Origin of the sequence: Malonomonas rubra DSM 5091, from assembly GCF_900142125.1 — a bacterium.
In the GTDB taxonomy this organism is placed as follows: domain Bacteria; phylum Desulfobacterota; class Desulfuromonadia; order Desulfuromonadales; family Geopsychrobacteraceae; genus Malonomonas; species Malonomonas rubra.
Window position 1 is genome coordinate 285941 of sequence record NZ_FQZT01000003.1, and the last position, 56226, is coordinate 342166.

Sequence of the window (56226 nt, forward strand, 5' to 3'; positions counted from 1 at the left end):
AGAGTGGACAGATTACTCGGCTCGCTGGACCGAGCGGGCACAGCATTTTGCTGCGCAGAACCCAAACGCTCATTTCAATTTTGAAATTCCGGCGGAAAAATATTTCGCGGATATCGAAAGTGGCAAAAACTACCTCTACTACAACCCACTGCGCTATTACGATTTCTGCCCCATGTCGGACGGCATCGCAGCCTGCCTGCTCACTGCCGCTGAAAACCGGGTGCGGGTAGCCGGAGTCGGCTCCGGCACAGACATCCCAACCATTGCCGACCGCCTGACCTTCACAAGCTTTCCGGCCACCCTGATCGCACTGCGGCAAGCTCTTGGGCTGGCCGGCCTTGAAAACCTGCAGCAACTGGAAGGAAATATCCACATCAACATGCACGACCCGTTCAATGGCTTCGGCCCGATCAACCTGGTCGATCTGGGCGTGGTCCCGCGCGAGCGACTTTTCGAAGGACTTCTCGACCCTGCCCTGACCGGACCAAACGGCAGCTACCCAACCAACCTGACCGGCGGGCTGAAAGGTCGGGGGCATCCACTCGGCGCAACCGGCATGGTGCAGATCGTCGAAAATCATCAGCTTCTGTGCGAAGGCCGCTACAAAGCCGCTCTTTCTCACTCGATCGGTGGCCCAATCAACAACAACGTGGTTGTCCTGCTGGAAGAGAATCAGCACTACCAGCAAAGGAACGCAGAACCTTATCAACCGGAACGCCTGCAGCAACTCGGCCACCTGAAACCGAGCGAAATCAACCTCGAAACGCTGCTTGGCAAAGACCAGAAGTTTACTGGCCGTTTGTTGGCAAAAACCTCAAAATTCGATTACCGCAGCGGTGAACCAGAGCGGACTCTTCTGCTTTTCTCCACCAGCTACGGAAAAGAAAAGTACCGTTTCCTGATCGGCGTCGATCCCCAGGCGACCGAAGCCCTTGACGGATTGTCAGCGGGTGAGAAAATTCAGTTGCAGCAGGTTGATGGCGAGCTACGCGTCAACGACGTTCCGATTCGCCGCTTCTACCGCAAAACAATTTCCGGCGTGGTCGAACTGGCTGACAGCGCGTTCCGCCATCTGCGGCGTAAAAAGCGATAATTATTGGCTGAACAGGCAATCGCAGACTGCGTATCTGCACAGTGTATTTCGTCTCTTATCGTGTTAGGCTGCGCCAATGCGCATAACGATTAAACAACAAGTCCTGCTCGCCCCGGCGACCGTGCTGCTGCTGCTGATACTGCTGCTCGGCTTCATGCACTACACCTACTGGGACCTGTCGAGCAAACGGGAACAGGCGAAGCAAATCGGCAATACTTTTGTTGCCGTTGCTGAAGCCGACATGGCGGCCCGACGGCTGCATGTGCTGATCCGCACTCTGCAGCATACCGGCATGGCGACACCGGAAGACATGGCGCTGGTCACGGATCTTTACGACCGACTGGCATCCGCGGTCGACCGGATTGAACCTTTCGGCCCCCTGAAAGAGACCAATGATGTTGACGAGTTGCAGCGCCTCGTGGAAAAGCTCAACCCGTCAATCAGCGTTGAACCGGAGTTGACTGCAGAATTGTTTGCACATTTCCGGGGCAGGCTCTCCAATCTTTCCAACACAACCCAGCTGCATCGCAACAAATTGCGCCACCTGCACAGCCAGGACATCAACACACTGATGGAACACACGGTGCTGGTATCGATCAGCGTGCTGGTGCTGGCGATCCTGCTCTGTTTGCTGATTGCCACCTACTTCAGTCGCCGAATCATGGTACGGATCCAGAAATTGTCGGACAATGCCGGCCGGATTGCTGCGGGGGATCTGGAGTTGCCACCAGCGCCGAAACGGATCAATGACGAACTGGACGCGCTGGCATTATCGATCAACCGGATGACCAATCGCCTGATTCAGGTGGTCGGCACGGAAAAGCTGCTGGAAGGTGCTGAAGAGGAACGCAGGCGGATTGCCATGGACCTGCACGATCAATCACTGGCGGACCTTTCCTCGGTGCTACGCGGTCTGCAGAACCTTTCGGCGAAAGCTCCCGATCAGCAAACCGAACACAGCGTCATAACCCTTGAACAGGACCTCGACCGTGCTATTACCAACCTGCGTGACATCATGAACAACCTGCACCCGCAGGCGCTCGACATTCTTGGTCTGGGTGCAGCAATCGAGGCCCATCTCGATCAGCACTGTTTCCGTGAAGGTTTACCGGAATACAATCTCTACATCGACCCACGCAGCAGTGACCTTGACCTGAGCCGCGTGCAGAAACTAAGCATTTACCGCATCGCCCTGGAAGCGATTCAAAACGTCCTCAAGCACGCCGCTGCCAGCCGCTACGAAGTCAACCTGGAGGTGCGTGACAAGCTGCTGGTGATGTCGGTTGAAGACAACGGTAAAGGTTTCGATTGCAACCGAGTCTCCGATGGGGGACGCGGCCTTAACAACATCCGCGAACGTGCCCGTGCCATCGGTGCAGACGTCAGCTGGCAACCATCCCGTTTTTCCAGCGGCACCCGCTTCGAACTTGCCCTCCCAACCACTTGATTCTTGGAGATCCTGATGGAATCACTGGAAATTCTGATAGCAGAAGACAACCCGAAAGATTTTGAATTTCTCGAGCAGGTGCTGGCCGAATGGGAAGAAGAGGTGAAGATCACCCGTGCTCCAAACGGCAAGGTGGCGCTGGAGATGGGCTTGGAACGAAGCAACCCGCTGGTGATCAGCGATATCCAGATGCCGGAGATGAACGGCATCGATTTTGCCCGCAGCCTGTGGGAAAAACAGCCGGAAGCCCGTATCGTTTTCTGGAGCCAGTTCAAAGACGAAATGTACGTCCGCGCACTGGCAAAAGTGGTGCCGCCGGAGACGGTCTATGGCTACATCCTCAAATCGAGCGCGCGCGACCGTATCGCTTCGGCTATCCGCACCGTGCTGTTGGAAGAACAGTGCTGGATCGCGCCGGAAGTACGCAAGGTGCAAGGGCGGGCGGGACACAGCTTAACTGCGCTGTCCGACATTGAATACGAAGCGCTGCTTGACATCTCTCTCGGCCTCACCGACAACCTGATCGCCCAGCGCCGCTACCTTTCCCGACGCGGCGTCCAGAGCCGGCTCAACTCGCTCTACAACAAGCTGGGGCTGGATCAGGAGCAGTTCCACTGCAAGAAAGTCGGTGACTCCTTCAACCTGCGCAACCGCGCCGTCGCCGTTTCTCTGGCACGCGGGCTGATCAATGCCTTTGAAATGGAGCGGGAAGAAAAAGATTTCCAGCTTTGGTTCAAACGCTTCCAGCAGAGCAACACACCCAAATAACTCCTGCAGCTGAACTGGTATGACCGGAAAAGAGGACTTTCTTCGAGCAAGAAAGTCCTCTTTGCGCTCTCACTTCTTGTTATTTCTCCCGAAGCTATGGTAAAAGGTCTTACCAAGAAGCTCGGAGGAGAATATGGCCACTGTGTTTAAACCGATCCGCCCCAAAAAACTGTCTGAAGAGATCGTCGATCAGATCAAAGAACTGATCTCCCGAGGAGAGTTGAAGCCGGGCCAGCGCATACCATCCGAACGTGAACTCGCATCCTTTCTCGGCGTCAGCCGCCCATCGGTTCGTGAAGCGATCATGGTTCTGGAAGCGATGGGTTTTCTCGAGTCGCGGCAGGGCGGCGGCACCTACGTCCGCTCTCTCGCAGATGTCACCATGGCCGACCCGCTGGCCAACATGGTCGAACGGCGCGACCCGCGCATGCTGCACGCACTCACCGAAGTTCGCATCGGACTGGAAACTTGGTCGGCATATTTAGCTGCGAAGCGAGCGGAAGATTCTGAAATCGAGCGCTTGCGTGAACTTTACTCCATCATGGAGGATCAGGCACAAACCGGCGGCTGGGATGCCGATATCGATTCGCAATTCCACCTGACCATCACCGCAGCGACCCACAACACGCTGCAGGTGCATGTTCTCGATACCATCCAGTCACTGTTCCAGACCACCATCATGGTTGCTCTGAGCGAATTTTACAGCAAGGAAGGTTACATTGAATTGCTGCTGAACCATCACCGCGAAATCATGGAAGCGATCGCTGACCGTGATCCCGAACGTGCCCGCGATAAAATGATGGAACACCTGACGCTGGTGGAAGAAAAACTTGCCCTTTTCCTGCAGAAAGAACGACCGGACACGGTTTAGAAAATACATAGACATGAGAAGAGGCTGCCAGAACCGGGCAGCCTTTTTTACTTTCACTGCAAAACGAGAAAAATCAGGATTCTTTCTCCGGCAGGAAAATATTAGGAGCCGCCACCACCCTGTTGCGTCCCTGGTCTTTCGCCTGGTAAAGCGCTTTATCGGCCTGCTTAAGCAATTGCTGGGAACTGGTTAATTCAGGCGCCAGCGTTGACACACCGATACTCACCGTCACCTGCAGGTCCTCTTCCAGGTCAGACTCCCCCTTTTTCACTAGGACCGTATTTTCAATGGCAAAACGTAAGCGTTCCGCCAGCAGGTGCGCGTTATCCCCCCTGGTATGCGGAAGGATCAGCAGCAGCTCCTCGCCACCGTAGCGCGCCACGACATCCGATTCCCGCACCGTTGTCACGATCAATTCAGCGAGCCGCTTAAGCACAATATCACCTACGGGGTGGCCAAAACGATCGTTCACCAGTTTGAAACGGTCAATATCAACCATAAGCAGTGACATGGGAAAATCGTAGCGCTTGGAACGAAAGAATTCCTCGTGAAGCCGTTTCTCCAGAAAACGGCGATTGTAAATTCCCATCAGAGAGTCGGTTGTACTCTCATATTCAAGGGTGAAAATACGCTTGATATCGTTGGCGGTATTAAGTGAAAGATTACAGACCAGCAGCACAAAGAGTGCACCGAAAAAGAAAATCAACGGCACGATCAGGTCAACGAACCCCTCATAAACGCCCCAATGCAAAATGGCGTAGCTGACATACCCGGCAACGAAAAAGGAGATCAGAATGGAGAGAGCCTGCCACCAGGTACGAACCGGACCCGGCGGAAGCTGCAGAATCAATCGCCCGACCGGAACAACTGCCGACAACAGCATCAGGGTCCCGCCCAGCAGCAGAACACTTATCAGTAAACTCATCCCCATAGAGCTGTTATAACCTCACAATCATCCCCCCGGCATTGTTGACAAGAAAAGTATATTAATGCGAGCCAATAAAATCAAGTTCCTTCATAAAGATCTTTGAAAATATTCCCTGCGCACACCAGCCGCCGCATGCTAAAGTGCTTCGACTTCAGATAGCGATAAAGAGGAAAGAATGGAACGTGAACAGCTCTATCAGGCGACGATCAAAAAATGGGGCGAAGATGCCCAGTATGATCAGGCAGTTGAGGAATGTGCCGAACTGATTGCCGCACTGAAACATTTCCGTCGCGGTAAAATCGACAAGCAGTCAGTGATCAGCGAGCTGGCGGACGTCAGTTTAATGCTCGGCCAACTCTGCTGGATGTTTGGACAAGCAGAGGTTGACGACGCCATCCGGGAAAAATTGAAAAAACTGGACAAGCTGCTGAGCGACGAGGAAGGAATCTGATGATGACAACTGCCGCAATTGCCGAGCTGCTTAACTATCTGCAGCCTCAAATCGGACAGGAAATTCATGTCGGCCCCTGGTTGGAGATCGATCAGCAGCGAATCGACAAATTTGCCGAGGTGACCGGCGACCTGCAGTGGATTCACATCGATCCCGAACGGGCGGAAAAAGAATCGCCTTACGGCAGCACCATCGCCCACGGCTACCTGACGCTGTCACTACTGCCCTTCCTGACCGAAAGCAACCATCCTGACTTTTTCCAGAAGAACTATCCTGGCATGAAATACCGGGTCAACTACGGACTGAACAAAGTCCGCTTCCCCTCGCCGGTCAAAGTCGGCAGCAGGTTAAGAGCACGGACAGTCATCGATCAGGTCGATGAGGTTAAAAAAGGGGTGCAAATCTGCTACCGGATCACCGTCGAAATCGACGGCAGCGAAAAACCGGCCTGCGTCGCCGAATTTCTTGCCCGGGTTTACCCATAAAAAGAGGAGAGGCACTCGGCCTCTCCTCTTTTCTCACTATTTCTGCAGCTGATAAATCTCGGCGTAAAGTGTATGTGGATCGATACCGTTGGCAGCAGCGATATCTTTCATCTGCTGGTCCAGCTGCGCACTGATGTTTTTCGCCGCCAGTCCCTGAATGATCTCCGCCGGGTTCAAACCGTACATTTCACAGATTTGTGCCAGCGTTCTCTTGCCAGTGCCTCCCAGGGCTTCTTCCGGCATCGTCTCAGCTGCACTCTGCTCGACCTGCGGTTTGATCGTCAGGTAAATAGCCTGCGGCGACAGGCCGTTGGCATCGGCAATCTCCTGCATCGGCTGCTGCGGGCTATCCAGCTTGATCCCAGCCTTCTGCAGCAACTCCAGCGCAATTTCCAGCTCAACATCAACTTTCTTGGCAAAGTCTGCCAACGGCGATAATTCAGCGTGTCCATAAGGCGGCTCGCCGTACGTCAGGTTCGCTTTTTCGCTGATCGTTTCGCCCAGATGAATCACCGAGCTCATCGGTGGAATCCCGGCCAGTGTCCCCCAGAAAACGACGAGAGTGACCAGCAGCGAAACATTGAATTCGGGTGTAAAAACCCGGACCTGTTTCGACTTGTTCTTCATGTAAGTGACAATCGGTGTCCAGTTGTAATAAATGTGCAGCAGAATAGAAATCAGGAAAAGGACACCGAGGTTGATGTGGACGTTGCCCCACTCAACCTTGCTCATTCCCCAGAGCTGGTAGCCGGACCAGTAGGCCACCCGACCCGCCGGTACGATGTAAAGCACCACGCTGGTCAGCATCAGCAGGACGAACGAGATCAAAGCGGTCAAAGAAGTAATTCTACGCATATTCATAAATAATCCCCTGTAGAAGTTTTATTTTTAGGAATTATATCAATATCTACATGTTTAGATGTGTAAAGATTTGTAAAAATTTTACCTTGCAAAAATATCAGTTTCTAAACCGGCTTCAAGCGTCCACCACATTCACGATGCAGATATTTTCCCCGCCGGTTCAACCGCCGCAACCGGCGCAGCTCAAAACCGCATCGGCTGCAGACGGCAACAACCTTCAAGCGCTCAGCATACAAGCTGTCCAGTTGTTCGCTGCGACCAGTGACCTGCGGCTCTATCCCCAGGGCTAGCGCCCATCGACACCACTGCGGGCCGTGCGCGCGAGAATACTTCCCCCGCCCTTTGCGGGAAAGATGATCGCAGGCGTGAGCAACTTCGTGCAGAAAAGTTTCCGCCAGCAGCTCCGCTTCCTGGGCAAATTGCAGGCGGATGCAGACCGGCTTCCCCAAACGGGAGACATAACAACCGAGCCTGCGCACCGCACGACTGCGATGGACAGGCACTGATTCCAGCTCCAGCAACAATTCTTTTGCCGCCCGGCGGTCAAGCTGTTCATCGAGCGCGCGCAGAATCTGCGACCAGAGACCTGATTTAATTGCGAATGTTTTTACCGTCATAGTGAACAAAAAAAGCTGATGACCATACCTGCCGCTTCTGCCAAGATAGCCGTATGGATCAGGAAGAAATTAGCGTTGAACAGCTCGACTGGATTCCCGTCCCGTCCCAGTTGCGCGACGGCTTACAGAATCAGCCACTGTCGAAACGCCAGATGCGTAACTGGAGTCTGGTGCTGCAGTCCCGTCGTATCCGCTTCCGTATTCGCCGCGTGCAACAGGGTTGGCAGCTGCAGGTTCCAGTCGAACGATACCAGAAAGCGCTGGACGAGCTACGGACATTCGAACAGGCGAACCGTAACTGGCCGCCACCGTTGCCGCAGCTGCCACAACAAAAAGAGAATACCGCCAGCACCATCTGGGTGCTGATCTGCCTCGGCCTTTTCCATATTCTAACCCAGAAACAGGTCTCATTGTTAGGCCATGCAGCTGTCGACTGGTACGGGCTCGGCAACGCCGATGCCGGGAAAATTCTCGACGGCCAGTGGTGGCGGCTGGTCACCGCCCTCACCCTGCACTCCGGCGGGGTGCACCTGACCGGAAATATTGTTGTCGGCGGCATCTTCGCCAATCGGCTTTGCCGTGAACTGGGCGGCGGAGTAGGCTGGAGTCTGCTGCTGCTCTGCGGTGCAGGCGGCAACCTGCTTAACGCCCTAATGCAATCCCCCAGCCACCGCTCGATCGGCGCGTCAACTGCGGTTTTCGCCGCCGTCGGCCTGCTCGCCGCCATCAACATGATGCGATACCGCGGCAACCTGCGCCACCGCTGGCCGCTGCCGGTCGCTGCAGCGCTTGGCCTGCTGGCACTGCTCGGCGTCGGTGGCGAAAACACCGATATCGGGGCCCACCTGTTCGGCTTCGCCTGCGGCACCCTTGCAGGCATTCTCTACGGAAAATTTGCCAGCGACACCCCGCCATCCGGCAAGGTCAACCTGTTACTGGTTTTGTTCAGTCTTCTGCTGCCGCTATCCTGCTGGCTGCTTGCCCTGCTATTCGGCTGATTGCAAGCCCCTCTTCGAACGGCAGTTCCATCTGCAACGACTCAACGACCGGGATATCTGTCGTCAAATGGGAGATGGTCAGGCCCAACAAACGCACGGCTCGTTGCCCGGCTGCTGTCTTTTTCAGCAGCTCTTCAGCCAACGGCAGCATCTCAACTGCATCGGAAATCGGTTCATCCCGGGTATAAGAACGGGTGACAGTCTGGAAATCGGCGTACTTCACTTTCAGGGTGATAGTCTGGCCGCTGGTTTCTTTCGCCTGCAGCAGCGCAGCAACCCGTTCGGCAAGATCGCCGAGGATGGTTAGCATCTGGCCGATATCGGCAACATCTTCGCTCAGGGTCGTCTCTTTACCGATCGATTTGCGTACCCGGTTCGGCGTCACCGGGCGCAGGTCGATGCCGCGGGCGATGTGATAATAGTAGCCGCCCGCTTTGCCGAAATGGCGGTCCAGTTCCTGCCGCGAACGCTGCTTGAGATCGACCCCGGTCAGAATACCGAGGTTATTCATCCGCTTCTCCGTCACCCGGCCGATCCCGTGGAACCGGCGAACCGGCAAAGAATCGATTACCTGCTGCGCCTGCTCCGGCGTAACCACGGTCAAACCATCGGGCTTCTGCATGTCAGAGGCAAGCTTGGCGAGAAACTTGTTGTATGACACCCCGGCCGATGCGGTCAGTTTCGTGACGTCCCGAATCGACTGGCGGATCTCCTGTGCCACCCAGGTCGCTGATTTTATGCCCGGCTTGTTTTCACTGACATCGAGATAAGCTTCATCGAGGGAAAGCGGTTCGACCAGATCGGTGTAGCGATGAAAAATCTCGCGGATCTGCATCGATGCTTCACGGTAGGCTGCAAAACGCGGGCGGACAAAAATCGCCTGCGGGCAAAGCCGGTAAGCACGAGCACAGGACATGGCGGAGTGGATGCCGAACCGACGAGCCTCGTAGGAGCAGGTCGCCACTACCCCCCGACCTCCGGGGTCGCCACCTACGATTACCGGCCGGCCACGCAGTTGCGGATTGTCCCGCTGCTCAACCGAAGCGTAGAAGGCATCCATATCGACGTGAATGATTTTTCGCTGCGTACTCATGTGCTTATTGGAAAAAGCAAAAGAAAAGCTGCCTCCAATGTTGGGGCAGCTTCCCGCTAAGTTAATCAGAAATCGCTACTTGACCCAATCCTGATACATATCCAGGTTGAACCCGACGACATAATCGTTGCCAACACGGTAAGTCGGTGCCCGCAGGTTGCCACTTGGGCCCATAACATTTTTAAGTACCATCTCTTTTTCTGCAGCGACATCCTCGAATCGCTGCACCTTCTTGCCCTTTGCCACGCTGATCGAATCCGCACCCTGTATCATTGCCCATGCTTGATCGGCGTCGATCCGCTCTTTGCGCGCATCGGTCACTTCATCCGTCTCTACTTTGGCGTTCTCAAGAAACTCTTGAGCATTTTTACAGGACGTTCAGCCCTTTCTCAAGTAAGCCCAATCAATTTTCATCACAACCTCCTTCGGTTCTAGTTCGAGAAAAGATACCACACCCGGAGGCCAAAACAAAAACAGGCACGGTCACATTTTGCAACCGCGCCTGCAATATCAGCCTGAACTTCTCTGCTTAGAGAATTTCCACCAGCTCCAGCTCAAAGTTGAGATCTTTCCCCGCCATCGGGTGGTTGGCATCCATAACAACCTTGTCGCCATCAACCTCTTTTACCACCAGGTACATCGGCTGGCCATCCGGGGTTTCCGCCTGGAACTGCTGACCAACTTCCGGGGTTACACCTTCTGCAAACTGACTCATGTCGGTGGAGAACATCAACTCCGGGTTATGGGGGCCATAAGCATCTGTCTCAGGAATCCGCACTTTTTTCGTTTCGCCGACGGCCATGCCGACAATCGCTTGGTCGAAACCGGGAATCACCTGCCCTGCGCCGAGTTCGAACTCGAGCGGATCGGTCTGGCGGGAGGAATCGAAAACCTCACCGTCATCGAAGCTACCGGTGTAGTGAACTTTGACTTTTTTTCCTGCTTCTGCAGTCATGATATCTCCTGATTTGTGTTGAATCGGCCCACTTCGGCCCGACTTTTCTAACCTTGCCCTGCAGACTTGCATTGCCGGCCGATAAAATCAACCGGGAAAAGGAAAAAAACTCTTTCATCTTTTTCTCATACAATGCTCACTCTAACTAAAAACATTTATCCAAACTAAAAGCGTTGCTGGAATTTCCACAAAACTTATGCTAAAAATTAAGAATTAAATGTAAACGCAGGAAAGGAGAGAGAACCGTGAAAAAAGAAGATCAAGAACGCAGAATGGCTATTCGTGCAATTAAAGAAAATACCCCCAAAGAGGTTGAGGCCGAGCTGCTCAACCTGATCGAGAACGGTTACAAACTGAACGACCTGCATAAGTCTGGGTATTCACAACATCTGAACAGATAAACTCACAACGACTGAAAAAACAGGTTTCAACCGAAATTCAAAAAGGGCCACGTGATCATAGATCGACGTGGCCCTTGGTTTATCACCATCGGACTGGTAGCCGGAACAAATAAAGGACCTACCTTTTTTGTTTACGGCTTATTGCGTGAATTGCGGGTCTGCATCGTCAACCAGCGAAAGGAACGTTTACTGCGCCGGGAAAACCTCACCTGCGGTTCTTCGTCATGAAACAGTTTGCTGGTCGCTTGCTTGATTGTCTGATACAAGTTCATTGCTTACCTCTTCTGGCTTTTCTGTTTTCAATTCCTACTTCAGTAGTCAGCAAACAACATACCAAGATGGATAAAAAACGAAAATTCAATAGTTTCAATGAGCTTGGAGCTATCAATGAAAAAGGTCTGCAATTCCCGAGTGGACAACTTGTCATTTGGCCGAAATTAGACTGGCCAAATGACAGAATCAGTCAACAAACGAAAAAACTGCGATCATTAAAAATATTGTCCTACAATGGCTTTCCATATATATTGAATGGATAATTTTAGTTTTTTAATGTTTGTTCCAAAAACAATGCCCCGAGAGAACAGTCCAGATGCCGCGCAAGATTGAAAAATTAATCAAAAAAGAAATTCAATTTCCTTCGCTACCGGCAATTGCCGTCGAAATTCTCGATACCGTCAACAAGGACGATGCCACCCTTACTCAACTGGGTGACCTGATCGCTCTCGACCCCGCCCTTTCGGCAAAAATGCTCAAAATTGCGAACTCCGGTATTTTCTCCGGCGCACGCGAGATCAGCAACCTGAACCGGGCGATGGCTATTCTCGGAACCAACACCATCCGCAGCATCGCCCTGTCGTTCGTCATATCCTCCGACCTGTGCAGCAAAAGACCGGGATACAATATCGAGGATTTCTGGAAGCGGTCAGCGATTTCTGCCGTGGCCGCGGAGCTGATCGCCAAATGCGTCCAACATCGGGATGAAGACCTCTTTTTGACCGGCCTGCTGCAGGACCTGGGAGTCCTGACGATTCTACTGACCAAGGGGGATGAGTACCGCATCCTGCTCGACAGTTATAAAGATATGCAGCAGGATCTGAAAACTTTGGAACAGGAGAAGTACGGCTTCGATCATCAGCAGGTCGGCAATGCGTTGTTGAGCAGCTGGAATCTACCGGAATCGATCACTACACCAATCCGCTATCACCACTGTCCAAACGAAGCGCCAAGTCAGTACGAAACGTCCACCCGCATCCTCGATTTTGCCAATAAGCTGGGGGAACTCTACACCAGCAACGAAGACTCACAGAATGTGCGCATTATTCAGAATGAGATGGCAGAACAGTTCGACATCTGCCCTGACGACACTCTGGAACTGATCGACCAGGTGGCAGAAAAAGGGCGCGAGCTCATCGCCATGTTTGACCTTGATCCGAGCGATATCAAGCCTTACACCCAACTTCTACAGGATGCGAACAGGCAACTTGAACAGCTGAACCTGACCAATGCACAGATGATCTTGGAATTGCAGGATGCAAAAAAGAAAGTCGATCGGCTGGTATTGAAGCTGCAGGAAAGCAACAGCCGTCTGCGGGAACTGGTTTACCAGGACGCCCTGACCGGACTGTACAACCACCGCTACTTCCAAGAAACCCTCGAGAGCGAAATGGCACGCGCCAAAAGATACCAAGCTTCGCTGTCTCTGGTGCTGTTCGATATCGACAATTTCAAAGCTGTCAACGACAGTTTTGGCCATCCGGCAGGAGACCTGGTGCTGATGAATATCGCAACAGCGGTCAAGGGCGCGGTGCGCAACAGCGATGTGGTTGCCCGCTTCGGTGGTGACGAGTTTGCCATCATCCTCCCCTCGACCAATGCCGCCGGGGCAAAAACTTTTGCCGAGAATCTACGCCTGGCGGTCGAAGGGATCGCCAGCCTGATCGACGGCCAGGCAATCAGCGCCACCGTCAGCCTAGGGGTTGTAACTGTCCTGCCGAGCCAGGCCAGTATGAGCAAAAGCGAGCTGATCGAAATCGCCGACAACAACCTCTACCAGGCAAAGCAACAGGGCCGCAACCGGGTCACCTGCTCAACCGTCGGCAGCTAGGCAAATCACAGCCCGACCGGCAGAAAAACAGCTGTTGCTGCGCCGTGCACGACTTGGTTGATCACCCGGTTCCACTTTTCTGCCGACACCTGCGCCAGCAAGTCCTGATGGGCGATCAGCTTGCCAAACAGCCTCTCGAAGCTTAAATTACTCTCCTCTTCCGGCAAACTGTTGGTCAGCAACAGAGGCCGGCCGTCAGGACCGAGACGGCTCTTCAGCCGCCAGACCAGCACCTCGATGTTGCGCGCACAATTGTAGAGCTTCTGTGGCTCCAGGCTGTCAAGCATGAAAAATTCAGGCTGATCGTTGTAGGCGCTGCGAATCATACTGGTCAGGCCGACCATAATGGCGAAAACCCGGTCACCGGCATAATCCACTTCAAGCGCAGGAAGAATCGCCGCGACGCCGCGGTTGTATTCCAGCTCTTCAAACTGCACGTTTCGATCGGCGGAAAAAAGCTGCTGCAACCGGCTTTCGATGGTCGCCCCGGCAACCTTTTTCAGTTCATCCGGGTTGCGCCGGTAGAGCTTTCCGGTCAATTCCTGCAGCAGTTCTTCGCTGCGATGCAGGTGGGCATCGACCACCATGTCGATATCCGACTTCAGCAGATTTTTCAGTTGTGGCTGGCGATCGCCACATGCAGTTAAAACAAGCAGGCACAGAAGCAGGGCAGGTAAAATAAATCTGTTCGCAGGCATCAGCAATCCAAACAAATATTTAAGCTTTAATTTCAACGTTGCTTTCTATTACAATTTTTTCCCGTATTCGACAAGCAACAAACAGGAGGAGGTCATGGACGAGGAAATCCCCAGCTGTGCTTTGTGCGGTCAGCCGTTGACGGAAGAAGAAATAGAGCAGTGCGAAAAACAAACGGAGCGGTTCTCCAACCAGTACCTCTGTTTTGCCCACCAACGCCGCTTTTGTGGCTGTCCCGGCGTGCGCAGCCAGACCCTGCCCTAAGCAGAGTCTTCATCCAGCAAACGCTGCCGGTTGCAGGCAGCATGGGCTGCGCGAATCGGTTCGGGTAAACGATAGCGAGTGCAGCAAGCCAGCGCCAGCTCGGTCGCGCTGGCAAGCGAAACCCTGTGCCCGGGTGAAATGTAGAGCGGTTTGACCTTGTTCCGCGTACGCAGCAAGCTGCCAATTTCCTCGCCGTCTTTATCACGCAGCGGCGTCTGTGCCCCCTTCTCATCCCCCACCTCATCATGTTCACCGTAAAGACGGCTTTTGCCGCAGCCGATCGTCGGCAGATCAAGCCACAGCCCAAGATGACAGGCCAGGCCAAAACGGCGCGGATGAGCCAGGCCCTGGCCATCGACCAGCAACAGGTCTGGACTGCGTTGAAGCTTTTCCGCCGCCTGCAGAATCACCGGAAGTTCGCGGAAAGAGAGCAATCCGGGGACGTAAGGGAAATCGATGTCGAGACTTGCGGTAACCGTCTCCAGCAGCTGCATTCCGGGGAAACCGAGAAGAACCACTGCCGCGTGAAAACGGCGACCGTGCAATCGGCAGGAAACATCGACCCCGGCAATGGTTTTGATCGGCCGGGGCGAAGTATCCTGCAGAAGCACGCACTGCGCCAGCTGCCGTTGTAACGCGATCGCTTCGGCAGGCGCCAGTGACCAATCATGCAGTACGGGAAAATCCATCTATCAGCTTGCACCTCCCCCAAACCTGCCTGTGGCAGCTATACTTGACGGCATGACGACAGGAGATAAAAATGAACGCGAAAATCGAAATTATTCAGGCAGATATTACCACACTGCAGGTCGCGGCCATCGTCAATGCCGCCAACAACAAATTGCTCGGCGGCGGTGGCGTCGATGGTGCCATTCATCGTGCAGCCGGGCCTGGGCTCCTGGAAGAGTGCCGAAGCTTGAATGGCTGCCCGACCGGTGAGGCAAAAATGACCGCGGGTTACCAGCTCCCGGCCAGGCATGTTATCCACACCGTCGGTCCCGTCTGGCATGGTGGTGGCAAAAAGGAAGCTGAATTGCTGGCCGGCTGCTACCGCAACAGTTTGCATTTGGCGACGGAAGCAAAGCTTGACAGCATTGCCTTCCCTTCGATCAGCACCGGTATTTACGGCTACCCGATCGAGTAGGCCTGCCGTATTGCCCTGACGGAAACGCTGAAGTTTCTACGGCAGCCAGGTTCACTTCAACGTGTCATCTTCTGCTGCTTTTCAATCGAAGATTGCGCTATTTACCGACAGACACTGGAAGAGTTGTCAAATCAATTTGCTCGATAACTGTTGCGATGGATTTTTACATCCGGCAGTGATTCGCGACTGTGCCCAGCTTTCTCTTCATCCGGGTAGCCGATGCCGATCACCATCGGCGCCTCGAAGCCGTCCGGCAGGTCGACCAGCTTGCGTACGTACTCCGACGCACTCGCCTCGCCCTTGTGTGGCCGCAGTCGCAGCTGCGCCCAGCAGCTTTTCAGCCCCAGCTCCTCCGCTGCCAGCTGAACGGTGAAGGCCGCAATCGAACAATCCTCCACCCAGACATCTGATTTCTGAGGGTCGGCAGCAATGACGATAGCCAGCGTTGCGGATTGCAAAAAGGCGGTGCCGTGCGCTTTTGCTGTGGCCAGTTTCTGCAACAACCCCGGCTCATCAACAAAAACGAATTCGCAGGGCTGGAAGTTGCGCGAGGTCGGAGCTCGGAGGATCGCCTCGCAGAGCTGATCAACTTTCTCCGCCTCAATTTTTTTCTCCGTAAATTTACGGATGCTGCGGCGTTGCCGTAACAGGGTGAGCATCTGTCTTCTCCTCCAAGTGTTCGATTCGTCTCAGGCCGGATCGCAGACTTCGACCGGCTTACCGCCGGTCAGTTGTTCCAGTTGAGCAAAGGTGACCGGCACTGCTGAGTAATCGTTGCCGGCAGCCGCATATACCTTTTCAAAACGTTGCATCGAGGTGTCAAGCAAAACCGGCAGATCGGCCCGCAGCAGGAAGGGGCAAACACCACCCGGTGCGTAACCAGTGTATTCGAGCACGTCCTCCGCCTGAGGCAGTTTGACTTTGCCGGAGAGCCCGGCAGCCTTTTTCAGCAGCGAACTTTTCACCTTCATATCACCACAGGTGACCACCACGGCGGGTTTGCCACCAACAAGAAATAATAACGTTTTGGCGATTTCCGCCGGGGTGCAACCGACTGCCGCTGCAGCGGTTTCACAGGTCGGAGTTGGCTGTTCATATTCCCAAACGTCAACCTGATGACCGGCGAGATAGTTTTTCACATCGTCAATGCTCGGCATGAGCTACCCCTTCTGCGCCGCCAGCCATTCCCTGGCTTCCTGCTGCAGCTGTGGCTCGAGATTCGGATCATCGACCACCCTGCTCAGCAGATCGACGCCCTCTTTTTTCCAGTTGCGAGCAATGTAGGTCTGTGCCGCACGCAGTTGCCAGCGAGGGTTCTGCGGATCCTGGCGACAGGCCGCATTAAAGGTGTCGAGGACTTTTCCCAGTTCACGTTTCTGCCGCAGCAGGAACTCGGCGAGGTGCAGGTTCATCCCACTCCCCCCGCAACTACTCCCGGCGGGGATGCGGCGCAGCAGCGCTTCCGCCTCGTCCAGTTCTCCGGACTGCTCCATCAGCGACGCGGCCAGCTGCATGAAACCGGGATCAGCTACGCCGATTGCCAACGCATTGCGGGCGTGCTCCAGGGCCTGCGGCAGTTTCTTTTGCTGCAAGCGCACCAGAGTCATCTGCACGTGACAGAAATCAGGTTGCTGCCCTTCGTCCAGCATCTTCTCCAACCGCTTCAAAGCAGCATTCGCATCGCCGAGGGAAACCTGGACCTGAATCAGCATCTCGGTCGCCGGGATCATGGTCGGATTCAGCTCAACCGCTTTTTCCAAACTTTTTCGCCCCTGTTTCGGCTGCCCGGCCCGCACCTGCGAGGCCCCCAGTTCGAACCAGTACAGATCATCACGCTCTTTATCCGGCACCTGTTTCCAGAAATCGATGGCACCTTTATCTTCGCCCGACTGGGAGTACATGAACGCCTGCAGGAAAGCATTGCCCTTTTGGCGATAGCGCTCGGCAATTTCCGGCGGATAGGAAACCAGGGTCAGCTCAAGCTGAGTTTCCAGGTCAGGCAGGTCGATATCATCACCACTCAAGGGGGTCATTTCCTGCGGGCCACAGCTGGCACAGGAACCGCCAGAATGCTTTTTCACCGGGGCTTCAACCTGCGGCTTCAGCGGCGTCTCTTTTTGCGCTTTTTCGATCTCTTTTTTCAGCTCGGAACTGAACACCTGCTGCAACGCCAGCTCGAAATGTTCGCTCGCCTGCTCCGCGTCACCGTTACGCTGACAGCCACGCGCTTCATCCAGGTTCAGCTGCGCCAACCCATCACCGGCCGCAGCCTGCAACTGCTCGACCTCGGCCTTTTCGGCCAGATCATCCTGCTCCAACAGTTCTTCTGCCATCACCCTGGCATCGGCAAAACGTTTTTGCGCAACGGCTTTGCGCAACCCCTCAAGAGAGGTTCCGCCGCCGAACAGTTTTGAAAAAAAGCCCATAAATACAAATCCTTTAAAACATGAAAAAGTAGATCAGAAAAGCGAATCGATGGTTTCGAAATCGAGGTCGTTCTCGGCCAGGCGCTGCACCAGGCCGATCTTCTGGTCATCATCGGCGCGAATTTTCGCGACATCCGCCTGAATGGCTGTGTAAACATCCGCCGAGGATTCAGTGGTGCGCATATAAGGCACTTCGGCATCCTCGAGCACCCGCTGAACGATATCGGCCACAGGCGATATGCCGGCGATCAGCAGGCCAGCAATCTTTCCTTTGAACTCAGGCAGGTGGTAGAGGGTCGCCAGCATGACAATCACCTCGTCGCGGCTGCTGGTGACAATGATCAGGCTCGATTCCGCCAGTTTGTCAACCACTCGCTGGGTCGAAGCGGCTCCAAGCTGGACATTCATGACAATGCGGCTGCCCTGTTCCTGATCAGCGTGCAGCTTCAACTTCAGCAGTGAGGCCAGGTAGCGTAGGGTCGGGTTGGCGAGGATCGGAGAATAGTTGAAGCCACCAACCACTTTAATGCCCAGGTCGCGGAAAGCCAGATCGAGATAATGCAGAGTCATCTCGCGCTTCGACTGTAGCAGCTTGTTCGGCAGGATCGCGCGCACTTCGGCACCGGCTTCACGGAAAGTCGACAAGTTGAGATGGATATCATCGATGACACTGCCGACACCACCACCAGAGACCATCAGCACCGGTGCGTTTAGTCTTTTAGCGACATGGGCATTACCGAGGCCAACCACGGAACCGACGCCGGAGTGACCCGCGCCCTCGATGATGAGAAAATCACACTGTTCCTCCAACGCTGCTACTGCCTCTTCGATCTGCGTCAGGTAGCCATCAGCGCTGATCCGGCCATCGAGCACTTTCCGCGTCGTCTGCGAGTGCAGTACCACCGGAGACATCAGCTGCAGGTCATCTTCCATGTCATAAACATGCGCCACCAGCGCCGCATCGACATCGACATCCTGCCCCAGGTAGTTGATCACCTTCGGCCCGAACGGCTTGATAAAACCGATCCGCTGGTATTTCTTACGCGCCAGGTGCAGCAGCGAAATGCTGGTGGTGGTCTTGCCAGTGTTCTGGCCGGTCGAAGCGACGAAGATTTTTTTGCACATACCGGTTCCCGCAAAGCATAGAGTGAAGTTCTTAAAACATCATATGCGACAGCAGTGAAACTATCACGCCTGCGCATACCGCATCAAGATATGATGACTCAAGGGACTGTGAGCCAAAACGAAAACAGCCCCAGCGGATAAATGCCGGGGCTGTTCCATGATGTCTTCCCTGTAAAGCGGCTTTAGTGCAACGGGCCTCCCTCAAGGGCTGCACTAAAAAGGGGCGGAAGCTCTTTGGGGGGATCGGTATTAACGTCGAGCATCTCGATCTCAAATGTCAGCGTTTTGCCCGCCAATGGGTGATTGGCATCGAGAGTAACCGTCTCTTCTGTAACCTTGTTGATCATGAGCAGCAACAGGCTGCCATCCCCCTGGGTCACTTCCAGCTGCCTGCCTTCAACCAGTTCGACATTGTCCGGCAGAGCAGCACGTTTAATTTCTTCGATCAGTTCGGGCTTGGATGCCCCGTACGCCTGATCTGGCTCGATGACGACGGTTTTCACCTCGCCCTGGGCCATATTCAGAACCGCGGCCTCAAACCCCTTGATCACCTCTCCCCTACCGATGATGAATTGCAAAGGGCTGTCTTCGGGGGAGGCATCAAAGATAGTTCCGTCAGCAAGTTTGCCGGTATATTTAACCGTTACAGTGTTGTTGTGGGCTGCGCGAATCATATTCACCTCTTTCAATCTGAGCGTCAATTCTACCGGGGGACAAAAAGCACCCCCGCAAAGGCTCTATGCTTAACAAGACCCTCCGCATTGGTCAAATGTTTTCAGTAGATGGCAACGACCACGAATGGCCTGATGTGGCCACGCAGCTGCCTGTTCCCTTCGCCAAAGCTATTTTTTTTGCCCGAACCGCCAAAAATAAATCCCCGTCGCAAACAGCATGATCGCTGTCACCAGGAACGACCAGCGAAAAGAATAAAGGTAACCGTAAAGGGTAAAAGACCAGTCGTGCAAACTGTTGCCGGCCGGGTCAAACTCGTTGGTCGTTTGCAGCAGGTCGAGTGCAGAGACCAGCCAGCCCATCAGTGGAATCAGGCAGAGAGTCGCTGCAAAGACAGAAATCAGCACGGCATAAACAACGTTGACTTCGTACTTTTGCAGATACTTCGCCATGCGCGGCTTAAACCAGAAAGGCAGAAGAAACATTGCAGCTGCAACTAAAATGGATACCAACAGAAAAGGAAAAAAGAAAGTCGTGTTCATACAGCAGTCCCTCACGGAAGAAATTTCAAGACAGCAAACCGTGCCAGTATCAGGGAGAGGTCTTTTTTTGTCAAAACTTTGCAGACGGAACACGCCGTCAACTGCTTCGCTGATACAAAACTTGGTTTGTTTATTATTCCCCAGCGGTTCCACACATCATTTTCAGCGCTAGGTCTCGCTGCTTGCAGGCCACTGAAATCATCTTTTTCGGCCCCTCTAGAAGACTGCCGCTCCATACTCTAACTCACGGAAAAACAAACTTAGCAGGAAAATTAAATTGATTGACAAAACTTTATTGATATATGCTAATATTTAATAAAACAGTATTTTACCTAGACCCTCTCCTTCTGAGGTTGCCGACATGAATTTTTTCGTAGCTCTCTACCAAGGACTTGAAAGTCGCTTTTTCAACAGCCTGACAAAAAAACTGGGGGGAAACTTCCTGTTCCTCGTCGTCCTGCAGGTCTGTATCGGGATTATCCTGTGGCGCAATATCAACAAACTGGAAAACCCTGCCGGGGCAACCGAACTACTGCAGCAGGCCGCTGAAGTCGAGGCCGCGAGCGGGATGCTCTGGCTTTGCTTCTGGCTTTGCTTGGTCTCCGCCGTCGCCATGATCATCGCGTTCCTGTTTTTGCGCTACATGATCGTCAGGCCGATCCGGCAACTGAACCGGCAACTCAAAGAAATGACAACCGACAATGCCGATCTGTCGGTAGAACTTCAGGCAAACAGCCATGACGAGCTTGCAGACTTGGCCGAAAGCTACAACCAATTCATTTCCCGGTTGCGTAAAACCATCCTGACCATCCGCAGGATGGGTATGGGCATTGCCGTCAGTTCGGCCAAAGTTGTCAACAGCGTCGATGATTCCGCCGACAAAGCAGCCAACCAGGGAGAGTTGGCGAATATCATTTTCCTTTCAAGTGACGAAGCAACCCGTTCGATCAACACTATCTCCGACAACACCCAGACGATTTCATCATCAACTTCTGACAGTCTGGAGAACGCGCGCAACTCGTATCAATCGTTACAGGAACTCCGCAGCGACATCGGCCGGATGCAGAGACAAATCAGCGATCATGACTCAACGATTCAGCAAATGGGTGAGCGGTCGCGCGATATCAGCAAGATTATCCGGACGATTCAGGAGATCTCCTTTCAGACCGGCCTTCTCGCCCTGAACGCCGCTGTCGAAGCCGCCCGTGCCGGGGAAGCCGGGCGGGGCTTTTCCGTTGTCGCCGGAGAAGTGAAAACCCTGGCCGAGCAAGCGAGTAAGTCGAGCGAAGAGATCGCCATGCAGCTGAACTCGGTCATGGAAATGGTCGAAACCGCGACCAAAGAAGCGGCCAACATCAACCAGTACGCCAACGAAACCTCAGCTGTTGCCGAATCCTCCTGCCAGAGCTTTGACGCCCTGATCCAGGAATTCGAACAGAACCATACCCGGCTGACCGACATCAATAGCTCTGCGCAGGAGGTCACCGGGGCGAATGCCACCATGCATGATAATGTTGGTCAGATCCGTGATCTGAGCCATCACGTTCATCAGCAAATGCAGGAATCGACACAGGTTGCCCGCGATCTGCAGCAGAACACGGAAAAAATGCAGCAGCTTGTTGCCTGCTTTAAAACCGGCAGCGGCCCCTTCGAAAAAGTCCTGGCGGCTGCACAGGAATTTCAGCGTCAGGCAGCAGAACAGATCGGTAGACTGCAACAACAGGGTATCAACGTGTTCGACACCAACTACCAGATGATCCCCGGCACCGAGCCGGCCAAATATCACACCTGCTACGATCGCCACTTTGAGCAGAACTTCAAGCAACTCTACGACCATATCCTGCAGCAGGTCGCCGGCGGAGCCTTTGCTCTTTGCGTCGACAGTAACGGTTACGGCCCGACCCATAACAGCAAATACGCTAAACCGATGACCGGCGACCCACAGGTCGACCTGCTCAACAGCCGGGACAAGCGGATTTTCAACGATCCGACCGGACTGCGCAGCGCAAGAAATCGCGAAGAGTTCTTGCTGCAAACCTACATGCGCGACACTGGCGACATCCTCAGCGACCTCTCGATGCCAATTATCCTGAACGGACAGCATTGGGGAGCCATCCGCATCGGCTTCGACTCCCTGGTGATGCTGCAAAGCTAGCGCAGATCAATTTCGACACGCAGAATCCCGGCCACTTGCCAGTCCTCGCTTCAAGAGGTTTTGGTCAGTGGCCTTTTTTGTTGGAGATAATTCTCGGCATCCGGCCCTTATTGCAAGCCGATTCGCCAGTTTGTTCTCAGGCGTGAGCGAGCTACCGACTGAGCGTGACAGGCAAAACAGCCCTGGTTCCAGCAGCGGCTGGGTGTCGTTTTCTTTATTTGTTGCGGGGAATGATCAGGAAAGGAAAAGTGTACGTTCTTTGACGAACTCAGAGTAAAACTTGTCGAGCATCTCATCGACGACCATCATGTTGGCTTCCAACGCCAGCGTCCCTCTGTTCATCGACAGGTCGGTTTCATCATCAGAGCCAGCGCAGCCGATACCGTAAAAGCGACAGAAGTCACTCGCCATGGCGAGCACAGCGCAGAGCGTGAAAGCTTCTGGATCTTTTTCACGCAAGCTTTCAAATTCGTGATGGTGCAGGGTCGCTTTAACGATCACCTTCGGATAATCCCAGTAATCCAGCAACGCCGCTCCGACCAGCTCATGCGAATAGGCAAACAGGCCGCGCTCGACATCACGCAGACTGCCGAGGCCAGAATCAGCGATACGCATCACTTCTTTGTAGAGATCCTTATCCCGGTTCACCATCACCACTTTGCCGATGTGATGCTGCAGACCACAAAGATAGGCTTCGCTCGGGTCGATATCGGTGATCCGGCCTGCGATCATACGACAGGCAACGGCACTACCGATTGAGCCCTCCCACAGCCGTCTCTCCAGCAAGCCATAGGTTTTGTGCGCGCCGCGCAGACTGCACTCCATCGCCAGGTTTTTCAGGACATCTTCACCGATAACGATGATCGCCCGATCGACAGAGTTGATCTGCTTCTGCTGGTCGTAAAATGCTGAGTTGGCCATCCGCAGCAGACGCGCGGAGATCGCCGGGTCGAGGGAAACAGCATTGGCGAGATCTTTGATCCTCAGGTCGGGGTCACGCAGCAGATCAAGGATTTTCTGTGCCACGATCGGTGAGGGGGGCAGATCCCCCATGTTTTTGACGATGGTGTCGAAGTCGGTAAAGTTTCTCATTTATCTGCTTTTCAGCGACAGCCTGATTAAAGAGAGGCTGCGAGTTTTTTCAGTTCGGTCCCAAATTGCAGGATATCATCTTCCTTGCTCTGCCAGGAACACATAAAACGCGCATGACCAGAGCCGATGAAGGTATAAAAATGCCAGCCGGCAGCATGGAGCGCCTCGACCAGAGTTTCAGGCATCTGCACAAAAACAGCGTTGGCCTGCACCTGGTGCATCAGTGTGACACCGTCGACGTTGAGCAACTGTTCGGCCAGCAACTTGGCGCATTTGTTGGCGTGCGCGGCATTTTTCAGCAAGGTCCCCTGCTCCAGCATGCCGACCCAGGGTGCCGCCAGGTAACGCATCTTCGAAGCCAGCTGCCCCGCCTGCTTGCAGCGATAGTCGAACTCCTCGGCCAATGATTTGTCGAAAAAGACGACCGCTTCGCCAACCGGCATGCCGTTTTTGGTCCCGCCAAACGTCAGCACATCGACACCGGCCTTCCAAGTCAATTCAGCTGCCGGAACCCCGAGCGTCGCCAGCGCATTAGAGAACCGTGCACCATCCATATGCAGTTTCAGCTGATGATGTTTCGCCAGTTCGCCAACAGCCTGCAGTTCATCAATCGAGTAGACCGTCCCCAACTCTGTCGCCTGGGTGATGGAAAGCACCTTCGGTTTGGGGTAATGGATATCGCTACGCCGCTCAACCGTATGGGTGACTGCTGCTGGATCAATCTTGCCCTCATCCCCGCCAACCAGCAGAACCTTGGTGCCGTTGGAGAAGAATTCGACAGCCCCGCACTCGTCCGTTTCAACGTGAGCCATGTCGTGGCAGATTATGCTGTGGTAGGAGCGGCAGAGTGATGCCAACGCCAGAGAATTGGCCGCAGTGCCGTTGAAAGCAAAAAACACTTGGCAATCGGTCTCGAAAAAATCGCGCAGTGCATCGCAGGCCTTTGCCGTCCAGATGTCATCTCCGTAAGAGTTGGCGTAACCGTCGTTCGCAACCATCATCGCCTGCCAGGCCTCCGGGCAGACACCACTGTAGTTGTCGCTGGCAAACATGTTCTTGTCCATGGGCAGATCCTCCATTAGCGCAACATAACAAAGCGTCACTCTTGGGTATACTAAAAAAACCGGAGGCGAAAACCAAAGACAATAATCGGTCTACTCTAATCAAATCGGGCAGGTGCAGAGAAAGCCTTAAAAAATCCTTTTTTGATTATATCAAACAATAGATTGAACCCATAAAACGGCGTTATAAAGCCCTTGATGAGAATCTGATGCGCTGATATTATGGCCGCTCTTTTTTAGCCTGATCAAACTCAGGTTGGACACTACTGTCTTTTTCTGCACTGTTTTTGAAGGACGAAACATTCATGCCCTCGGCACAAACACTACTTCAGGTTGACGATATTTCCCTTTCCTTCGGCGGCGTCAAAGCCCTGCAGGGAGTCAGCTTCGATGTCAAAGCAGGGGAATTGTTTTCGATTATCGGACCTAACGGCGCTGGCAAAACCTCGATGCTCAACTGCGTCTCCGGCCGCTACCACCCCCAGGTCGGCAGCATCCGTTTCCGCGAGAAAGAAATCACCCGGCTCAAACCGAACCAGCGTTGCAACCTCGGCATCGGCCGGACCTTTCAGAACCTGGCCTTGTTCAATCACATGTCGGTCCTCGACAACATCATGGTCGGACGGCATCACCTGCTGAAGAACAACTTCCTCACCGGTGGACTCTACTGGTTGACCGGCGCGCGCAAGGAGGAACTGGAGCATCGCCGCCAGGTCGAGGAGATCATCGACTTTCTCGAGATCGCTCATATCCGTAAAGCGCAGGCGGGTACCCTCTCCTACGGTCTGCGCAAGCGGGTCGAACTGGCCCGCGCCGTCGCTCTCAAACCGGACCTGATCCTGCTCGACGAGCCGATGGCCGGGATGAACCACGAAGAGAAAGAGGACATGGCCCGTTACATCATCGACCTCAACGAAGAGTGGGGGATGACAGTGGTGATGATTGAACACGACATGGGCGTGGTCATGGACCTGTCCCACCGGGTGATGGTGCTCGACTTCGGCAAGAAGATCGCCGCCGGACTACCGGATGAAATCATGGCCAACGCGACGGTGAAAAAAGCCTACCTCGGTGAAGAGGATGACGACCTCGTCGATAGTGAAGGAGAGGTCGCCTGATGACACATCACCATCCCGACATTAGCGTCTACGATACCTTTCCCAAGCTGCTCGCCTACAACGCCGAGCAGTATCCGAACGACATCGCCATACGCGAAAAAGCCTTCGGCATCTGGAAACAGTTGACCTGGACTGATTACAATGAACTGGTCCGCAATATGGCCCTCGGCCTGCAGTCCCTCGGCCTCAGCCGCGGCGATTCCGCCGGACTTATCGGTGACAACCGGCCGGAGTGGGTCGCCGGCGAAATCGCAGTCCACGCCGTCGGCGGCATGATCTTCGGTATCTACCAGGATTCGCTCAACGACGAGGTTGCCTACCTGATCAACTACGCCGGTGCGAAGGTCATCCTCGCCGAAGATGAAGAGCAGGTCGACAAGGTGCTGGAGATCACCGAGCAGTGCCCCTGCGTCGAGCACATCATCTACAGCGATCCGCGCGGCATGCGCAAGTATGATGATCCGCGTCTGATGCCGCTGGAAGAACTGCTGAAGCTGGGAGCTGAGCTGCACGAAAAAGAACCAAACACCTACAGCGAGATGATCGCCGTCGGCAAAGGCGATGATGTCGCCATTCTCTGCCCGACCTCCGGCACCACCAGCAAACCGAAGCTGGCGATGCTGCAGGCCGGTGCTCTGCTCGACCACTGCGTTTACTACCTGCAGGCCGACTCACGCCAACCGGGTGACAACTACGTCTCGGTGCTACCGCTGCCCTGGATCATGGAGCAGGTCTACGCCGTCTGTCAGGCGCTGATGGTGCGGCTGATCGTCAACTTCGTCGAAGAACCGGAAACCCAGATGGACGATCTGCGCGAGATCGGCCCGCACTTTGTGCTGCTGGCGCCGCGGGTCTGGGAATCGCTGGCTGCCGACGTGCAGGCGCGGATGATGGACGCCTCCCCGTTCAAACGCAAAATCTATGATTTCTGTATCAAGCGCGCCATCAACAGCTTCAAGAAAACCGGAAAACCGTCGAAGCTGGCTTACTGGCTGATCTTCAAACCGCTGAAAGACCGGCTCGGCTTCAGCCGCCTGCGCTCGGCAGCGACCGGCGGGGCGGCACTGGGACCGGATACCTTCAAGTTTTTTCTTTCGATGGGTGTGCCGCTGCGGCAGATCTACGGCCAGACCGAACTGGCTGGCGCTTACACCATCCACGCCGCCGATGACGTCGATTACGACAGCGTCGGCGTGCCCTTCGAAAAGAGCGATATCCGCATCGACAACCCGGATGAAAATGGTGTTGGCGAGATCATCGCCCGTAACCCGGGAATGTTCTGCGGCTATTACAAAAACGAGGAAGCGAGCAAAGAATCGCTCGATGAGGACGGCTGGATGGCGACCGGCGACGCCGGTTACTTCAAAAAAGAGAACGGCCACCTGGTGGTCATCGACCGGATCAGCGATATCGCCGTCACCGCTTGCGGCAACCGTTTCTCGCCGCAGTTCATCGAAAACAAGCTGAAGTTTTCGCCCTTTATTGCCGAGGTTGTTGTCCTCGGCCACGGACGGGAATTCCTCACCGCGATGATCTGCATCCGCTTCGACATCGTCGCCAAGTGGGCCGAGAAGCGCGGCATCGCCTTCACCAACTACATCAACCTGTCAGCACAGGATGAAGTCTACGAGCGGATTCAACGCGAGGTCGAAGCAGTTAACGCCACCCTGCCGGAAGCGCACCAGATCAAAAAGTTCCTGCTGCTCTACAAGCAGCTCGACGCCGACGATGGTGAACTGACCCGAACCCGCAAGGTCCGCCGCGGCGTGATCCGCGAAGTCTATAGCGACATCATAGAGGGGCTTTACAGTCTGGAGTCACAAATCCCGGTCGATACCATCATTACATTTCAGGATGGTACGACTTCGAGGGTGCAGACAAACTTGCGGGTGGTGGAGTTGCAATAAAACTCTGCACAGCAGGTGAGTTAATTCCTTCTCCCCAGGGGAGAAGGTGCCGAAGGCGGATGAGGGGGATTTTACAGAACGTCGCCCCTCACCCCAACCCTCTCCCAGTGGGAGAGGGAGCAAACGCAACAACCGTGGCAAACACCACGCTGGAGATATTAAATGAACACTGAACTGCTCATGCAACTGGTCGTCAACGGCCTGATCGTCGGCACCCTCTACGGGGTGGTGGCGATGTGCTTCGTGCTGATCTACAAATCAACCCGGGTGGTCAACTTCGCCCAAGGCGAATTCCTCTTGATCGGTGCCTGGACCTGCTGGTGGCTGTTGATGAAATTCGAGCTGCCCTTCTGGTTCGGCTTCCCGCTGACACTGGCCTTTATGGTGGTCTTCGGTATCGCCCTGCAGGTGATCGTACTGCGGCCGATGATCGGTGAACCGATCATCTCGGTGATCATGGTCACCATCGGCCTGTCGATCTTCTTCCAGGCGCTGATGGGCCTGCTGTTCGGCCACGAGACTAAGTCCTTCCCGCAGGTGTTCGAGACCACCAGCGTCAACATTTTGGGCATGCAGGTGCAGTCGGCCTATATCCTCAGTATGGTCATTTCGGTGCTGGTCATGGTCGCCTTCTACTACTTCTTTAAATATTCCCGCACCGGTCTGGCGATGCGCGCGACCGCTTTCGACCAGCAGGTAGCACAGAGTCTCGGCATCTCGGTCAAGCATGTCTTCGCCGCTGCCTGGGCAATCTCAGCGGTCGTCTCGGCACTGGCCGGCATCGTTATCGGCATGGTCAACGGTGTTTCTTCGGCGCTGTCTTTTTTCGGCATCAAGGTCTTTCCGGTGGTCATCCTCGGCGGCCTCGATTCGATCGTCGGCTCGGTCATCGGCGGGCTGATCATCGGCGTACTGGAGAACGTCGCTGAATTCGCCGACAGCCAGTGGCTACATATCGGCAACCTCTACGTGATCGCACCATTTTATGCCCTGATTATTATCCTGATGATCAAGCCGTACGGCCTGTTCGGCACCAAGGATATCGAAAGGATTTAATGCTCCATGTCTCTCGGTAGTTCCATGCGTCCGTGCGGCGATTACCGCACCACCTACGCATCTGATATGACGATTTTCGCCACGCCGGTGACGCGCTACATTACGCTCGCTTTTATCGCGCTGCTGTTTCTGGTGCCTTTCGTCGGTAGTCCTTATGTGCTGAACCTGATGATCCAGATCGGCTATTACGGTATCGCTGCGCTCGGCCTGAACCTGGTGGTCGGCTTCACCGGGCAGATTTCCCTCGGCCACTCCGCTTTCTTCGGTTTCGGCGCTTTTGCCTCGGCCTGGCTGAGCAATTCCTTTGGCGTCCCGGTCTTCTTCGCTATTCCGCTGGCTGGCGTTCTGACCATGCTGGTCGGTCTGCTGGTCGGCATCCCGGCTGGCCGGATTAAAGGGCTTTACCTGGCGATCGCAACCTTGGCCTCGCAGTTCATCCTGGAAGATTTCTTCGCCCGTGCCGGCTGGTTCACCGGCGGATCTGCTGGCGCCATGACCGAGTACCTGACCATCTTCGGCTTCAGCTTCGACACCGATCAGTCCTACTACTATGTGGTGCTGATTTACGTGGTGCTGATCTTCACCTTCACCTCCAACCTGATCCGCTCCCGTGACGGACGGGCACTGGTGGCGGTGCGCGATCATTACCTGTCGGCGGAAATCATGGGCATCAACCTGACCTGGTACCGGGTCATGTCTTTCGGCCTGTCAGCCCTCTACGCCGGAATCGGCGGCGCCCTGTTCGGCCATTATCTCGGCTTCGTCTCTGCCGAGGGCTTCACCATCATCCTCTCGATCCAGTTCCTGGCGATGATCATCATCGGCGGTCTCGGCTCGATCTATGGCACCATCCTCGGCACCATCTTCATGGTGCTGCTGCCGGAGCTGATGGAGTGGAGCGTCAACCTGTTCAGCGGCTCCTACCCTGATCTGGTGCAGTCGTTGGCCTACATCAAGGAGATGGCGATCGGCCTGGCGATCATACTGTTTCTTATTTTCGAGCCGGAAGGTCTGGCCCACCGCTGGCAGCGGATCAAGGCCTACTGGAAGCTCTACCCGTTCTCATATTGATTATTTATTGGACATGGAAATCCGCTTAGCACTGTTTTAGAGAGTTCACAAACAAACGAGGAGGAAAAGATGAGTAAAAGATGGTTCAGAAATATCTGCATCATGTTGGTCATGGCCGCATTTTCCGCTGGCACTGCCTTGGCAGCCGGTACTGTTTCCGTCGGCCACTTGACCGACTTCACCGGCCCAACCGGCGGCGTCGGCGCACACTACGGCCCCGGCGTCATTGATGCCCTCAACTACGCTAACGCCAACGGCGGCGTCAACGGCAAAAAGATCGAGTTCGAAACCGTCGACTACTCTTATAAGGCGGACCGTGCGGTCGCCACTTACAAGAAATGGAAGTCGGGACTCAAGCCAATCGTCATCCAGGGCTGGGGCACCGCCGACACCGAAGCGCTGGTCCGTTTCATCGCACGCGACAAAGTGACCTACATCTCGGCATCCTATTCCGGTCACCTGACCGACCCGGAAGGCAAATCGCCTCGGAGCAAAAACAAAGCGCCGTACAACTTCTTCTACGGCCCATCCTACTCCGACGGCTGCCGTGGTTTGGTCCAATGGGCAGCTGAGGACTGGAAAGCCAAAGGCGGCGAAGGCAAGCCGAAGTTTACCCACATGGGCGACAACCACCCTTACCCGAACGCCCCGAAAGATGCCTGCGGTGCCTACGCGGAAGAGCTCGGTTTCGAAATTATGCAACCGATCGTTTATTCGATGAAACCAGCCGACACCAAAGCCCAGTGCCTGACACTGAAAGATTCTGGTTCTAACTATGCCTTCCTTGGCAACACCTCCGGCTCCAACATTTCGCTGATTAAATCCTGCGACACTGTCGGCGTCGAAACTCAGTTCCTCGCCAACATCTGGGGCTGGGACGAAAACGGCATCAATGCAGCGCAGGCAGCCGGTGACGGCGTAGCCTGGGTTGTTGGTGGCACCCCGTGGAAAGCCGGTGCCAGCGACAATAAGGTGATGAAAGCGATCTCCGACATGTCAGCTAAGAGTGCTGACGAGTATCGTGGCCTGCACTATGTGCGCGGCGTCTGCTCGACCATGTTCATGGTCGACGCCATGAAGATGGCTGACAAAGCCGGCGAGTTGAACGGCCCCGGCATCAAGAAGGCGATGGAAAGCATGCAGAGCTACGTCCCGGAAGGTCTCGAAGGCGTCTGCCTGCCATCAACCTGGACCAGCGAAGACCATCGCGGGACCACCTTGGTATCGGTCTATAAAAGCGAGTTCAACGGTGGTGATTTCAAGATGAACAAACAAACCACCGTGGAAGTGCCGCGCCGCCCGGAATGGCTGGGTTGGTAAAAGGTGCGTAATCAAAACCCTCTCCCCAGGGGAGAGGGTGGCGCAAAGCGCCGGGGGAGGGGAAAGGTTCTGCGACAACCACCCCTCATCCGCCCTGTCGGGCACCTTCTCCCAATGGGAGAAGGGACACATTGATCAACATTTCGACCGGAGAAGCTGGTGAGTCACACTGCAACACAATCTGAGGCCGCTGAACCTTTGTTGACCCTCAATAACATCGAGGTCGTCTACGATGAAGTTATCCTGGTGCTGCGCGGAGTCAGCCTCGAAGTACCGAAGGGGGAGATCGTCACCCTGCTCGGCCCAAACGGTGCCGGCAAATCGACCACTTTGAAAGCGATCTCCGGCCTTCTCGGCACCGAGGACGGCAAAGTCACCCGCGGCAGCGTCCAGTTTATGGGCGAAGACATCGCCAACAGCGCCCCGGAGCAGATCGTCCGCCAGGGAATCTTCCAAGTCATGGAAGGCCGCCGCATCATCGGCGACATGACTGTACACGAAAACCTGCGGCTGGGCGCTTACACGCGTAAAGACAAAGAGATCAACAGCGACATCGAAATGGTCTACAACTACTTCCCACGGTTGAAAGAGCGGACTGGCCTGGCCGGCTACCTCTCCGGCGGGGAGCAGCAGATGCTCGCCATCGGCCGGGCGATGATGGCGCGCCCGAAGCTGATGCTGCTGGACGAACCCTCTATGGGCCTTTCGCCACTGCTGGTCAAAGAGGTTTTCAACATCATCCAGACCATCAACCGTGAGCAGGGTATCACCATGCTGTTGGTTGAGCAGAACGCCAACATCGCGCTGAAACACGCGACCTACGGTTACGTCATGGAGTCGGGCAAGATCGTCATGGACGGGACTCGCGACGAACTGATGAACAACGAAGACATCAAGCAGTTCTACCTCGGCGGCGGCGAGGAACGACGCTCCTTCAAAAATCTCAAGTCGTACAAACGCCGTAAGCGTTGGCTTTAAAAGAGTCCCCTCTCCCCAGGGGAGAGGGTTAGGGTGAGGGGGATTTTCATTGGCAGTTCCATCTAATCTGCTTATTTTTGCCAGAGAACTGCGGAAACAACAAACAGACGCAGAAACTTTGCTCTGGCAATTACTTAGAGGACGACGTCTCGGCGGATTCAAATTTCGCAGACAACACCCGCTGGCAGGATATATTCTCGATTTTTACTGCCGCGAAGCTGCGTTGGCCATCGAGTTGGATGGCGGTGGGCATAATGAGAATGAGCAACATGCATATGATGAAGAACGCACGCACATTCTGGAGGGTGCGGGCATTGAAGTTCTCAATGCAACTGAAGATATTTTGGAAGTTTTGTACTCACATTTAAATAAAAGCTGAAAAACAAAGGCCCCCTCATCCGGCCTACGGCCACCTTCTCCCCTAGGGAGAAGGCACACAGCGATCCCCTCTCCTTGGGGAGAGGGCTAGGGTGAGGGGGTATTTTAGGAGTTCCCCCATGTCACAATTCTACGACGCTTTGGAAACCCGCAGCGCTCAGGAAAGAGAAGAGCAACAGTTCGCCCAGCTGGCTGAAACCATCAATCAGGCCATTGAGCAATCCCCATACTACAAAGAGCTGCTGGCCGACTTCGCCGATCTGAAACAGATTGATGCCGAAACTCTGGCCAAACTGCCTCTAACCCGCAAGAGCGAGCTGCAGAAGTTGCAGCAGGAGCACCCTCCTTTCGGCGGCCTCGCCAACTTGTCTCCGCCGAAATTAAAGCGCCTGTTCGCCTCGTCGGGGCCGATCTATGAACCGCAAACCAGCGGCGAAGACGGCTGGCGCTTTGCTCGCGCCCTGTATGCTGCAGGCCTCCGTTCAGGCGAATTGCTGTACAACTGTTTTTCCTATCACTTTACCCCAGCCGGGGCGATGGCCGAGAGCGGTGCCTTTGCCCTCGACTGTGCCGTATTCCCCGCCGGAATCGGCCAGACTGAACTGCAGGCCCGCACCATCGCCGATCTGCGTCCCCAGGCCTATGTCGGCACCCCGTCATTTTTGAAGATCATTCTTGACAAGGGGGATGAGCTCGGGCTAGACCTTAGTTCGCTTTCTAAGGGGCTGGTATCGGGTGAATATTTCCCCCCGGCACTGCGCAAAGAATACGCAGATCGCGGGATCGAAGTGATGCAGTGTTACGCCACCGCAGACCTCGGCGTAATCGCTTACGAAACAGTTGCCGATCAAGGATTGATTGTTGATGAAGGGGTCATCGTTGAAATCGTTCGCCCCGGCACCGGAGATCTCGTTGCTGACGGTGAGGTCGGTGAAGTGGTTGTAACCTGCCTGAACTCAGACTATCCGCTGATCCGCTTTGCGACCGGTGATCTTTCTGCGTTCATAACGGAACCGAGCCCTTGCGGACGGACCAACCGCCGCCTCAAAGGCTGGATGGGCCGTGCCGACCAATCGGCCAAGCTCAGAGCATTATTTGTCTATCCCAGCCAGATCGCACAAGTGCTGGCACGACATAGCGAAGCCAGCAAAGGCAGGTTGGTGATAACACGCAACGACAAGGGCCTGGACGAAGCTTGTTTCCAGGTTGAGACAAGCAAACCCAGCCAGGAAGGTCTGGGCCAGGGACTGATCGACAGCTTTCAAAAAATCACCAGACTACGCGTCGATGTTTCCCTGTGCGAGCCGGGCTCTCTGGCGAATGACGGCATCGTAATCGATGACCAACGATCGATCGACGATTAATATGGCAACTTGATTTTCCAAAAAAGAAAATCTTATATCTATAAATTATCACCTTAAGGAGAAGGTCATGTCAGTGGAGAACAACATCGGGACCAAGGTCCGTCAACTGCGTGAAGCGAAAGAGATGAGCATCGAACAGCTGGCCGAGCAGAGCCAGTGTCACGCCGACCAGATCCGCCAGATCGAGGAAGGTGCGCTGGTCCCCTCGCTGACCCCGCTGATGGAACTCTCCCGCGCGCTGGGCGTCCGCCTCGGCACCTTCATGGACGATGACCCGGTCGAAGGCCCGGCAGTATTCGACAGCGCCGAGGCCCCCAACGTCATCCGCTTCTCCGGCAAAGACCCCAAGGCAACCAGTAGCAGCCTCGACTTTTACTCGATGGCGGCGAGTAAAAAAGATCGTCACATGGAGCCCTTCCTGATCGACGTCAAGCCACGCAGCGGCGACGCACCGCCGCTCTCCGGCCATGAAGGCGAAGAGTTCATCTACGTGCTCGAAGGCGCTATCCAGATCAACTACGGCCAAACCACCTACGAGTTGGAAGCGGGGCAGAGCATCTATTACGATTCGATCGTGCCACATGATGTCCACGCCAAAGGGGACCAGACCGCAAAGATCCTGGCCGTCGTCTACGTTCCGAGCTAGGAGTACGCCATGCCTTACACAAAAAAGACCATCGGCGCCTACTTCGAAGAGCAGGTCAAACGCCTGCCGGCGGAACAGGAGTTTATCGTCTATCCCGACCGCGACCTGCGCTGGACCTACAGCCAGTTCAACGAACGGGTCGACAACCTGGCCAAAGGCCTGCTGGCGACCGGGATCGGCAAAGGTGACCACGTCGGTATCTGGGCGACCAACGTGCCGGACTGGCTCACCTTCATGTTCGCCACCGCCAAAATCGGCGCAGTATTGGTCACCATCAACACCCAGTACCGCAGCTTTGAACTGGAATACGTCGTCAAGCAGGCCGATCTGGCGGCTCTGGTAATCATCGACAGCTTCCGCGACCACAGCTACCTCGACACCGTCAACGAGCTGATCCCGGAGCTGAAGACCTGTCAACGCGGGCGTCTTAAGAGCGAACGCTTCCCGGAGCTGCGCAGCGTCATCTTCATCGGCCAGGAGAAGCACCGCGGCATGTACAACACCCGCGAACTGCTGTTGCTCGGTAGCCAGTGCGGCGACGAGCGCTTCAACAAGGTCAAGGCTTCCCTCGACGCCCACGAAGTGGTCAACATGCAGTACACCTCCGGTACCACCGGGTTCCCCAAGGGGGTTATGCTCAGCCACTTCAACATTCTCAACAACGGTTACTACATCGGTGAACGACAGAAGTTCAGCTCGGTCGACCGGGTCTGCCTGCCGGTGCCACTGTTCCACTGTTTCGGCTGCGTTCTCGGTGTCATGGCGGCGCTGGGCCACGGTGCCACCCTGGTGCCGCTGGAGGGTTTCGACCCACTGCTGGTGCTGGCGGCGGTACAGAAAGAGAAGTGTACTGCGGTCTATGGCGTACCGACCATGTTCATCGCCGAACTGGCCCACCCGATGTTCGAGATGTTCGACATGAGTAGCCTGCGAACCGGAATCATGGCCGGCTCCCCCTGTCCGGAAGAGACGATGCGGCAGGTGATGGACAAGATGAACTGTACCGACATCACTATCGCTTACGGCTTGACCGAGGCCTCTCCAGTTATCACCCAGACCCGTACCGACGACACCGTTGCTCAGCGCACCGGTACCGTAGGCGCTGCATTGCCGGAGATCGAGGTCAAGCTTATTGACCCGGAAACAGGCGAAGAAGTCGGTGTTGGTCAGCCGGGCGAGCTCTGCTGCCGCGGCTACAACGTGATGAAGGGCTACTACAAGATGCCGGAGCGGACCAGTGAGGCGATTGACGCCGATGGTTGGCTGCACTCCGGTGACCAGGCCGAGGTTGATGAAGACGGTTACTACAAGATCACCGGCCGGATCAAGGATATGATCATCCGTGGTGGCGAAAACATCTACCCGCGCGAAATCGAGGAATTCCTCTACACCATGGAGGGTATTCTCGATGTCCAGGTGGTCGGCATCCCTGACCAGAAATACGGCGAAGTAGTCGGCGCCTTCATCATCAAGAAGGAAGGAGCCGACATCACTGAAGAGGATGTCATCGACTTCACCCGTGGAAAGATTGCCCCGTTCAAAAAGCCGAAGCATGTCATCTTTGTCGATGCCTATCCGATGACCGCGAGCGGCAAAATTCAGAAATACAAACTGCGTGAAATGGCCACAGAACAACTTGAAATTGATACCACCGTGTTCGACTCCGAGAAGGAAAGCAAATGTCCGATAAACCAAAGGTAATTATCCACGAAGACCTGTGCAAGGCCTGCGGCCTGTGCATCATCCACTGTCCCAAGGATATTCTGGAAGCATCCGACAAGATCAACGAGCTTGGTTACCCGACGACTGTGGTTGCCAAAGAAGGCTGCATCGGCTGCGCCAACTGCTACCTGATCTGCCCGGAGCCGGGTGCGATTACGGTGATTAAACCTTAAAGTTATCCCTTCTCCCACTGGGAGAAGGTGGCCGAAGGCCGGATGAGGGGAATTCTACTAAACGGAAAAGCCCCCTCACCCTAGCCCTCTCCCCAAGGGAGAGGGAATAAAGTTTGTACTATTTAACAGGAGTATCTAGTTGTGAAGAAACTAGTTAAAGGTAACGAAGCGGTCGTGATCGGCGCCCTCGTCGCCGGTTGTGACGCCTACTACGGCTACCCGATCACCCCGGCGAGCGAGATCGCTCATGCTGCCAGCGAGTATTTTCTGCCACTGAATAAGGTTTTTGTCCAGGCCGAGTGTGAAATCGGCGCGGTCAATATGGTCTTCGGTGCGGCGTCCTCCGGCCAGCGCGTGATGACCGCCAGCTCCGGCCCCGGCATCAGCCTGAAGATGGAGGGCATCTCCTACCTCGCCGGTGCTGAGCTGCCAAGCGTTATCGTCGACGTCCAGCGCGTCGGACCGGGCCTCGGCAACATTGGTCCGGAGCAGAGCGACTACTTTCAGGTGGTCAAAGGCGGCGGCCACGGCGACTACCGCGCTATTGTCCTGGCGCCGGCTTCAGTCGAAGAGACCTATCACATGGCGATCAAAGCCTTCGATCTGGCCGACAAGTGGCGCAGTCCGGTGTTCATCCTGACCGACGCGACTCTGGGACAGATGATGGAGCCGATCGACATCAAGGAAGAGCCGACCCACCGCAGCGACAAGCCGTGGGCGCTCGACACCACCCCGGAGTCCAACGACAACCTGGTGACCTCGATCTACCTCGACTTCGACGACATGGAAGAGCACATCAACAAGCTGCACGCCAAGTACGCCAAGATCACCGAGGAAGAAGCTCAAGCCGAAATCTACGGTGCCGACGTGCCCGACATTGTGCTGACCGGTTACGGCATCACCGGCCGCATGCTGCGCAGCGTCGTCGACAAGCTGAACGAGATCGGCATCGACGCGGCCCTGATCCGGCCACAGACCCTCTGGCCGTTCCCGAGCAAAACCTATCAGGAGATCGTCAAACCGGGCGTACCGGTGCTGTCAGTCGAATTGAGCTGCGGCCAGTTTGTTGAAGATGTCCGCCTCTCCTTACCAGGACATAAAGTCACTCACTACGGTCGGGTTGGTGGCAACCTGCCGGAGCTCGACGAACTGGTAGCGCAAGCTGAAAAATGTGTTCAGGAGGCAAAGTAAATGACTAAAGTCTATGAAAAATCACCGGCCTTCTTCGACACGTTCACCCGCAAGCCGAGCATGCAGAAAACCACCCACTACTGCCCCGGCTGTGGCCACGGCACGTTGAACAAAATCATCGCCGACCTGATCGCCGAGCTCGGCATCCAGGACCAGACCATCTTCGTTGGCCCGGTCGGCTGCGGAGTCTTTATCTACTATTACTACGAGAGCGCCAGTGTCTCCGCTCCGCACGGTCGCGCTTCGGCAGTCGCAACTGGCGTCAGTCGCGCCAACCCCGACAGCGTCACCATCTCCTACCAGGGGGACGGCGACCTGGCGGCGATCGGTACCAGCAACGCGATCCATGCCGCCAACCGTGGCGAGAACATGATCGTCTTCTTCGTCAACAACAACATCTACGGCATGACCGGCGGCCAGCTGGCCCCGACCACCCTGATCGACCAGACTTCGACCACCTCGCCGTCCGGCCGCAGCATCCTCAACGACGGCTTTCCGCTGCGCATGGCGGAGATGGTCGCAGGGCTTGAAGCACCAGTGCTCTCGGCGCGGGTCGCAGTCAACACGCCCAAAAACGTCCGTCAGGCGATCAAGGTGATCCGCAAAGGTCTGGAAGCCCAGCGCGACAAGAAAGGTTACGCTTTCATCGAAGTTCTATCCCAGTGCCCGACCAACTGGAAAAAAGATCCGAAAGAAGCCTGCGAATGGATCGACGATGTCGTCTGCCAGCAGTACCCGCTCGGCGTAATGAAAGATATCGTCGAGGAGCACCCCAGCCAGAAACGCAAGTGCGAACGCGTCGAGTTCGATGCCATCGCTGAACAGCTGAACCTGACCACCAGCGATGAAAACGGTTTCCAGCCGATCGAACTGATCGAAGATGAAGTCCGCTTCAAGTTTGCCGGCTTCGGCGGACAGGGCATCCTCTCTTTGGGGATGATGGTCTCGCAGCTGTCGATGGAGCGCCACATGGAAGTCACCTGGCTGCCCTCCTACGGCCCGGAGATGCGCGGTGGTGTGGCCAACTGCTCCGTAGTGGTCAGCAAGGAAGCCATCGGCAGCCCGGTTGTCGATCAGCCAAACGTGCTGGTCGCACTGAACCGCCCGTCACTGGAAAAGTTCGGCCCGTTGGTGCCGGAAGATGGCCTGATCATTTATAACAGTTCGCTGGTCGATACCGTGCCGGAGAATCTCAAGGGCAAGGTTTACGCTCTGCCGGCCACCGACCTTGCGTCGGAAGCAGGCAACGTTAAAGCCGCTAACGTCGTCGTTCTCGGCTTCGTTGCACAAAAGACCGGTATGTTCAGCCAGGCTGATCTGGAAACATTCCTTGCCGAAACTTTCAAAAAACCGGCCCTGCTGGAATTGAACCTGAAAGCAGTCAAGGCAGGCTGGTCAGCAGCAGAATAAACACGCCGCAGATAGGTCGGGATAGAAAACGAGCTCCTGAACAATCGGGAGCTCGTTTTGCTTCTGCGACCATTATTGTAAAATTTAAATATCTTGCTATCATAGTGCGTCCACTTTCCAATAAAAAACAGTGCACCCTTTGACTCTCAGCTGACTGCTTGTCGAGGTCCTTCATGCGTCATCCATCACTGCGTACAGTGCTTATCTTCCCCTATGTGACACTGGTCATAATCCTCGCATTAGCCATCGGGGCCCTCTCTTATCAGACGGGAAGTCAGGCTGTTCGGACCGTGGCGGAACACCTGCTGGAGGAAACCGTCAACCGCATCGGCCAAGCGATCGAACGCCATGTCGTCGGCTCTGTTGCAACGCTGGAAGCGGCTTTTCCCAACGGCATGCTGGCACCGAAAAACATCGAAACAGATTTCGACGATATGCGGACACGTTTCTGGATTGCTACTTCACTGCACATCGATCCGAACAATTATGTTTACTACGGCAACCTGGATGGTCAGGCGATCGGACTCTATCGACGCTCTTTTGAAGAGGGAGAGCTACGAGTAAAATATTTCCCGGAGGAACACCGCAAACGTTACCGGATCGACGGCATCAACGGTATTCCGGTATTCGAATCGACCGAAGCAGCCCTTTTCGACCCACGCCATCGCCCCTGGTTCCAGGCCGCCCAGTCGAGCGACGAAGACATTTGGACATCGGTTTATATTGACTTCGGCACCCAGGACTTGGTCGCCACCCGCGCCCGTCGCGTTCTCGATAAAAATGGCGAACTTCAAGGGGTTGTCGCCACAGACATGCCACTGACAGCCCTGAACGATTTTGTCGGAACCCTGGATATTTCGCCGAATGGCACAGCTTTTATCATTGAACCGAATGGACTGCTGATAGCATCGTCCAGCAGCCCCAACGTCAAACAACTGGAAGACGGCAGCAATCGCAGGATCAATGCAGCAGACAGCTGTAACTCTCTGTTGCGGGAAATCTATCAGCAGATTCAGCCGCAGCTGGAGCAACCGCTCGCCAGCGGCAGCGTCAAAACGGCTTTTTTCACTGATACCCAGGGGGAACAGATCAATGTCGCCTTTGCCTCTTATGAAGATCAGGCAGGCCTGCGCTGGATCAACGTCGTTGCCTTGCCGGACCGTGATTTCATGGGAGGAATCAGCAACAACGTCATGCGCACTCTGTTCCTCGGTTTTCTTGCCACTATTATTGTGGTTTTTATCGGCCTCTCTATTCTCAACTGGGTGACCGGCGATCTTAAACAGCTGTCTATTGCCGCCAACCAGATCGGTAGCGGCAGGCAGCAAGCCCCCCTGGACATCCGGCGCAACGATGAAATCGGCACCTTGGCGAAAAGCTTCCAGGCGATGCAATACCGCTTGCAAACCGACCACCTGACCGGCCTGCCAAACCGTTACGCGTTTGAGCAAAACCTCAACGCCGCGATTGAGCGCTATCAGCAGGATGGTACCCCCTTTGCCGTGATGTTTATCGACATCAACGATTTCAAACTGATTAACGACCGTTTCGGCCACGATGCCGGGGACCAGGCCCTGATCGAAATTGCTCTGCGCCTGCGGACTCATATCCGTAAACAGGACTTGGTTGCCCGCTATGCAGGCGACGAATTTGTTGCCCTGCTGGATGGTGTTTTCTCGAACGAAGATCTGGAGCCAATCCAGAAAAATATAGAACAAGCACTGGCAACCCCCCTGCAGGCGGCAAAATCGACGATCACCTGTCTTGGTGGCGCAATCGGCGTTGCTCATTTCCCCGACGATGCCGACAACGCCAAAGACCTGCTGATCCTCGCTGATGACAAGATGTACACCCACAAGGCCGATTGCAAAAAGCAGTCTTAGCTCTTTTCCTATCCATTTTTCAGGGGCTCGCGAACAGTTGCGGGCCCCTGTTTGCCATCAGCCCAGCACTCATCCTGCTTAAAAAACAGCGACTCGTTGCCTTCAGCGGCAGATCGATTAAGCTATAAACAGTGCTCTCACTCCCACTTCACCTGAAACGGCAGGAGAAGCGGCATGAAAAGAAACCAGGAGATTCTGGTCAAGTCCCTGCACAGTCCAGCTTTTTACCCCCATCCCGTCGAACGGGTGAAGCTGGTCGAAACCCACATCTCTTTCATCTTCCTCGCCGGGAACTACGCCTACAAGTTGAAAAAACCTGTTAATTTCGGCTTTCTCAACTATTCGACCCTGGAGCAGCGACGGCATTTTTGCGCGGAGGAGCTGCGCCTCAATCGACGCTTTGCACCGGAGCTTTATCTCGATGTCGTCAGTATCGGTAACACTCCGGCAGAACCGATCCTTAATGGCCTCCCCGCCATCGATTACATGGTCAGGATGCACCGCTTTCCCCCACAAGATGAACTCGACCAGATGCTTGTGGAGGAACGCCTGACAGCCCAGATAATGGAGCAGTTTGCCGAATACCTGGCGAGTTGCCATCAGCACGCCCCAGAGGTCACGACCAACAGTAGATTTGGCACCGCTGCTGCCATTCACCAACCAGAAATGGAGAACTTCAGCCAGATCAGACCTCTACTCGACGATCCCCGGCATCAAGCCCAGCTGGACCGACTGGAAGCATGGACAGAAACAACACACGAGCGTTTGCGCGACCAGCTGGAAGAGCGCAAGACGACAGGTTTCATCCGTGAATGCCACGGTGATGTACATCTGGCCAACATGCTCTGGCATCAGGGAAAACCGCGCCTGTTTGACTGCATCGAGTTCAACGATAACCTGCGCTGCATTGACCCGGTTTGCGACTATGCTTTTCTGTTGATGGACCTGGCCGATCGTGGAACTAAAGAGCTGGGCGGATATTTCCTCAACCGCTACCTGCAGCAAAGTGGCGATTTTTCCGGGCTGGCATTGCTCAATTACTACTGCTGCTACCGGGCGATGGTCCGGGCTAAAGTTTTCTGTCTGCGTTTGCAGCAAAGCGGCGTAAGCGAGGAAGAACGGCAGCGGGATGCCCAGCTGCTGGAAAGCTACCTTAAACTGGCCGAGGACTACAGTTCAGACCGGCCACAAGCGCTGATCATCTGTCACGGTTTTTCTGCCTCCGGCAAATCGACCTGCGTCCGCCAGTTAGCGCCGAGACTTGATGCCATCAGTATCAACTCGGATATCGAGCGCAAACGCCTTTTCGGCTTCACAGCTACCGCCAAAAGCCATTCCGCCCCTGCTGGAGGAATCTACACTCAGCAGGCTAACGAAAAAACCTACTCCTGCTTACTGGAGCAGACAGCAAGAATCATCGAAGCAGGCTTCCCGGCAATCATCGATGCCACTTTCCTGCGGCAATCCCGGCGACAGCAGGCTGAGGCTCTGGCTGAATCGTTACGGGTCCCATTTATCATCCTCGATTTTCCACTACCTGAGGTGGAGTTGTTTCGGAGGGTGGAGCAGCGATCGCAGCAGAACGGGAAAATTTCAGAAGCAGATGCTACGGTGCTCAGCCAGCAACTGGCAAAAAATCAGCCACTGTCAGACCGGGAACAGATAAAATGCATAAAGGTTTTGTCTGAATCTTCACTGGATGAGATCGCCGGACGGATAGCAAAATTGGCCCGGTAAAGAAAAAGCGCTTTTGGAAGTATGCTAAGCTACTTGATGAAAGCAATGAACGGAACCTTCTTTCCAGGGAAACGACCATGAAGATATGCTTGCGTTACCTTGCGGCCCTGGCGATCATCTTTGCCATGACCGGTTGCATCAGCACACAGTATTTCCGGGAACGCCGAATCACGACCAACCTGGACGCTTTCAATTCATTCAGTGCGGAAACTCAGGGCAAAGTGCGAGATGGCCAGATCGATATCGGTTTCAGCGAGATGATGGTCTACATTGCCTGGGGAAAAGCAGACCAGGTTTTCACCCGGACAACCAAGCAGGGGGAGGCTACGGTCTGGGCCTACACCGGCACACGAATCAAAACAGAGAGTGAATGGGTGAGCATTCCTGTCCGCGTGGTCGATAGAGACGGTCACTCCGTTATCAGGTATCGCAGAGCCTGGATCGATAGAAACACGGAGGAAGAATACACCCTGGCCCGGGTTGAGTTCATCGATGGGATTGTCAGTGCGATCGAACAGTTGAGTCAGAAATAAGAGTTCCTGCTCGCCTTCATGCCCGCCATCGACAAGCCCAGAAGCCCGTTCGGCATGGCAGGCAGGAAGCAAAGCCGCTATCCGCTAGTGATTACCGAAGCCGAGTTCGACCAACACGCAGGTGCCGCCGTAAATCACGTTGATCCCCTTCTCCCGGCAGAACTCGACGGCCGCCGGACTTTCCGCTCCCGGCTGCATCCATACATTTTCGATTCCCTTGGTAGCAGCCATCTCAACCACCTTTTCCGTGACCTGCGGCGGGGTGATCACCGAGATACTCTTAACCTCATCCGGCAACTCAGCCACGCTGGCAACACAGGACAGCCCTTCAATCTCCGCCTCTTTCGGATGCACCGGAACTACTTTGCGATTATTTTCCAGATAGCAGCGCAGCACCTTGTTACCAAACTTGCCAGGGTTACTCGACGCACCGACCACGCCAATCACTGGCGACGTCAGGAATGTATCCACCTGCTGTTTTACTGACATTTCTCTCTCCTTTTAAAAGTCCGTGCTCCCCATCCAGGTTAAATCATAGCGCACTGCAGGGTTAGAGGAACAGGCTCGGCTCTTTCCGCGTACTGCAATTTTTGATCAGCAACGCTCGCCGTTCCTGGATGACGGGATGAACCATGGCTCTTGCCCCGGTCGGACAGTTTTTTGCGCAGGCGCAGCACATCAGACAATCTTCCGCTCTGGTGATCACCTCTCCACCGACGTCAATCACAAAGGTCGGGCAAACTTCGGCACATCGGCCACAAAGAGTACAGGTTACAGGATTTGTTATCGGAGCGATGCCACCGAACTGCACACGCTCACGGTAGGGACGATCACCGGCGATCTCCGGGTGATCCAGACTCCCGGCAGCAAGTTTTTCTGCCACCTGACGGCCGAAAATCTGCGCCATCTCCAGGTCTTGCTTATCGGGGCGACCGACTGCAATCGGCTGCTCAGTCGTTGAGTAGGAATGCTCGCCGATAAAAGCCGCGGCCGCGATCACCTTGAATCCCGCCTCTGAAACAACATCATTCAACTCAATAAGTGCATCTTCGTATTCCCGGTTGCCATAAAGAGCGACCAGCACGGCTGGCACACCTGCAGCGGAGAAACCAGCCAGCCTCTGCAGGCAAACTTCCGGAACCCGGCCGGCATAGACCGGAATACCGAAAATCACGGCACCATTCTTTATTTCGACGGCCTGTGATTTCTCCTGCAAAGTTAAGTCGAAAATCTCGTTCTCTGCACTCCCGATTGCGGAAGCAATGGTTTCAACAATTTTACGAGTTGTTGCCGTCGGCGAGAAATAGATCTGTTTCAGCTGCATAATGAAAACCTTCCAGCGGTAAGAAAAAAGGGATCAAGGGTCAATTTTGCACATTCAAACAGGTGTTTCAAGGTGAAAACTTTGCAATGAGGGGGAGACAAAACGGATTAACTGTGTATAATGTTCAAGTTGGTAAGATTCACTATCGAGACAACTCCTTAAGTTGACAGAGGGGAATCGAGTGGGACTCGAACAGACAATTATCGACGCAACGAAAGATATTTTCGTCAATATGATCATGATGGGCGCAACTCCAGGCACCCCATACCAGGGAAAAGGTGAAGCCCTTATCGACAGCGTTACCGGCATGATCAATTTAGCTGGTTCGCACAGCGGCCTTCTGGCGATTCACCTGCCAACACAGGCCGCGCTGGAGGTCAGTGGCTCCTTTCTGGACCTTGAGATCGAAGAACTGGATGATGATGTCCTCGATTCGATCGGAGAACTCGCCAACATGCTGGCAGGAAACATCAAGGCCGAGCTTGACCCGACCGGCAGCAGCATCCAGCTTTCCATCCCGACGACAATGCACGGCGATCAGTACAATATCGAGCGGATCGCGGGCACTAGCAGCCTTTGCGTTCCTTTTTATCTCGATGACGGCGACTTCGTCATCGAGCTGCAACTGACCTGAATTTGACTTGATATTTTAATTCTGCACGAGGCAAAACGTGGATATTGCAAAATACCTGATTGAATCAACGGAAGAAGTTTTCAACACCATGATCTTCATGGAAGTATCAACAGAAGGGTGCATGAGCGAGGGGAAGGAATCGATTTTCAGTCACTTCTCAGCAATGATCGGTCTTTCCGGCGACCTGATGGCGATGATCAGTATCCACTGCGACGCCTATATCGCCATGGACATTGCCGGAGCCATGCTCTGCACTGAGTTCGACGATGTCGATGATGATGTCAAGGACGCCATGGGTGAAGTTGCCAACATGCTCGCTGGTGGCATGAAATCTCGATTGCTTGACGACAACATCGACACCACCCTGGCGATCCCGACCACCGTTATGGGCAAAGGCTACAGCATTTCGTCACCGAAACGGGGCAACCGGGTCGTCGTTCCCTTCGATTTGACACAAGGACGTTTTTTCGTCGATATGAAATACAGCATGCAATAACTGGAAGCAGAAACTGTCCAAACAGAAAAAGCGGGCCATAGAGCCCGCTTTTTCTGTTTGGACCGGTAAGAGAATGATTAAGGCAGCAGAGTCATAATCAGGTCGAGCAAAGGTCCGGGATAAATCCCGAAAAAAAGTGTCGCCACACAGCAACCAGCCAGCAACACAAACTCCTCTCCACTTCCAGAGCGCAGTTGATGGGCATCCCGTTCCTGCATGAAGAGAACGATGATGGGACGCAGGTAGTAGTAAAGCGAAACCAGCGAAGCAAAGACTCCGATCAGCGCCAGTTCTAAATAACCATGTTGCAGGGCCGCATGGAAGATGCCGAATTTACCGAAGAAGCCAGCCAGCGGCGGCACCCCGGCCAGAGACAGCATGAACAGCGCCAACGCCGAGGAGCGCCGTGGGTGCAAATAACCGAGACCACGCAGGTCGTCATAATTTTGAACTTCCCCATCTTCCAACGCCCAGGAGGTGATAACGCCGAAAGCACCGAAGGTGGCAAAAGAATAAACCACCAGGTAGAAAAGCAGTGCCTGGCCACCATCTGCACCGCCGATCAGCAGGGCGATCAACAGGTAGCCCATGTGGGTGACGGACGAGTACGCCAGCATCCGTTTCAGGTTGGTCTGGCTCAATGCAGAGAAAGTACCGACCAGCATGGTCAGGATCGCCAGCAGCCAGAGGACCTGTTTAATTTCGCCCCCCGCAACACCTAAACCGTCAAGCAACGGCAGAAAAGCAGCCAACACGGCACCTTTGGCCGCGGTCGCCATTACCCCGCCGACCGGGGCCGGCGCTCCCTGATAAACATCAGGCGTCCAGAAATGAAATGGCACCAGCGAAATTTTAAAACCGATCGCCACCAGCATAAGCGCCCAGCCAGCCAGACCGAGCGGCCGCATAGCACCATCAACCTGCAATGCGGCCAAGGCTTCAGCAATATGCAATGTCCCGCTTGCGGTGTAAATCAAAGCAATGCCAAAAGCGATAAAGCCGGTTGCCACAGCACCAAAAACCAGGTATTTCAGCCCCGCCTCGGCCCCCAAATTATCGACCCGGTTGAAGGCGATGAGAATATAGAGCACCAGCGTAAATGCTTCAAGCGACAGGAACAGACCAAGGAAGGATGTTGCCGCCGAGAGCAGGCTCATACCGGTTCCGGCGAACAGCAGCAGCGAGGTATATTCCCCCCCGCCATACCTGTGCAGGTCAGCGTAGCGCCCGGAGAGCAGCAGTGTCGCCGCTATCACCAGTGACCAGGCAATGGTGCAGAAGCGAGCGTAGAGCGAAGTGCTGAACATCCCGGCCACCTCAGCAACCGGAGGCTCCACTGTTCCAGCGATAAAAGCTGCACCAAGGGCCAATACCAGCCCGGTCAGCAGCCAGAGGCGACGGTTGCGAACCCAGGCACCGGCAACCAGGACAACCGTTGCGCCGAGCACCATCAACAGTTGCGGCAGCAGGGCTTTCAGTTCCAGAAGACTCATGGACGACCTCCCTGCAGCAGCGCTGTTACCGGTTCACGAATCGGGTCGAGAAGCGGCTGCGGGTAACAACCGAGCCAGACCACCAACAGCGCCAGTGGAATCAGCAGAAGCCATTCGCGCGGTAACAAATCTTCTTTTTTCATCGGTTCGCGACATGGACCCCAGATCACACCCTGAACCAATCGCAACATATAGGTCGCCGAGAGAAGGACCCCGATCACAGCAATTGATGCCCAGACAGGCTTGCTGGCAAAGGTGCCGATCAGAATCAGAATTTCACCAGCGAAGTTGGCCAAGCCAGGAAGTCCGAGAGACGCCATGGCAAAGAGCAGGAAGAAGGCCGACATCTTCGGTTGGCTCTGCCACAAACCTCCCATGTTTGCCAGATCATTGCTGCCGGTTCGCTGCCGTACCAACGCCAGCATGACAAACAATGCCGCGCTGGTGATGCCGTGATTGACCATCAGCAAAAGGCTTCCTTCCCAAGCGGTCTGATTCCATGCGGCAAGGCCGAGGATAACGAAACCGAGGTGGGACACCGATGAATAAGCAACCAGTCGTTTAATATTGGTCTGTTTGAAAGCGATCGCCGCGGCGTAAAACAACCCGATCAGGGCCAAAAGAGCCAGCACCGGCAGCGACATTTCCGCCGCATTCGGGAAGAGCGGGAAAGCGAAACGGATGATGCCGTAAACCCCGGTCTTCAGTACCAGCCCGGCCAGATCAACCGAACCGGCCGCAGGGGCCTGCTCGTGCGCATCCGGCAACCAGGCATGAAAGGGGAACAACGGGACCTTGACAGCAAATGCCGACATGAAGCAGATGTAAAAAATCAGCTCCTGCGTCAGAGACAGTTCAGTCTGCTTCAATGCATCGAGGGCAAAGGTATAAACCCCGGTCTGATCACCATGCAGCAGGTAAAGGCTGATCATTGCCAGCAACATCAACAAGCTGCCGGAAAGGGTGAAAAAGAAAAATTTAACCGCCGCGTAAACCCTTCGCTGCTGGCCCCAGACACCGATCAGAACAAACATCGGGATCAGCATCAGCTCCCAGAACAGGTAGAAGAGCACCAAATCGAGAGCGAGAAAAACACCGAGCACCGCTGTCCCGAGCATCAGCACCAGAGCGTAGAAGAAGGCCGGATGATAATCGATCTGCCAGGAGATCAGCACCGCGATGACCTGCAGGAAGGCGGTCAGGATCACCAACAGTAGAGAGATGCCGTCAAGTCCCAAGGTGTAACGGATACCGAAGCGCTCAATCCAACTGTAGTCCTCATACAGCAGCCAGCCGCTGGAACCTGTATCGACGGAAAAGGCGATCCAGAGGGCGATACCCAGCAGTACGACATTGAACAGCAGGGCTGCCCAGCGACAGGCATTCGCCGACTTGCGCAACAGCAGGCAGAGCAGCACCCCGGCCAGTGGTAACCAGAGCAGAAGGCTCAGCAGTGGGAATTGTGTTGAACTACCGGCAATCATTTGGCCACCGCTTTCAGTAGAAACCATCCGACAATCAGCAGAAAACCCCAGGCAAATCCCTGCAGGTAGCGCGGAATCTTGCCGTCCGACAGCGCCCGCAAACTGCGACTCCATCCCTGACTGCCGGACGCCAGGCCATCAAGCACACCGTTGATCACTCCCATTTCACCCCCCTGCCAACAGAAGCGACAGAACAGGTCGAACGGCCGGACCAGCAAACGATCGTACAAAGCATCGACGTACCAGGCTGAGAGCAGAAACTCGCTGGCCCGGTTGTATTCAGGCCCAGAGTAGGTCCGGTAGCGAAAATGGGCAATCAGCCAACCGATGACGAAAACACCGACTGCGGTAGCAATCAATTGATATTCAGTTTGCAATGACAGGTGCAGGATATCGTTTTCCCGCCCGAACCAGCCACTCAGCCAGGAATGTCCCCCGAACAGGTGCGGCAGATTAAACAGACCGGCGCCAAGCCCGAACAGCGCCAACAGCGGCAACGTCCAGACCATCAATTTGGGCAGGCTGTGGGGATGGGCTTCACCGCGATAGTCCCCGGCAAACACCAGGTAGGCAAGACGAAAGCTGTAAAATGAAGTCAACAGTGCGGTCAGCACGCCCAAGCCGTAAATAGCCAAGTGGAAAGAATCGCCGTGCGCATACGCGGTAGCCAGGATCAGATCCTTTGAGAAGAAACCACCGGTCAGTGGCGCTCCGGCAAGACAGAACAATCCGGCCATGAACAGCCAGAAAACAGGCTTGGAAAACTTGCGCATGCCCCCCATCTCGAAGATATCGTTTTCATGGCCGGCCAAGTGGATCAGGCAACCAGCACCCATGAACAGCAGCGCTTTGAAAAATGCGTGGGTCAGCAGATGGAACATCGCCGCGGAAACACTTCCAACGCCGACCGCCATGAACATGTAGCCGACCTGGCTCATGGTCGAGAACGCCAGCACCCGTTTGATCTCGCGCTGGCAGAGGGCACTGGTAGCGGCGTACAGTGCGGTGAGCGCGCCAACCAATGCGATCGCCCCCATGGCGATTGGCGACAGCGACACCAGCGGGAACAAACGACATAAGAGATAAACACCGGCGGTGACCATGGTTGCAGCGTGAATCAGCGCCGAGACAGGCGTCGGACCAGCCATGGCATCCGGCAGCCAGCTCATCAACGGCAGCTGTGCGCTTTTGCCACAGGCACCACCGAGCAGCAGCAGGGAAATAATGGTGACGACAGTCGGATCGATCTCCAGCACCCGGCTGTTGATCTCCTCGATACCGATAGTGCCGAGCAGGGCAAACAACCAGAGCACGGCGATGGTGAAAAACAGGTCGCCAATCCGGGTGACGATGAACGCTTTACGTCCGGCATCAGCGTTTTCGCTCTTGCGGTACCAGAAGCCGATCAGGCCGTAAGAGCAGAAACCAACACCCTCCCAGCCGAGGAACATCAATAGCAGATTGTCAGCCAGGACAATCATCAGCATGGCAAAAACGAACAGGTTGAGCAGGGCAAAGAAGCGCACCTGGTCCTCATCCTCTTCCATGTAACCAGCCGCGTAAAGATGAATCAGGCTGGCGACGCCGGTGACCATCAACGCCATCGATGAAGACAGAGGGTCAAACAACAGGCCGACATCGGCGCGGAAACCGCCGCTGTTCAACCAGGTAAAGAGCGTTGTCCGTGCACCTTCCGCGGCTTCCGGCAGCATGCCGAGACAGGCGAGAAAGCTGCCGATCACTGCTCCGCTGGCGAGAATCGCCGGGACCGGTCGCGGCAAACGACTGCCGAAGCAGGCGTTGAACACGCCGCCGATCAACGGTAATAAAATTATCGCTGCGAGTAACTGAGCCATCAGCCCCTCATCTCATTGAAAGAGCGAACATCCACAGAGTTCTTGCGCCGCTGCAGATAAACCACCATCGCCAGAGAGATCGACACTTCGGCGGAGGTCATCGCCATCAGAAAAATCACCATCATCTGCCCATCAAGATTCTGCCAGAGAGCGGACGCACCGACAAAGGTCAGGCCGACGGCGTTGAGCATAACTTCAACCCCGATCAGGATCATGATCAGGTTGCGCCGGGCAAGAACACAGATCAGCCCGAGAGTAAAGAGGATGATCGAAAGGACCAGAACATGCTCCATCGGCACGATCATACGACATCCTCCTCATCTCTCATTTTATCCGGGCGACCAACATAGAAAGCCCCTACCGCGGCAAACAAAAGCTGAAAAGATGCGATCTCGACTGCCAGCGCGTACTCTTTGAACAGGGCGTAACCGAAATCGCGCGGACTCGCGTGCCAGCGCGGAGCTTCCTGCGCGGTAGCGGGGTCGAGACCGGTCAGCAACATGGTGCAACTGGCCAGGGCAACCGCCAGCAGCACAACAGGCACCCACTGGCCACGCGTTGCGACCAGACCTTTCTCCGCTGAACTGGGAGAAAGCTTGAGCATCATGATGATAAACAGGAACAGTACCATGATCGCCCCGGCATAGATGATCAGCTCCCAGGCGGCCAACAGCGGCGCACCGAGCAGATAGAAAAGCAGGGCCAGGGCGAAGAAGCTGTTCACCAGGTAGATCACCGCGTGCACCGGGTTGCTGCGAGTGATTGCCAGCGCGGTTGCAATAACGGCGATAGCGCCAGCCAGGTAAAAGGTCAGTGTCGCCATCATGGCAGCAAGTCCTTTACATCAACCGGGGCCGATTCGCTCGGGTTGGTGCCACGCGGGGCAGCCACACCGATCCCGGCCTGCCGGTAAAAGCTGTATTCATCGTTGTGACCACAGTGATCAACCAACAAATCGTCCTTTTCGTAAACCAGCTTGAGCGGGTCCCGTTTGGAAATCTCGAAATCACTGGTCACCTGGATGGCCAGAGTCGGACAAGCCTCGGTACAGAGACCACAAAAGATGCAACGGGCGAAATTGATGCGGAACCAGCTCGCATAACGGCGACCATCCTCCGCCTCCGCTGCCTGCATCGAGATGCAATCGACCGGGCAGGCGCCACTGCAGAGGTGGCAGGCAACGCAACGCTCCTCGCCATCCGGATCACGGGTCAGAACCAGCCGTGCACGGTAGCGCTCCGGCAACTCCGGCATCTGCTCCGGGTACTGCACCGTCACCGGTTTGCGGAACATGTTGCGAAAGGTCACCCAGAACGGCGGGAAAAACCCTTTTATGTCACGTAACAGTGGCATCGACTATCCCATCCCCAGCAAAATGGCGCCGGTCACCAGCACATTGAGCAACGCCAGTGGCATCAGCACCTTCCAACCGAAATTCATCAACTGGTCGTAACGCAGTCGTGGCAAGCTGCCGCGCACCCAGATAAAGAAGAAACAGATCGCCAGCACTTTGACCATGAACCAGACAATACCCGGCAGCCAGGGGCCGTGCCAGCCACCGAGAAAGAGAACCGTCAGCATCGAGCTGAGAATTACCAGGTTGATGTACTCACCAACGAAGAACAGACCGAAACGCATTCCCGAGTATTCGGTATGAAAACCACCGACCAGCTCGTTCTCCGCTTCCGGCAGGTCGAAAGGAATCCGCTTGCTTTCGGCGAATATACTGATCAGAAAGATCAGGAACGCCGGTGGATTAAGCAAGGCAAAAGGAATCGTTTCCTGCGCCATGACAATGGCGGTCAGCGAAAACGATTTGGCCATCATCACCACCGGTACCACCGACAGCCCCATCGCCAGTTCGTAGCTGATCAGCTGTGACAAACCACGGATACTGCCGAGCAGCGAGTATTTCGAGTTCGACGCCCAGCCCCCCAACGCCAGTCCATAGCCGGCCAACGAAGACAGGGCGAGAAAATAGAGCAGGCCGATGTTCAGGTCGCAGATCACCAGCGGCAATTTCTGATCAAAAATTTCCAGTGTCGGGCCGAAGGGGATGACGGCGAAGGTTAGCAACGCAGTCAGTGCCGACAGGCCGGGGGCGATCAGGAACAGGCCACGGTCGGCCGTCGCAGGGATAAAATCCTCTTTGGTCAGCAGCTTGATCAGGTCCGCCATCGGCTGGATCATGCCGCCAGGGCCAGCCCGGTTCGGTCCGTAACGCAGCTGCATGCGCGCGAGAATCTTGCGCTCGGCCAGCACCAGGTAGGCCGCCATCGACAGGACCACGGCAAACACCAGCACCAGCTTGATCAGGATCAGGGCCAGCATGACAAATTGATCAACCATGGCTCATCCCCGCATGAACTTTACAGAAACTGAGTTTCCCGCCGGGAACCAGCTGCTGAAATTTTGGGCCATTTTCTACCAAGGCACAGCCGATAGCCATCTTATCATTACACTTCAAGGTCAAGTTAAAGGGGCCTTCAACCGTATCAAGCACCACTTTTGCGCCGTCCTGCAGACCACGTGCAGCCGCATCCTGCGGGTGCAACTGGACACATGCCTCGGTGAAGCGGGGCTGCAGTTTTGCCGAATACCGACTGAGCAGATCACTACCGTAGCGCGCTGGAGTCACCACCAGTTGCAGGCTTTCTTCAGGAGCCGCAGGTATTTCATCCGTGTAGATGCAACGCTCATCGACATGCGCCACGCGGCAGGACACACCGCCCGGCTGCAATGTCTCAAAATCGATCAATCGCGGTACGGCGGTTTTCATCTTTTCTCGCAGCGTTGGCAGATCGGTCGCTTCACCAAGCAGTTGCTGAAACAGCTGCCAACTCGGTATCGGATCACTGCCGGGCGCAACATCGATGAACTCCCGTGGCGGATGATTCCCCTCGCCGGTTACCGAAATCGGCAGGCGCGGTTTGATCACCGGGGCGAACAGCTGCTGACGACCCTCGTTGTTGATGAAGGTTCCTTCCGACTCTACCGGTGCGGTGGTTGGAATAAACAGATTCGCGTGCACACTTAAAGGAGTCGGCAGGTAGTCGAGCACCACCAGCTCTTCCAGCAGACTCAGGGCTTTGGCGAAACGCTCGTTATCTGGAGCTTCAAGCAGCGGGTCGGTCTCAACGCAAACCAGCATTTTGATGCGCTCGCTCTCAAGTCGTGTGAGCAGATCGTCCTGCTCAGGCAAGCTGAGTAGCGCAGCACCAAAGCTGTTGGCACCACCAAGCAGCGGGTGCACCAGGCAGTTGCGCTGATCGTTCGAAGCTGCGGCAGCAATTTTTTTCAAACGCAACATGCCACCGGCACCCAGCATCAAACCACCGGCGACAAGAACCGGGCGCTCAGCTCCGCGTAGCAAGTCAACCAACTGCTTCGACTCGACAGAAGTTCCATCGAGCAGATCAAGCAATTCTGTCGGCGAAACCGTCTGCTTTTCGAAATCGCAGGGCAACTCGACCGGACGCGGATCAAAAACTTTGACTTTACCGCCGCTGCGAACAGCTTGACGCAGTGCGACACCAAGCATCGGCGCTTCAGCCAATGGATCGGCGCCGATGGCAACGACCAGGTCACTCTGCCGCACTTTCTCCAACGAGCAGAGACGATCGGCCAGATCAAAGGCAGCCACCTGCGCCGCCTGATGACGCGGCAGATGTGCTGACAGAAGCGGCGCACGGCAACCGATCTCTTCGGCCCAGCGCTGCAACAACCAATTGGTCTCCAGGCTGGCACGGTTGGAACCGAGCAGCAAAACCGATTCCGGCCCGTGCTGGTTGATCAATTCGCGCGCTTTGACATCAAGCTGCTGCAAAGCTTCATCAACCGTCAATTTCCATGATCCCCGGGTTGCCTGCCTTGGTCGCTCCGGGTGATTGACGTAGCTGCTGCCGAAGCGGCCGCGATCACAGATAAAGAAACCGTTGACTTTTTCGTTGACGCTGCTACGCACCCGCTGCAGTTCACCATAACGGCCGCCGGGAACCGTTGAACAACCGAGGGAACAGTGCGGGCAGATTGACGGCGCTTCCTGCAGATCCCAGTAGCGGCTCTTGAAACGGTAAGTTTTGTCGGTAAAAACACCTGTCGGACAGGCATCGACGATGTTGCCGGAGAAATCGCTCTCCAGCGTGCCATCTTTGAAGCGACCAAAGAAGACCCGGTTGCGCGACCCCATGACGCCGAAATCCTTGCCGCCACAATAATCTTTGTAGGTTCGCACACAACGGTAACACTGGATGCAGCGGTTCATTTCCTGGGCAATGAAGGGCCCGAGCTGCTGATTGTTGTAAGTCCGTTTTTTGCCGGTGTAGCGTCGCAAACCGTGGCCGGAAGCAATCGTCATTTCCTGTAGCTGGCACTCGCCGCCTTCATCACAAACCGGGCAATCGTGCGGATGGTTGAGCATCAGCCATTCGCTGACCCGCGCACGGAACTCGACCGACTGTTGATCATCGGTGGTGACCACCATCCCCTCTTCTGCTTTGACCAGGCAGGACATTTTCAGGCCCTTGAAGGTTCCTTCAACGACGGTAACCGCACACATCCGGCACGCACCCACGGCCCCGAGCGCTTTGTGATAGCAGAAATGCGGGATAACAATCCCCAACTGCTCGGCAGCTTCGAGGACGGTGGTGCCGTCGGGAACGGTCACCTGCTGGTTGTCGATGGTCAGTGTCGGCATAAATCTCTTCTACATCGCATTAGTCACGAAACGGGCAACAACCCTTTTCGATATGATCCACAATTTCCTGTTCGAAATGCATCAGCAATCCGGCCACCGGCCCCATTGCCCCTTCAGCGAGGGCGCAGAAGCTGTTGCCGGAAATATTTTTCAACTGGTCTTTGAGCATCTCCAGGTGCTCAGGGGTCCCTTCACCGTTTTCGATGGTCTCCAGCAGCCAGCGCATCATGGTCAAGCCGTCTCTGCAGGGGGAACACCAGCCGCAGCTCTCGCGGGCGAAAAACTGGATCAGGTTCAGTGTTGCAGCGACCATGCAGGTCTGATCATCGAACGCAGTCACACCTGCTGTGCCGTAGCGGCTGTCGACCTTTTCCAGGCTGTCAAAGTCGAGGGCGACATCCATGTGCTCGGCGGTCAAATAGGGCGTTGATGCCCCACCCGGCAGACAGGCCTTGAACTTGCGCCCACCACGCATACCGCCTCCGTAATTCTCGACGATCTCGCGCAGTGGAATCCCCACCGGCAGCTCAAAACATTCCGTAACATTCAAGTGCCCCGAAAGCCCGTACAACTTGGTCCCTGAGCTGCCCGGCGTCAGCGCCAGGTCGCGAAACCAGAGCGCGCCGCCGTTGACGATATGCGGAATATTGGCAATGGTTTCAACATTGTTGACCGTTGTCGGTCGCCCGAACAGACCACGTGTCGCCGGAAAGGGCGGCTTCATGCGCGGGTTTGGCCGCTGGCCTTCAAGACCGTTGAGCAACGCCGTCTCTTCACCGAGGATGTAACGCCCGGCACTGCCATGCACCAGCAACTCAAAATCAAATCCGCTACCGAGGATATTTTTGCCGATGTATCCCGCCGCCTTCGCTTCCTCAACCGCTTTGCGCAGGTACTCAGCTTGCCGTTCGTAAGCATAGCGAATGAAGATATAACCGACATCGGTCTGCAGTGCATAAGCGGAGAGGATCATCCCCTCAACCAGCTGATGTGGATCGGCCGCAAGCAGGACACCATCTTTATAGGTTCCCGGCTCCATCTCATCACAGTTGCAGACCAGGTATTTCGGACCCGGCGCATCGGACGGGAAAAATGTCCATTTCACCCCGGTCGGAAATCCGGCTCCACCGCGCCCGCGCAGGCCCGACTCTTTCACCAGGTTGCGAATCTCATCCGGACTCGACTTGGTGAGTGCTTTCTCCAGTGCAGAGTAGCCGCCGGTGGCTTTATAAGCCTCCATGAAGACGGTCTCGCCGGGGCGGCGATTTTTAAACAGCAGCTGTGGTGTACTCACTCAGATGCCTCCCGACGCAAGCGCTCGATCAGTTCATCAACATCGTCAGCGGACAACGGACCGTAATGCCGCTGATGAATCATTACCGCCGGCGCCTGGCCACAGACGCCGAGGCAACAGCTTGGCAAGAGGGTGAACAAACCGTCTTCTGTTGTCTGGCCGAACGCGATGCCGAGCTTCTGTTGAAACAATTCGGCCAACTCTTCACCGCCG

At 55.2% G+C, this 56226-nt stretch carries 57 protein-coding genes and 3 pseudogenes (2 of these 60 only partly in view); 31 read left to right on the forward strand and 29 right to left on the reverse strand.

Going from position 1 to position 56226, the window contains the following annotated elements:
* From BUB13_RS06385 to BUB13_RS06400, 4 genes are all read left to right on the forward strand, one after another.
* Window positions 1–1093 carry the 3' portion of a thiolase family protein gene (locus BUB13_RS06385; protein WP_072906935.1) on the forward strand. The gene continues 515 nt to the left of window position 1, outside the view, so 1093 of the gene's 1608 nt are visible here — the last part of the coding sequence; the start codon falls outside the window, past its left edge; the stop codon is at window positions 1091–1093.
* 76 nt (window positions 1094–1169) lie between these two features.
* Window positions 1170–2540 (forward strand): HAMP domain-containing protein, encoded by a 1371-nt coding sequence (locus BUB13_RS06390; protein ID WP_072906937.1) that lies wholly within the window; start codon window positions 1170–1172, stop codon window positions 2538–2540.
* A gap of 15 nt (window positions 2541–2555) precedes the next feature.
* Window positions 2556–3308 (forward strand): response regulator transcription factor, encoded by a 753-nt coding sequence (locus BUB13_RS06395; RefSeq protein WP_084091806.1) that lies wholly within the window; start codon window positions 2556–2558, stop codon window positions 3306–3308.
* Window positions 3309–3441: 133 nt separating this feature from the next.
* On the forward strand, window positions 3442–4179 hold the full coding sequence (locus BUB13_RS06400) for a FadR/GntR family transcriptional regulator (RefSeq protein WP_072906939.1): 738 nt from the start codon (window positions 3442–3444) through the stop codon (window positions 4177–4179).
* 73 nt (window positions 4180–4252) lie between these two features.
* Here the strand turns inward: BUB13_RS06400 and BUB13_RS06405 are convergent, their stop codons facing one another.
* Window positions 4253–5104, reverse strand: coding sequence for a GGDEF domain-containing protein (locus tag BUB13_RS06405; RefSeq protein ID WP_161947627.1), 852 nt, complete (start codon window positions 5102–5104; stop codon window positions 4253–4255).
* A gap of 178 nt (window positions 5105–5282) precedes the next feature.
* Between BUB13_RS06405 and BUB13_RS06410 the strand changes: the two genes are divergently transcribed.
* Both BUB13_RS06410 and BUB13_RS06415 read left to right on the forward strand, forming a co-directional pair.
* Window positions 5283–5558, forward strand: coding sequence for a nucleoside triphosphate pyrophosphohydrolase family protein (locus tag BUB13_RS06410; RefSeq protein WP_072906943.1), 276 nt, complete (start codon window positions 5283–5285; stop codon window positions 5556–5558).
* Window positions 5558–6043 carry a MaoC family dehydratase gene (locus tag BUB13_RS06415; RefSeq protein WP_072906945.1) on the forward strand — a complete coding sequence of 162 codons (486 nt, stop codon included), beginning with the start codon at window positions 5558–5560 and terminating at the stop codon, window positions 6041–6043. Before BUB13_RS06410 ends, BUB13_RS06415 begins: the two co-directional genes overlap by 1 nt.
* A gap of 36 nt (window positions 6044–6079) precedes the next feature.
* On the opposite strand, the gene BUB13_RS06420 is transcribed toward BUB13_RS06415, so the two are convergent.
* Window positions 6080–6904 carry a DUF4405 domain-containing protein gene (locus BUB13_RS06420; RefSeq protein WP_072906947.1) on the reverse strand — a complete coding sequence of 275 codons (825 nt, stop codon included), beginning with the start codon at window positions 6902–6904 and terminating at the stop codon, window positions 6080–6082.
* A gap of 104 nt (window positions 6905–7008) precedes the next feature.
* On the reverse strand, window positions 7009–7521 hold the full coding sequence (locus BUB13_RS06425; protein WP_072906949.1) for a SprT-like domain-containing protein: 513 nt from the start codon (window positions 7519–7521) through the stop codon (window positions 7009–7011).
* 53 nt (window positions 7522–7574) lie between these two features.
* Between BUB13_RS06425 and BUB13_RS06430 the strand changes: the two genes are divergently transcribed.
* On the forward strand, window positions 7575–8519 hold the full coding sequence (locus tag BUB13_RS06430; RefSeq protein WP_072906951.1) for a rhomboid family intramembrane serine protease: 945 nt from the start codon (window positions 7575–7577) through the stop codon (window positions 8517–8519).
* Here the strand turns inward: BUB13_RS06430 and dinB are convergent.
* From dinB to BUB13_RS06445, 3 genes and pseudogenes are all read right to left on the reverse strand, one after another.
* Window positions 8467–9612 carry a DNA polymerase IV gene (gene dinB / locus BUB13_RS06435; protein ID WP_072906952.1) on the reverse strand — a complete coding sequence of 382 codons (1146 nt, stop codon included), beginning with the start codon at window positions 9610–9612 and terminating at the stop codon, window positions 8467–8469. The two genes, BUB13_RS06430 and dinB, sit on opposite strands and share 53 nt — an antisense overlap.
* Window positions 9613–9687: 75 nt before the next feature.
* Window positions 9688–9978: pseudogene (locus tag BUB13_RS06440) on the reverse strand (ArsC family (seleno)protein); the annotation flags it as partial.
* A gap of 163 nt (window positions 9979–10141) precedes the next feature.
* Window positions 10142–10567 carry an FKBP-type peptidyl-prolyl cis-trans isomerase gene (locus tag BUB13_RS06445; protein ID WP_072906954.1) on the reverse strand — a complete coding sequence of 142 codons (426 nt, stop codon included), beginning with the start codon at window positions 10565–10567 and terminating at the stop codon, window positions 10142–10144.
* Between the two features lie 245 nt (window positions 10568–10812).
* On the opposite strand from BUB13_RS06445, the gene BUB13_RS18895 reads away from it, so the two are divergent.
* Window positions 10813–10968, forward strand: coding sequence for a hypothetical protein (locus BUB13_RS18895; RefSeq protein WP_153305029.1), 156 nt, complete (start codon window positions 10813–10815; stop codon window positions 10966–10968).
* Between the two features lie 131 nt (window positions 10969–11099).
* On the opposite strand, the gene BUB13_RS18900 is transcribed toward BUB13_RS18895, so the two are convergent.
* Complete coding sequence (locus BUB13_RS18900; protein ID WP_153305030.1) at window positions 11100–11240, reverse strand: hypothetical protein; 141 nt, start codon at window positions 11238–11240, stop codon at window positions 11100–11102.
* Between the two features lie 317 nt (window positions 11241–11557).
* Here BUB13_RS18900 and BUB13_RS19495 point away from each other — a divergent pair.
* Window positions 11558–12166: pseudogene (locus tag BUB13_RS19495) on the forward strand (HDOD domain-containing protein); the annotation flags it as partial.
* A 312-nt stretch (window positions 12167–12478) separates the two neighbouring features.
* A complete protein-coding gene (locus BUB13_RS19500) occupies window positions 12479–13072 on the forward strand; it encodes a GGDEF domain-containing protein (protein WP_425269180.1) in 594 nt (197 codons plus the stop codon).
* Between the two features lie 5 nt (window positions 13073–13077).
* On the opposite strand, the gene BUB13_RS06455 is transcribed toward BUB13_RS19500, so the two are convergent.
* A complete protein-coding gene (locus tag BUB13_RS06455) occupies window positions 13078–13770 on the reverse strand; it encodes a hypothetical protein (protein WP_072907108.1) in 693 nt (230 codons plus the stop codon).
* A gap of 94 nt (window positions 13771–13864) precedes the next feature.
* Here BUB13_RS06455 and BUB13_RS18905 point away from each other — a divergent pair, with 94 nt between their 5' ends.
* A complete protein-coding gene (locus BUB13_RS18905; RefSeq protein WP_153305031.1) occupies window positions 13865–14032 on the forward strand; it encodes a hypothetical protein in 168 nt (55 codons plus the stop codon).
* On the opposite strand, the gene nfi is transcribed toward BUB13_RS18905, so the two are convergent.
* Entirely contained in the window at window positions 14029–14721 is a 693-nt protein-coding gene (nfi, locus tag BUB13_RS06460; RefSeq protein ID WP_072906958.1) for a deoxyribonuclease V, read from the reverse strand. The genes BUB13_RS18905 and nfi overlap by 4 nt on opposite strands.
* Before the next feature lie 71 nt (window positions 14722–14792).
* On the opposite strand from nfi, the pseudogene BUB13_RS06465 reads away from it, so the two are divergent.
* Window positions 14793–15323: pseudogene (locus tag BUB13_RS06465) on the forward strand (O-acetyl-ADP-ribose deacetylase).
* Here BUB13_RS06465 and BUB13_RS06470 read toward each other — a convergent pair.
* From BUB13_RS06470 to BUB13_RS18755, 6 genes are all read right to left on the reverse strand, one after another.
* Complete coding sequence (locus BUB13_RS06470; protein WP_072906960.1) at window positions 15308–15835, reverse strand: nitroreductase family protein; 528 nt, start codon at window positions 15833–15835, stop codon at window positions 15308–15310. The pseudogene BUB13_RS06465 and the gene BUB13_RS06470 overlap by 16 nt on opposite strands.
* A gap of 30 nt (window positions 15836–15865) precedes the next feature.
* Complete coding sequence (locus tag BUB13_RS06475; protein WP_072906962.1) at window positions 15866–16333, reverse strand: YbaK/EbsC family protein; 468 nt, start codon at window positions 16331–16333, stop codon at window positions 15866–15868.
* 3 nt (window positions 16334–16336) lie between these two features.
* The gene (locus BUB13_RS06480; protein WP_072906964.1) at window positions 16337–17602 is read right to left on the reverse strand and encodes a tetratricopeptide repeat protein; all 1266 of its coding nucleotides are present in this window, start codon (window positions 17600–17602) and stop codon (window positions 16337–16339) included.
* A gap of 33 nt (window positions 17603–17635) precedes the next feature.
* Window positions 17636–18727: a phosphotransacetylase family protein gene (locus BUB13_RS06485; RefSeq protein ID WP_072906966.1), complete on the reverse strand. Its 1092-nt coding sequence runs from the start codon at window positions 18725–18727 to the stop codon at window positions 17636–17638.
* Between the two features lie 182 nt (window positions 18728–18909).
* The gene (locus BUB13_RS06490; RefSeq protein ID WP_072906968.1) at window positions 18910–19401 is read right to left on the reverse strand and encodes an FKBP-type peptidyl-prolyl cis-trans isomerase; all 492 of its coding nucleotides are present in this window, start codon (window positions 19399–19401) and stop codon (window positions 18910–18912) included.
* A gap of 168 nt (window positions 19402–19569) precedes the next feature.
* On the reverse strand, window positions 19570–19884 hold the full coding sequence (locus BUB13_RS18755; RefSeq protein WP_139249320.1) for a hypothetical protein: 315 nt from the start codon (window positions 19882–19884) through the stop codon (window positions 19570–19572).
* Window positions 19885–20302: 418 nt separating this feature from the next.
* Between BUB13_RS18755 and BUB13_RS06500 the strand changes: the two genes are divergently transcribed.
* On the forward strand, window positions 20303–22096 hold the full coding sequence (locus tag BUB13_RS06500) for a methyl-accepting chemotaxis protein (protein ID WP_072906971.1): 1794 nt from the start codon (window positions 20303–20305) through the stop codon (window positions 22094–22096).
* 234 nt (window positions 22097–22330) lie between these two features.
* Here BUB13_RS06500 and BUB13_RS06505 read toward each other — a convergent pair whose 3' ends face one another.
* Together BUB13_RS06505 and BUB13_RS06510 are read right to left on the reverse strand one after the other, a co-directional pair.
* Window positions 22331–23188 carry an HDOD domain-containing protein gene (locus BUB13_RS06505; RefSeq protein WP_072906973.1) on the reverse strand — a complete coding sequence of 286 codons (858 nt, stop codon included), beginning with the start codon at window positions 23186–23188 and terminating at the stop codon, window positions 22331–22333.
* Between the two features lie 26 nt (window positions 23189–23214).
* Window positions 23215–24252 (reverse strand): threonine aldolase family protein, encoded by a 1038-nt coding sequence (locus tag BUB13_RS06510; protein WP_244151837.1) that lies wholly within the window; start codon window positions 24250–24252, stop codon window positions 23215–23217.
* 302 nt (window positions 24253–24554) lie between these two features.
* Between BUB13_RS06510 and BUB13_RS06515 the strand changes: the two genes are divergently transcribed.
* From BUB13_RS06515 to BUB13_RS06590, 16 genes are all read left to right on the forward strand, one after another.
* Complete coding sequence (locus BUB13_RS06515; RefSeq protein ID WP_072906977.1) at window positions 24555–25367, forward strand: ABC transporter ATP-binding protein; 813 nt, start codon at window positions 24555–24557, stop codon at window positions 25365–25367.
* Window positions 25367–27274, forward strand: coding sequence for a long-chain fatty acid--CoA ligase (locus BUB13_RS06520; RefSeq protein WP_072906979.1), 1908 nt, complete (start codon window positions 25367–25369; stop codon window positions 27272–27274). The genes BUB13_RS06515 and BUB13_RS06520 overlap by 1 nt, the downstream gene beginning before the upstream one ends.
* 162 nt (window positions 27275–27436) lie before the next feature.
* Entirely contained in the window at window positions 27437–28330 is an 894-nt protein-coding gene (locus BUB13_RS06525; RefSeq protein WP_072906981.1) for a branched-chain amino acid ABC transporter permease, read from the forward strand.
* A 6-nt stretch (window positions 28331–28336) separates the two neighbouring features.
* The gene (locus BUB13_RS06530; protein WP_072906983.1) at window positions 28337–29401 is read left to right on the forward strand and encodes a branched-chain amino acid ABC transporter permease; all 1065 of its coding nucleotides are present in this window, start codon (window positions 28337–28339) and stop codon (window positions 29399–29401) included.
* 69 nt (window positions 29402–29470) lie between these two features.
* Window positions 29471–30721 (forward strand): ABC transporter substrate-binding protein, encoded by a 1251-nt coding sequence (locus BUB13_RS06535; RefSeq protein ID WP_084091810.1) that lies wholly within the window; start codon window positions 29471–29473, stop codon window positions 30719–30721.
* A 159-nt stretch (window positions 30722–30880) separates the two neighbouring features.
* A complete protein-coding gene (locus tag BUB13_RS06540; RefSeq protein ID WP_279625969.1) occupies window positions 30881–31699 on the forward strand; it encodes an ABC transporter ATP-binding protein in 819 nt (272 codons plus the stop codon).
* A 49-nt stretch (window positions 31700–31748) separates the two neighbouring features.
* Window positions 31749–32078, forward strand: coding sequence for an endonuclease domain-containing protein (locus BUB13_RS06545; RefSeq protein ID WP_072906985.1), 330 nt, complete (start codon window positions 31749–31751; stop codon window positions 32076–32078).
* 118 nt (window positions 32079–32196) lie between these two features.
* Complete coding sequence (locus BUB13_RS06550; protein WP_072906987.1) at window positions 32197–33441, forward strand: phenylacetate--CoA ligase family protein; 1245 nt, start codon at window positions 32197–32199, stop codon at window positions 33439–33441.
* A gap of 67 nt (window positions 33442–33508) precedes the next feature.
* Window positions 33509–34087, forward strand: coding sequence for a helix-turn-helix domain-containing protein (locus tag BUB13_RS06555; RefSeq protein WP_072906989.1), 579 nt, complete (start codon window positions 33509–33511; stop codon window positions 34085–34087).
* Between the two features lie 9 nt (window positions 34088–34096).
* A complete protein-coding gene (locus BUB13_RS06560) occupies window positions 34097–35788 on the forward strand; it encodes an AMP-binding protein (protein WP_072906991.1) in 1692 nt (563 codons plus the stop codon).
* Window positions 35767–35982 (forward strand): 4Fe-4S dicluster domain-containing protein, encoded by a 216-nt coding sequence (locus BUB13_RS06565; protein ID WP_072906993.1) that lies wholly within the window; start codon window positions 35767–35769, stop codon window positions 35980–35982. Before BUB13_RS06560 ends, BUB13_RS06565 begins: the two co-directional genes overlap by 22 nt.
* Before the next feature lie 141 nt (window positions 35983–36123).
* On the forward strand, window positions 36124–37173 hold the full coding sequence (vorB, locus tag BUB13_RS06570) for a 3-methyl-2-oxobutanoate dehydrogenase subunit VorB (protein ID WP_072906995.1): 1050 nt from the start codon (window positions 36124–36126) through the stop codon (window positions 37171–37173).
* Window positions 37174–38583: a 2-oxoacid:acceptor oxidoreductase family protein gene (locus BUB13_RS19345; protein ID WP_072906998.1), complete on the forward strand. Its 1410-nt coding sequence runs from the start codon at window positions 37174–37176 to the stop codon at window positions 38581–38583.
* Between the two features lie 173 nt (window positions 38584–38756).
* Window positions 38757–40466 carry a sensor domain-containing diguanylate cyclase gene (locus tag BUB13_RS06580; RefSeq protein ID WP_072907000.1) on the forward strand — a complete coding sequence of 570 codons (1710 nt, stop codon included), beginning with the start codon at window positions 38757–38759 and terminating at the stop codon, window positions 40464–40466.
* 174 nt (window positions 40467–40640) lie between these two features.
* Window positions 40641–42203 carry a bifunctional aminoglycoside phosphotransferase/ATP-binding protein gene (locus BUB13_RS06585; protein ID WP_072907002.1) on the forward strand — a complete coding sequence of 521 codons (1563 nt, stop codon included), beginning with the start codon at window positions 40641–40643 and terminating at the stop codon, window positions 42201–42203.
* Between the two features lie 77 nt (window positions 42204–42280).
* On the forward strand, window positions 42281–42736 hold the full coding sequence (locus tag BUB13_RS06590; protein WP_072907004.1) for a hypothetical protein: 456 nt from the start codon (window positions 42281–42283) through the stop codon (window positions 42734–42736).
* Between the two features lie 84 nt (window positions 42737–42820).
* Here BUB13_RS06590 and BUB13_RS06595 read toward each other — a convergent pair whose 3' ends face one another.
* Entirely contained in the window at window positions 42821–43225 is a 405-nt protein-coding gene (locus BUB13_RS06595; protein WP_072907006.1) for a CoA-binding protein, read from the reverse strand.
* 61 nt (window positions 43226–43286) lie between these two features.
* Window positions 43287–44060: a 4Fe-4S binding protein gene (locus BUB13_RS06600; RefSeq protein ID WP_072907008.1), complete on the reverse strand. Its 774-nt coding sequence runs from the start codon at window positions 44058–44060 to the stop codon at window positions 43287–43289.
* Between the two features lie 181 nt (window positions 44061–44241).
* Here BUB13_RS06600 and BUB13_RS06605 point away from each other — a divergent pair, with 181 nt between their 5' ends.
* Complete coding sequence (locus tag BUB13_RS06605; protein ID WP_072907009.1) at window positions 44242–44694, forward strand: chemotaxis protein CheX; 453 nt, start codon at window positions 44242–44244, stop codon at window positions 44692–44694.
* 37 nt (window positions 44695–44731) lie between these two features.
* Entirely contained in the window at window positions 44732–45190 is a 459-nt protein-coding gene (locus tag BUB13_RS06610; RefSeq protein ID WP_072907011.1) for a chemotaxis protein CheX, read from the forward strand.
* Window positions 45191–45267: 77 nt separating this feature from the next.
* On the opposite strand, the gene BUB13_RS06615 is transcribed toward BUB13_RS06610, so the two are convergent.
* The 10 genes in view from BUB13_RS06615 to nuoE are tightly spaced (at most 19 nt apart) and all read right to left on the reverse strand, a layout consistent with a single transcriptional unit that may run on beyond the window.
* Window positions 45268–46683, reverse strand: coding sequence for an NADH-quinone oxidoreductase subunit N (locus tag BUB13_RS06615; RefSeq protein ID WP_072907013.1), 1416 nt, complete (start codon window positions 46681–46683; stop codon window positions 45268–45270).
* Window positions 46680–48167 (reverse strand): complex I subunit 4 family protein, encoded by a 1488-nt coding sequence (locus BUB13_RS06620; RefSeq protein WP_072907015.1) that lies wholly within the window; start codon window positions 48165–48167, stop codon window positions 46680–46682. Before BUB13_RS06620 ends, BUB13_RS06615 begins: the two co-directional genes overlap by 4 nt.
* The gene (gene nuoL / locus BUB13_RS06625) at window positions 48164–50023 is read right to left on the reverse strand and encodes an NADH-quinone oxidoreductase subunit L (RefSeq protein WP_072907016.1); all 1860 of its coding nucleotides are present in this window, start codon (window positions 50021–50023) and stop codon (window positions 48164–48166) included. The genes BUB13_RS06620 and nuoL overlap by 4 nt, the downstream gene beginning before the upstream one ends.
* On the reverse strand, window positions 50023–50328 hold the full coding sequence (nuoK, locus tag BUB13_RS06630; RefSeq protein WP_072907018.1) for an NADH-quinone oxidoreductase subunit NuoK: 306 nt from the start codon (window positions 50326–50328) through the stop codon (window positions 50023–50025). Before nuoK ends, nuoL begins: the two co-directional genes overlap by 1 nt.
* Window positions 50325–50849 carry an NADH-quinone oxidoreductase subunit J family protein gene (locus BUB13_RS06635; protein WP_279625970.1) on the reverse strand — a complete coding sequence of 175 codons (525 nt, stop codon included), beginning with the start codon at window positions 50847–50849 and terminating at the stop codon, window positions 50325–50327. The genes nuoK and BUB13_RS06635 overlap by 4 nt, the downstream gene beginning before the upstream one ends.
* Window positions 50846–51376 carry an NADH-quinone oxidoreductase subunit NuoI gene (nuoI, locus tag BUB13_RS06640; protein ID WP_072907019.1) on the reverse strand — a complete coding sequence of 177 codons (531 nt, stop codon included), beginning with the start codon at window positions 51374–51376 and terminating at the stop codon, window positions 50846–50848. The genes BUB13_RS06635 and nuoI overlap by 4 nt, the downstream gene beginning before the upstream one ends.
* Window positions 51377–51379: 3 nt before the next feature.
* Complete coding sequence (gene nuoH, locus BUB13_RS06645) at window positions 51380–52372, reverse strand: NADH-quinone oxidoreductase subunit NuoH (RefSeq protein WP_072907021.1); 993 nt, start codon at window positions 52370–52372, stop codon at window positions 51380–51382.
* The gene (gene nuoG, locus BUB13_RS06650) at window positions 52365–54719 is read right to left on the reverse strand and encodes an NADH-quinone oxidoreductase subunit NuoG (protein WP_072907023.1); all 2355 of its coding nucleotides are present in this window, start codon (window positions 54717–54719) and stop codon (window positions 52365–52367) included. Before nuoG ends, nuoH begins: the two co-directional genes overlap by 8 nt.
* 19 nt (window positions 54720–54738) lie before the next feature.
* Window positions 54739–56013 carry an NADH-quinone oxidoreductase subunit NuoF gene (nuoF, locus tag BUB13_RS06655; protein ID WP_072907025.1) on the reverse strand — a complete coding sequence of 425 codons (1275 nt, stop codon included), beginning with the start codon at window positions 56011–56013 and terminating at the stop codon, window positions 54739–54741.
* Window positions 56010–56226 carry the 3' portion of an NADH-quinone oxidoreductase subunit NuoE gene (gene nuoE / locus BUB13_RS06660; protein WP_084091812.1) on the reverse strand. 296 nt of this gene lie beyond the right edge of the window, so the window shows 217 of its 513 coding nt (coding positions 297–513); its start codon lies off the right edge, out of view; its stop codon occupies window positions 56010–56012. Before nuoE ends, nuoF begins: the two co-directional genes overlap by 4 nt.

Bases quoted from the DNA above. Each gene is read 5' to 3' on its own strand.
- BUB13_RS06390 (WP_072906937.1), top strand. From the start codon at position 1,170: ATGCGCATAACGATTAAACAACAAGTCCTGCTCGCCCCGGCGACCGTG.
- BUB13_RS06395 (WP_084091806.1), top strand. From the start codon at position 2,556: ATGGAATCACTGGAAATTCTGATAGCAGAAGACAACCCGAAAGATTTT.
- BUB13_RS06400 (WP_072906939.1), top strand. From the start codon at position 3,442: ATGGCCACTGTGTTTAAACCGATCCGCCCCAAAAAACTGTCTGAAGAG.
- BUB13_RS06405 (WP_161947627.1), bottom strand. From the start codon at position 5,104: ATGAGTTTACTGATAAGTGTTCTGCTGCTGGGCGGGACCCTGATGCTG.
- BUB13_RS06410 (WP_072906943.1), top strand. From the start codon at position 5,283: ATGGAACGTGAACAGCTCTATCAGGCGACGATCAAAAAATGGGGCGAA.
- BUB13_RS06415 (WP_072906945.1), top strand. From the start codon at position 5,558: ATGATGACAACTGCCGCAATTGCCGAGCTGCTTAACTATCTGCAGCCT.
- BUB13_RS06420 (WP_072906947.1), bottom strand. From the start codon at position 6,904: ATGAATATGCGTAGAATTACTTCTTTGACCGCTTTGATCTCGTTCGTC.
- BUB13_RS06425 (WP_072906949.1), bottom strand. From the start codon at position 7,521: ATGACGGTAAAAACATTCGCAATTAAATCAGGTCTCTGGTCGCAGATT.
- BUB13_RS06430 (WP_072906951.1), top strand. From the start codon at position 7,575: ATGGATCAGGAAGAAATTAGCGTTGAACAGCTCGACTGGATTCCCGTC.
- dinB (WP_072906952.1), bottom strand. From the start codon at position 9,612: ATGAGTACGCAGCGAAAAATCATTCACGTCGATATGGATGCCTTCTAC.
- BUB13_RS06445 (WP_072906954.1), bottom strand. From the start codon at position 10,567: ATGACTGCAGAAGCAGGAAAAAAAGTCAAAGTTCACTACACCGGTAGC.
- BUB13_RS18900 (WP_153305030.1), bottom strand. From the start codon at position 11,240: ATGAACTTGTATCAGACAATCAAGCAAGCGACCAGCAAACTGTTTCAT.
- BUB13_RS19500 (WP_425269180.1), top strand. From the start codon at position 12,479: ATGATCTTGGAATTGCAGGATGCAAAAAAGAAAGTCGATCGGCTGGTA.
- BUB13_RS06455 (WP_072907108.1), bottom strand. From the start codon at position 13,770: ATGCCTGCGAACAGATTTATTTTACCTGCCCTGCTTCTGTGCCTGCTT.
- BUB13_RS18905 (WP_153305031.1), top strand. From the start codon at position 13,865: ATGGACGAGGAAATCCCCAGCTGTGCTTTGTGCGGTCAGCCGTTGACG.
- nfi (WP_072906958.1), bottom strand. From the start codon at position 14,721: ATGGATTTTCCCGTACTGCATGATTGGTCACTGGCGCCTGCCGAAGCG.
- BUB13_RS06470 (WP_072906960.1), bottom strand. From the start codon at position 15,835: ATGCTCACCCTGTTACGGCAACGCCGCAGCATCCGTAAATTTACGGAG.
- BUB13_RS06475 (WP_072906962.1), bottom strand. From the start codon at position 16,333: ATGCCGAGCATTGACGATGTGAAAAACTATCTCGCCGGTCATCAGGTT.
- BUB13_RS06480 (WP_072906964.1), bottom strand. From the start codon at position 17,602: ATGGGCTTTTTTTCAAAACTGTTCGGCGGCGGAACCTCTCTTGAGGGG.
- BUB13_RS06485 (WP_072906966.1), bottom strand. From the start codon at position 18,727: ATGTGCAAAAAAATCTTCGTCGCTTCGACCGGCCAGAACACTGGCAAG.
- BUB13_RS06490 (WP_072906968.1), bottom strand. From the start codon at position 19,401: ATGATTCGCGCAGCCCACAACAACACTGTAACGGTTAAATATACCGGC.
- BUB13_RS18755 (WP_139249320.1), bottom strand. From the start codon at position 19,884: ATGTTTCTTCTGCCTTTCTGGTTTAAGCCGCGCATGGCGAAGTATCTG.
- BUB13_RS06500 (WP_072906971.1), top strand. From the start codon at position 20,303: ATGAATTTTTTCGTAGCTCTCTACCAAGGACTTGAAAGTCGCTTTTTC.
- BUB13_RS06505 (WP_072906973.1), bottom strand. From the start codon at position 23,188: ATGAGAAACTTTACCGACTTCGACACCATCGTCAAAAACATGGGGGAT.
- BUB13_RS06510 (WP_244151837.1), bottom strand. From the start codon at position 24,252: ATGGACAAGAACATGTTTGCCAGCGACAACTACAGTGGTGTCTGCCCG.
- BUB13_RS06515 (WP_072906977.1), top strand. From the start codon at position 24,555: ATGCCCTCGGCACAAACACTACTTCAGGTTGACGATATTTCCCTTTCC.
- BUB13_RS06520 (WP_072906979.1), top strand. From the start codon at position 25,367: ATGACACATCACCATCCCGACATTAGCGTCTACGATACCTTTCCCAAG.
- BUB13_RS06525 (WP_072906981.1), top strand. From the start codon at position 27,437: ATGAACACTGAACTGCTCATGCAACTGGTCGTCAACGGCCTGATCGTC.
- BUB13_RS06530 (WP_072906983.1), top strand. From the start codon at position 28,337: ATGTCTCTCGGTAGTTCCATGCGTCCGTGCGGCGATTACCGCACCACC.
- BUB13_RS06535 (WP_084091810.1), top strand. From the start codon at position 29,471: ATGAGTAAAAGATGGTTCAGAAATATCTGCATCATGTTGGTCATGGCC.
- BUB13_RS06550 (WP_072906987.1), top strand. From the start codon at position 32,197: ATGTCACAATTCTACGACGCTTTGGAAACCCGCAGCGCTCAGGAAAGA.
- BUB13_RS06555 (WP_072906989.1), top strand. From the start codon at position 33,509: ATGTCAGTGGAGAACAACATCGGGACCAAGGTCCGTCAACTGCGTGAA.
- BUB13_RS06560 (WP_072906991.1), top strand. From the start codon at position 34,097: ATGCCTTACACAAAAAAGACCATCGGCGCCTACTTCGAAGAGCAGGTC.
- BUB13_RS06565 (WP_072906993.1), top strand. From the start codon at position 35,767: ATGTCCGATAAACCAAAGGTAATTATCCACGAAGACCTGTGCAAGGCC.
- BUB13_RS19345 (WP_072906998.1), top strand. From the start codon at position 37,174: ATGACTAAAGTCTATGAAAAATCACCGGCCTTCTTCGACACGTTCACC.
- BUB13_RS06580 (WP_072907000.1), top strand. From the start codon at position 38,757: ATGCGTCATCCATCACTGCGTACAGTGCTTATCTTCCCCTATGTGACA.
- BUB13_RS06585 (WP_072907002.1), top strand. From the start codon at position 40,641: ATGAAAAGAAACCAGGAGATTCTGGTCAAGTCCCTGCACAGTCCAGCT.
- BUB13_RS06590 (WP_072907004.1), top strand. From the start codon at position 42,281: ATGAAGATATGCTTGCGTTACCTTGCGGCCCTGGCGATCATCTTTGCC.
- BUB13_RS06595 (WP_072907006.1), bottom strand. From the start codon at position 43,225: ATGTCAGTAAAACAGCAGGTGGATACATTCCTGACGTCGCCAGTGATT.
- BUB13_RS06600 (WP_072907008.1), bottom strand. From the start codon at position 44,060: ATGCAGCTGAAACAGATCTATTTCTCGCCGACGGCAACAACTCGTAAA.
- BUB13_RS06615 (WP_072907013.1), bottom strand. From the start codon at position 46,683: ATGAGTCTTCTGGAACTGAAAGCCCTGCTGCCGCAACTGTTGATGGTG.
- BUB13_RS06620 (WP_072907015.1), bottom strand. From the start codon at position 48,167: ATGATTGCCGGTAGTTCAACACAATTCCCACTGCTGAGCCTTCTGCTC.
- nuoL (WP_072907016.1), bottom strand. From the start codon at position 50,023: ATGGCTCAGTTACTCGCAGCGATAATTTTATTACCGTTGATCGGCGGC.
- nuoK (WP_072907018.1), bottom strand. From the start codon at position 50,328: ATGATCGTGCCGATGGAGCATGTTCTGGTCCTTTCGATCATCCTCTTT.
- BUB13_RS06635 (WP_279625970.1), bottom strand. From the start codon at position 50,849: ATGATGGCGACACTGACCTTTTACCTGGCTGGCGCTATCGCCGTTATT.
- nuoI (WP_072907019.1), bottom strand. From the start codon at position 51,376: ATGCCACTGTTACGTGACATAAAAGGGTTTTTCCCGCCGTTCTGGGTG.
- nuoH (WP_072907021.1), bottom strand. From the start codon at position 52,372: ATGGTTGATCAATTTGTCATGCTGGCCCTGATCCTGATCAAGCTGGTG.
- nuoG (WP_072907023.1), bottom strand. From the start codon at position 54,719: ATGCCGACACTGACCATCGACAACCAGCAGGTGACCGTTCCCGACGGC.